Genomic DNA, 42114 nt, shown 5'->3' with positions numbered 1-42114 from the left:
GGCATGCATGCTCGAGTGCGTTTCTTCAGGTCTTCAATCGAGCGGACCGCCGGACCACTGTGCACCATGTTTTTCAGGTCGCAGTTCAAGTATTCATCCGGGTTCAGTTCAGGTGAGTACGCTGGCAAAAAGAACACTTCCAGGTAGCGCTTCACGGGCTTCTTTGCGAGCCAGCGCTTCACGATCTTGGCATGATGGACTCGCAGGTTATCCAGAATCAGAAACACTTTGCCGGGCGTCGACTCGATCAGAGCCCGAAGAAATTTGATGAGAACCCTGGCGTTCATCGTCGATTCGTACAGCATGAAACGCACTGTCCCTTGGTTGGTGATCGCCGAGATCATATTTAGCGATACTCGCTTGGCCGGCAGTGGCTGCACGGGCGTTTTGCCGATCGGAGCATAACTACGACCATGCTGGGTTGTATTCTTGATCCCGGTTTCATCACCCCAGAAAATCTGCGCATTCTCGGCTTTGGCACGCGCCTTGATTTGCGGATACTCTTCTTTCAGCCAAGCATCGACACGGGTCGGGTTCTGTTCCCAGGCTTTTTTCAGCGGCTTCTGCGGCGAGAAGCCCCAGCGCTTGAGGTAGTCGCCCAGAGTGCGAACCGGAATGTTGATACCCCAGAATTGCTTGATCAACTCGGCGATAGCACGCCGCGTCCAGAGAGCAAACCCCAGTTTGTACTGATCCGGCATCTGGTCCTGAATCGCCTCAATGACACGTTGCTCCTGCGCCTCGGTCAGACGACGCGGCTTGTTCTTGGGGCCCCGTTTTTGTACTGCCAAGGCCGCCTTGCCGCCGGCTTCATAACGCTGGTACCAGCGTCCAACAGTATCGGGGTGAACATTGAGCAGCTGCCCGATCTCACGGAAAGTTTTGCCTTCCAAACGGAGCCGAATGGCTTGCTGTCTGAGAAGTTCTTGTTGCTCTGTGCTGAGCTTGCGTGCGTCGGTATTCATGCGCACATTATATCAGATCTAAATTGCCACCGGGTTAATACCTATGTGGTTGATACCTACAGTCGGAAAAGACTTGTCAGATGACCACTGTGGCTGGTTGTCATACTGAACATATCGAGGCAGATGCGCCGTTTCGCCCATCAGTACAACGCCAGATTCATCCGGAGACCGGACTCTCACAACACCACACAACAACCTACACCGACCTGATAACCCGACAGGGATTTCCCGCCGCCACAACATTATCCGGCAGATCACGGGTGACAACGCTGCCTGCACCCACAACGCAATTATTGCCAATAGTGATGCCCGGCAGCACCACAACGTTACCGCCGAGCCAGCTATTGTCACCAATTTTGATGGGCGCACCGTACTCATTACTCATTCGCTCGACCGGATCAACAGGATGCGTGGCACCAGACAGCAAAACGTTAGGCCCGAACATGACCTTACTGCCAATATCCACCCGGCAAACATCCAGAATCGTCAGATTATGGTTTGAATAGAAGCCATCGCCAATATAGATGTTGAAACCGTAATCACAAAAGAAGTTTGGCTCTATATGCGCTGCGCCTTTAAGTCGCAACAGCCCGGCCAGAAGCATCATCCGATCCTCAAGATCGGCAGGATCCGCCATATTGAATCGGTGACACACTGATTTTGCGCCCAGCCGATAACCCACCAACACAGGGTCCCTGGGATCAAAGGGCAAACCCGCCAGCATTTTTTCCTTTTCGTTCATAGTCGTTTCCCTTCCTGATTGGCCCTGTGACCAAAAGTTATTACGCAGAACGCCGTATCAGGTCAACACCGTCCTGCACTTCTGCAGCCAACTATAGCCGCGCTACCAACCCTGTGTTTAGAGCAACCACAGGAACCCCTGTCTTTTGTATCGGCAGTTGGCCGCCAACAAGCCAAATAGCGACGCCAGAACCCAGGGTATCTTTCATGACAAACATCTCAACTGTAAAGGAATGTAAAGCTGTGCAACTTATCGCGAGCTTTTCACCACATTCTGCTAGCCTGATTACGCTACCCCTTACAAACGATTGAGGCGCAACTGAATGCAAGCTAACAAGGAAAATGGCGAGCCACAGCAGATTCCGCAGGAAGCCTTCGACTGGTACGACGAATACGCCCACGGCGATATCAGCCGGCGCGAATTTCTCACCCGCCTGTCATCGCTAACTGTGCTGGGCTTCAGCATGAGCGTGCTGTCGGCGGCACTGCTGCCCAACTATGCCCTGGCTGAGCAAGTATCTTTCAATGACGGTGACATCAAGGCCGAATACATGACCTTCCCGTCCCCCGAGGGTCATGGTGAAGGCCGGGGTTACCTGGTGATGCCCAAAGAGGTAGCGGGGCCTACCGGCATGGTACTGGTGGTGCACGAAAACCGCGGCCTGAATCCCTATGTAGAAGACGTGGCCCGGCGCGTGGCCAAGGCCGGCTTTATCGCCTTTGCCCCCGATATTCTGCACTCACTGGGCGGCTACCCCGGCAATGATGACCAGGGCCGCGAGATGCAGAGTTCGCTGGACAAGGCCAAGGTAGAAGCCGACTTCAAGGCTGCGGCCCGCTTTCTTAAAGCGCACCCCCAAAGCAACGGCAAGCTCGGCGTGGTGGGTTTCTGTTTCGGTGGCTACGTTGCCAACATGCTGGCGGCAAGCCTGCCGGATGTAGTCAATGCGTCGGCGCCCTTCTACGGCACACCGCCGGTGAAGGAACTGCGCGCCAACATCAAGGCGCCGCTGCTGATTCACCTGGCGGAGCTCGACAAGCGAGTCAATGCCACCTGGCCCGAGTATGAAGCGGACCTAAAAGCGGCAGACAAAAGCTACAACATGCATATGTACAGCGGTGTTAATCACGGCTTTCATAACGACTCCACCGAGCGCTACGACGAAGCGGCAGCAGAACTCGCTTGGAGCCGCACCATTGAGTTCTTCGGCCAGCACCTCAAGGCTTAACCCTTCAGCATCCCCGTAACACAGAGCCGGCAGACGCAACAGCGCCTGTCGGCCTCATGCGCCCCTAAGTCTTTAAACCCGCCCTCGCGCCAACCCTCGCGCCCGCCTGCAGAGTCCATTATTATCGCCAGAGTCACGGGCCGGTTTCACGACGCCAGCGGATACAAGGCGCTGCGTTGAACATCACCGTGAATCACACAGACTTTGGCATTAAATGGGCAACGGATGAAACACGACTACTCCTACAGGGAACGGCAACAGGAGCTGGATGCCGCACGCCAATTTCGCCTGGGTGATGGCAAGATCAGTGGCTACTGCTCTGTGGCACTGGGCACGCTCAGCCTGCTCGCGGTACTGGCCTATCTGTATCCTGCCTATCTGACGACCATCGAACTGCGCCAAGCCTACGACGCGGCCTTCTTGCAGCAGTTTCTCAAGTACGGCATGTATTTTTCGCTCTTCTTTGGCGTACTCAGTTTTGTTCTGAACGGCTACAAGCGCCTGGGGGCGGCGGGCATAGTGCTAACCCTGATCGCCTTTGCCCTGGGCGGCTACAGCATTCCGGTGGGCCCAGTGGAGCCGCGCCGACTGTCACTGGGGGTCGACTGGCTGATTCTCGCCTTTATGGGTTCTATCGCGGTATTCATGACGCTGGAAAAGCTTTTCCCAAAGTACCGCAACCAGGTGGTGCTGCGGCCCGAATGGGGGCTGGATCTGTTCTATTTCTGCTTCAATCACCTGGCCATCTCGGCCATTCTGATTTACGGAAACTACCACGCCAGCCACTTCGACTGGGCCCTGAGCGAAAGCGTGCAGCAGGCCATTCGCTCGGTGCCTGTATTGCTGCAGGTGCTGATCATTATTCTGTGCGCCGATTTCGTTCTCTATTGGGAGCATCGCCTCTACCACGAGGTACAACTGCTCTGGCCTATCCACGCCGTACACCATTCCATTGAACATCTAGACTGGCTCGCAGGTTCGCGCGGGCATTTTATCCAGGTCTTCTCGGAAAGGGCCATGGTGATGGTGCCGCTCTATCTGCTGGGTGCAGACCAGGCGGCGCTGGATATCTACGTCGCCATTGCGGCGCTGCAGGCTATTCTGATTCACTGCAATCTGGGCATTTCCTTCGGCCCGCTAAAGTACATTATGGTCACGCCGCAGTTTCACCACTGGCACCACAGCTCGGAAAAACCCGCCATCGACACCAACTACTCGGCCCATACGGTGCTGTTCGATCGCCTCTTCGGCACCTACCATATGCCCGCAAAGCACTGGCCAGCGGACTACGGCACCACGGTGCGCCTGCCCAGAAGTTTTATGGGTCAGCTACTCTATCCGCTGACCCGGCACCTGAAGAAGAAATAACGCAGGCATTATGGCGGCGAAATACTGACTGAACCTGGCAACGCCTGGCATTGACCGCTGCGAAGCTGCGCCAGGCGTAACCAGCTTCGGTCAGGGAGCCGTGACGATATCCGCCCGGGTGGAGCCGACAATATCCAGCAGCTCAGCGGTTTCGGTCTCGGGTACCTGATGTTTTGCCAGCACGTCCTTGAACAGGCTCACCATTTGATCCCACTCTGCAGCACTGATGTTCAGATGTACGTGGGACACCTTCATGTCCCGACCGGTATAGCGACAAGGTCCACCGGTCACCTCGCAGACCATCGCTGTTACCTGGTACTTAAGATAGGGTGACGGCACCCGCGAACGACTCGCAGCCACCGCCTCGTTCGCATTGATCACGCTGTCCGCAACCACTACATCGACAAAATCACTTACCACCACGGAAATGGGTGCAAGGCCGCCCAAGCGATCAAACAGGGATGCTGCCTGCGCATTGGTCTGCGCCAGGGCCCCCGGAGTGCCTGACAGCAAAAAGGCGGATAGACAGAACGGCTTCAGGTATTTCAGCTCGAAATTGAACATACAAACCTCCGTCTGGTTGTCAAAACAGGGGGAGCGCACCCGCTGTTGCTAACGGCACGCCCGCCATGACACTGTGGCCATGAGCACTTTAAAGTGTAGTGATTATCCTGACGACAGCCATGGGCAGAACGCCGGTATCCGTAGCCGATTGCTACGAGGGCAAGTCCGTTATGAGGCAACCTTGGAAGTGATAAATCGGCAAATGGCCAACTTAAACAGCGTTAGAGCATTCTCACGAAACATCAGAGCGGCTCTTGTTCCCCCTCAGCAGCCGAAGAGCACCGGGATTATGTTCCGATCAGACCCGACGGGGCGAGACAGGGACTGTCGAGCCGCCGTCATGGATGTCCCGCCTTTCAGCTTGAAGGCAGGGCGTCCGGACGCATGATTCTGGCGCGCAGTGCAGCCGAAGGCCGGCTTATGGGGGGCTTTGGTTACTTTATTTCTTTGCACAAGCAAAGAAAGTAACGCGCCATCAAACCACTCGGATACCCCATCCTGCACAGGCTCCAACACAGTCACCTCAATCTCACCTCAACCATCGTAATGGGTCGATGTAAGATAAAAATGCTCACCTTGCTACCAGTCGCCCACCACGTAACCGAGCTTGTCCGGCAGCCAGAGGGCTATTCCGGGGATCAGCATCACCAGCAACAGACTGACCGACATGGCGGCGATAAATACCAGCGCCCAGCCCAGGGTCTGCTCCAGCCGTATATTGGCGATACGCGTGGTCACCATCAGGTTGACCGCCACCGGCGGCGTAAACTGCCCGATAGCGATATTCATCGCCAGCAGAATACCGAACCACACCGGGTTCCACTGAAAATGCTGCATCAGCGGCAACAGAATGGGAATCAGAATCAGATAGATCGAAATCGCATCCAGCAGCATGCCGGCGATCAGCACCAGCACCATTACCAGCCCCAGCAACACCCAACCATTGTCCGACAGCGACAGCAGTGCGTCGGCCAAGTGACGGAAGGTACCCAGCGTGGTGCCGGCCCAGGCAAAGATGCCCGCCAGGGCGATGATCAGCATAACGATGCCGGAGGTCACAGCCGCATCATTCAGCAGACTGGCGATATCGCGCCAGCCAAGCTTGCGGTACACCACCACACCCACGATCACGCCATAGGTAACGGCCACGACTGCCGCTTCCGTGGGCGTAAAGAGCCCAGAACGCAATCCGCCAAGAATCAGCACAGGTGCAAACAATGCAGGTATTGCCTCGCGAAAACTCTGCAGCAGCGGCGGCCGCTCGGACGCATCCGGCGATTCCCAGCCGTAATGCCGCGACAGCAGCCAGGCTGGCACCAACAGTGACATCCCGGCCAGGATGCCAGGAAAGAGACCGGCGGCAAAAAGCGCCCGCAGATCGACACCCGGCACCACTATGGAATACAGAATCAGCGCGATGGACGGCGGTATCAGTATTGCGGTCGAGGATGAGGCCGCAATCAGGGCGGCGGAAAATGGCTGCGGATAGCCCGCCTTGCGCATGCTTGGCAACATAACCATCGCCACGGCGGCGGCATCCGCCGGGCCCGAACCACTCATGCCACCCATGATCAGGCATACCAGGATGGCAACCACGGCCAGGCCACCATGTCGGGGCCCGATCAGCGCCTGGGCAAAGCGCACCAGGCTTGCGGCCACACCTGCGCGCTCAAAGATAAGACCGGTGAGGATAAACAGTGGTATGGCGATCAGCGGATACTTCGCCACACTGTTGTAGGTATTGGTGCCCAGGGTCGCCAGCATATCGGGGGACAGGCCACTCAGAATACCAACCACACCGCCCAGCCCCAGGGAAAAGGCCACGGGCACACCCAGCAACAGCGCCAGCAGAAAACTGCCAATCATCAGCAAATCAGGACTCATAGTGCTCTTCCTCAGCCTGTGCGTTGTCGCGCCCGCGCAGCCGGTCGATCAAATTCTGGGTAAGTCGGATCATCATGGCGCCGCAGAGCACTGGCAGCCAGATCACGTAAATCCAGTTGGGCAGCCCCAGGCCCGGAGACAGCGACTCCCACTCATACTCTTCAAACGCGAAGATGGCGCCATACCAAACGGCAATAGCCAGCACCAGCAGGCTCGCGGCCCACTGCAGCACATAGAGCAGCGGCAGCCAGCTCGCCGGCAAACGGTGTTCGATCAACTCTATACGGATATGCTGGTTGGAACGGGCCGCCACGGCGGCACCGGCGAAGGTCATCACCACCAGCAGAAACACCGAGTATTCCTCGGTGAAGGCAAAAGATGCGTCAGTGGCATACCTGACGACCACATTGCCCAGACTGATCAGGCAGATGGCAGCCAGCGCCAGCGAAGCCAGCCAGGCTTCGGGGCCGGCTTTCGGCGATCTGGGGGACATGTTGACTCCGAATTAAAGGCGCGCCCACAGCACTGGCTGCGGGCGCGGAATTGCGCGATTTACTGCGAGCGGTTAGCGACGGCGTCCTGCGCCTGCTTCACAAGATCCGCCCCGATGCGCGGCGTCCAGGTGTCGTACACCGACTTGGTCGCCTGTACGAAAGCCGCCTGCTGTTCCGGCGTCAGGTCGGTGACGTTGACGCCACGTTCCTTGATCATGGCCAGGGTGTCAGCCAGCTCAGCACGGGACTTCTTGATTTCCCACTGCCCAGCATCAATGGCCGCCTGCTTGAGCAGCGCCTGATCTTCAGCCGAGAAGGTTTTCCACACACGGTTGCTGACAGCAAATACCAGCGGGTCGGCCATGTAGTGCCACTGGGTCAGGTAGATCTGACCGACCTGATCAATACGGGCGACATCGAACACAGACAAGGGATTTTCCTGGCCATCGACGGCGCCTGTGGTCAGTGCAGGCTTGGCATCAGCCCAGCTCATCTGAGTCGGGTTGGCACCCAGGGCGCTGAAGGTATCCTGGAACAGCGGCGAGCCGACAACACGGATCTTGAGCCCCTTCAGATCATCAGGCGTCACTATGGCATGCTTGGAGTTGGACAGTTCACGAAAGCCGTTCTCACCCCAGGCCAGCGGCGTCACGCCACGTTTCTCAATCGCCTCGAATACAGCCTTGCCAGCATCGCCCTGCGTAATCGCATCAATGGCCTGTTCGTCTGGCATCAGAAACGGCAGAGAAAACAGGTTCAGTTCCGGCACCTGCGGCGACCAGTTGATGGTGGAACCCACCGACATATCGATCAGCCCCGAACGCATGGCGGAAAATTCCTTGGTCTGATCGCCTGAGACCAGCTGGGAGTTGCTGTAGATTTTCATATTGATACGGCCTTCGGAGCGCTCCGTCACCAGCTCGACCCACTTCTCAGCGGCCTGGCCCCAGGGGAATGCCGCCGGCAGAACCGTGGATACCGTATATTCAGGCTTATAGTCAGCGCTGGCGAAAGGCCCCAACAACATCCCCAAAGTCGCTGCTGCGATCAATGTCCGTCGTTTCAACATATTCTCTAATCCTTATATGAATAACATCTGCTGGAACAATGCCGGCACCACCAAGACTATGTTAGCGCTGACAAAAAGCGTCTGATTATACGCTGCCACGACAACACAAGTGAAACCCCCTATTACCTTTATAAGCATCCCGCTGCTGACCGACATACAAAACCTGATCTGTAATCACAACCAAAGGCCACAACAAAGCACCATGACGAGCATGCACTGAAATAACCTGCCCGCATAACAGACCTGGCGCCAGGCAGAAAGACATAGAGGATTCGGCTACGTATACTCGGCATTTTATTAAACATGCTAACCGGAACTTGCCAATGTCATCCCTCGTTTACTGCACCGCCCAGTTCAAGCCCCGCCCGGGCAGAGACGCCGAGCTTTTTGCCAAATTGCAGTCCCTTGAACCCAATACGCTGCGTGAAGATGGTTGTGTGCAATACCGCGTCACCCGCCAGGTCAGCAGCCCCTTCGCCGATGGCGAAAGCTACCCCATAGTTTTTCATGAAATATGGCAGGACATGAATGCCTTCGAGCAACACTGCCAGCGCCGCGAGATCACTGAGTTTTTCAGTCGTTACTGCGAAGCGCCCGATGGCCTGGCGCAGGCCTGGAATGTTTGCGTCTACTCAGACGCAGCGGACGAGCCTGCCTGATTAAGGCTTAGCGGGCCTGGGCAGGATCATGGAAGGCATGCAGCTGACATTAAAAACATGTCTAAAACATGCCTGATATTAAGTATATGCACCAATCACCAGCGTACGCGCAACAGGGTTTCTCACGCTGTAAAACAAATGGGTTTTGCAGCCAAAGTACTGTTAGGATAAGGGTTCAACGCGCATAAGGCCGGTTATTTGCTGGCCTGGTACAGCTCCATGATTCAGCATGCCTGTATGGGATCCGGTAACCATGACACTTCACCCCTGCCAACCTGAACCTGCATATCACTGCGACCTCATTGTTCCCAGATTATTCGACCTGTCCGGCTTTAGCGCGCCCCGGGGTTACAGCTGTTTTTCCTCGCAACATGGGCCCCTGACTGATGCATAAAACCTACCAGCACAGCTCTCTGGCCGAGGCCGATACGACCCTTAATCAAATCCTGGATATCATTGTTGAAGGCACCTGGGACTGGCACGCCGACACAGGCCATGTCGCACGCAACCCCGGCTGGTATCGCATGCTAGGCTATGAAACAGGCAGCTTGCAACATGATGTCTTTAGTTGGGAAAACATTATTCATCCGGACGATTATTCCCGTGTGATTGATAATATCGATAGCTTTATCAAAGGCGCACGCGAAGACTCCTGCATTGAATATCGCTGCAAGAAAGCCGACAACAGTTATCTCTGGGTACGGGATCGAGCTCGCATTCTCAGCCGTCACCCCGATGGCAGCGCCTCCCGTATTATCGGTGCCGCCGAGGACATTCATCAGTACAAAGCTCTTCAATTTGAGCTAATCGAACAGAACAAATACCTGCGTGATGGCAGTATTACACTGGAAAACACCCTGCAGCAGAAAGCCTGCGAACTGGAAGAAAAAAACCGGGAATTAAAGGCAAAAATACGCGAAGTAGAATACGTCTCGAATACCGACCAGCTGACCGAAATCGCTAACCGCAAGCGCTTCGAGGAAGAAATCCAGCAGGAAATTAGCCGCGCCAAACGCTACAAGCACCCCCTTTCACTGGCCATTTTTGACCTCGATCTATTCAAGGATATCAACGACACCCACGGTCATGGTATCGGCGATCAGGTACTGAAAAACACCGCCGATCTGGTGCGCAGCAATATCCGCAGTGTCGATTGTTTTGCCCGCTGGGGCGGTGAAGAGTTCACCCTTATTTTCCCCAATATGGCGCTGGAAAATGCCCTGCAGGCCTGTGAAAAACTGCGCAAACTGATTCAGCAGCACGAGATAGAGCCCGGCCTGAGTTTCACCGCCAGCTTCGGCGTCAGCCTGTTCCAGGCCGACGACAGCTTCGAAGACCTGCTGCGCCGTGCCGATGACGCGCTCTACCGCGCCAAGGACAAGGGCCGCAACCGTGTGGAAAGCCAGAGAGGCCTGCCCACTTCCTAAAGTGCTTTTTCACCAGCAACTTCAAGGCGCAGGGCTTCAAGTGACTGCTGCAGGATGGCCAAAAGTCAGGGCAGCCCTTCGCACGTACAGCAGGCACGGAGCCGCCTTGCACCTGACGTACTTCAGCAGCAGTATCAGAGTGCTTCCGCACAGTACGGATATCTCAACCGATTTCAGCTCTTCAGCGTGGGCAAACAAAAACTGTGCCTGCTCAGGAGCAACGCACTTCCTACGATGGTCTTAGACCTGTATCTGGTCTGTAATGAATGACGGATATAGGTCTGGGGCACACGAATACTGAAGTAAAAAACGGAATGTTCTGAGGGTTGGATATAAGCACAAGGACGGGGCATTGTGTCGCACCTTGTGTCGCACTTCCATGCAGCACAGGTATAACAACCAATAATTCGAGGTAAAACAAAGAGTTAAATAAAGATGGGGGCAGCTCCACCAGCCACATCCCGGCACACGAGTCGACCGCTGTGGCTGCTCCCTTCCAGGCCTGACCAGGTTCACGGTTTATCGTTGCGGGAGGACCAGCAGAGCTACCATAACATGGTCGTCTGACCAGCCTCTAAACGAGACAGGCCGGCAGTATACCAGCCTTGATGAAGAATGCAAAAGGATTGATTACAAAAGAAAAATCGTTGCGCTACGCCTGCAATTGCACCACGCGCAGCGCCAGCAAAAGCAGGATAACCCCGGTGGTTCTATCGATGGCGCGGCTGCGCTGAGCCAGCCAGGCGAGCACCCCGGTACGGGACAGAAACAGCGCCACCAGACAGTACCAGAGGCCGTCGATAACCGCCGCCGTACCAATCATCAGCGCCTGGCCCGCCAGCGACATACCGGGGGACACGAACTGGGAGAACAGCGCCAGGAAGAACATAGCCAGCTTTGGGTTGAGCACAGAGATCATAAAACCATCGATGCCGGCGCGCACAAGGCTGGCAGGCTTGCCCGCCTCGGCCTGCAGTGCCCCGCCACCGGCACTGCGCAGCGCCTTGATCCCGAGCCAGACAAGATAAGCCGCGCCCGCCAGCGTAATGACTCTATATAGCGCCGCGGACTCAAGAATCAGCACCGACAGCCCAGCGATGGTCACCAGCGCCCAGAGCGCGACGCCGAGCGCATGACAGATACCTGTCATCATGCCGTGGCGACCGCCGCCGCCCAAAGTATGCCGCAGCACGACCGCAAGGCTCGGGCCTGGGGATACGGCACCCGCCAGGCAAATCGCACAGAGTGACAACCAGCTCATCCATGTCATGGGGCAAAGCATCCTTTTTCGATGTAAATGAATGTTGGGATAAGGTTTAATTCAAATCATATATAACCCCGCCAGCACAGCCGCAACACGCTCGACTATAGAGCGTCAGCTTGAATTAGCGGGTGCGCTACGCGCTCTGGCTGCGGAACCTATACTGCACGCAGCGGACTAATCTACCCGATACGAGGGGCAGGAACACCAAAGGGCAATTATGGCAGTGAAGCTCAAACTCAGAAACGATGACACAACCTATGGCTGGCCGCTCATTAGCCTGCACTGGCTCATGGCTGTCGCGGTCTTGGGCCTCTACTTTCTCGGCCTTTATATCATCGATCTGGGTTACTACGACCCCAATTACAAGACACTGCCCCACTGGCACCGCAGTCTGGGCATGCTACTGCTGCTCGCGCTGAGTCTGCGGATACTGTGTCGCTGCGTGGATCCTGCGCCCCGCGCCCTGCCAGGCCACGGGCGTGCCATCCGCCTGCTAACTAAATGTGCCCATAGCCTGCTTTACCTATTAATGATTACGGCGTTGCTCTCCGGCTACGTTATGTCAACCGCGGGAGGCCAGGAGATCGCTGTATTCAACTGGTTCTCGGTGCCGCCGCTACCCATTGAGCTGCATCACCAGGCCGACAAGGCGGGCGTTATTCACTACTGGAGCTCAACGGCACTAATTGCGCTTTCTAGCGTGCATGCACTGGCAGCGCTGAAACATCATTTTGTCGACAAAGACTCAACCCTGACACGCATTCTTGGAATCACCCGGGAGAACCCATGAAAACTAACCTGATTAAATGCCTGACACTGGGCGGACTGTTGGCCGCAGGCCCGCTGCATGCCGCTGAATACGCCATCGACACCGAAGGCGCCCACGCATCCGTGAACTTTCGCGCCAATCACCTGGGCTTTAGCTGGGTCACAGGCCGACTGGAGAAATTCGCTGGCAGCTTTATCTACGATGCCGCAGACCCGAACAGCGCCAGCGTCGCCATCACCATCGAAGCCGCCAGTGTCAACACCAACCAGGCCGAGCGTGACAAGCACCTGCGCAGCGCCGAATTTCTGGACGCAGCCACCTACCCTGAAATCACCTTCGTGAGCACATCTTACAAGACCAACGGCGATGGTAGCGGTGTACTCAAGGGTGATCTGAGCCTGCACGGCATCACCAAGCCCGTCACCATCAATGTAACTCGTGTAGGCGAAGGCGATGACCCCTGGGGAGGCTATCGCGCAGGCTTTCAGGGCACAGCTGAGCTTAAGCTAAAAGAATTCGGTATCAACTATAACCTTGGACCCGCCGCCGAAACCGTCTACCTGGATCTGAATATTGAGGGCGTACGCCAGTAAGCATCGCTGTATTTAACATCTGACATGCATTGATCGCGCCCGGCCCTTGCTCGCCGGGCGTTTACACAGGACGAGCAAATCCTTAGCCCCACTTATCCGCCGGTGGCTGGTACGAATCAAAAGCCGCCAGCAACTGCTCGGCATCAGACTCCACCATCAGCATGTCCACATACTCGGGCCTCACAAAGCCCTCATCACTGCTCTGGCGAATAAACTCCACCAGCTTGTCGTAGTAACCGTCGATGCTCAGCAAACCAAACGGCTTGTGGTGAATACCCAGCTGCGCCCAGCACCAGATCTCAAATATTTCCTCAAAGGTGCCCACGCCGCCTGGCAACGCGATAAAGGCATCCGCCAGATCCGACATCAGCGCCTTGCGCTGGTGCATGGTTTCCACCAGCCGCAGTTCGGTCAGTTCCGGATGCGCCAACTCCCGATCAGCCAGCCCCTTGGGCAATACGCCAATAACCTTGCCGCCCTCACTCAGGGCACCGCTGGCAACCGCCCCCATAAGGCCTACTCGAGCCCCTCCGTACACCACCTCAATCCCGCGTTCCGCCAATACCTGACCCAGTTTAAAGGCTGCATCCTTGTACCGACTGCCGGGACGCCCATCCGCCGAGCCACAAAATACTGCTATTCGCATCATTCACCTCAGTAATCAGTTTTCCACGCGCGACTCACAACCCCGGCAACACGCTGTTAAATCTTTGCCAGCGCCAATCGCACGCCCAGTGCCACCATCACCAGACCCGTAACGCCATGACAGAGCCTGCGTAATATTGGCAAACGCACCCAGCCCCGCACATGGCACGTCAGCAGCGCCAGCAACGATTGCCAGCTCATGGCGATAACAAAGTGTATCGCCGCCAGCAACAAGGCCTGGGGCAGCACCGCACCGGCGGGATCAATAAACTGGGGCAAAAACGCCATATAGAAGATGATGGTTTTGGGGTTGAGCAAATTCGACAACAGGCCCTCGCGCCCACAGCGCCAGAAAGAAACCTGCTGCTGCGTTACCGCCTGCACCGAGTCTGCTGCAGCCTCTTGCCCACGGCCATGCAGCGCCTGGCGCAAACTGCCCCACCCCAGCCAGATAAGGTAGGCTGCGCCCGCCATCTTAAGCGCACCAAAAAGCACCGCAGACTGCATCAGCAATACCGAGATGCCCAGTGCGGACAGCACGGCATGTACAAAGAGCCCGCTGCAGATGCCGAAGCTGGTCACCACACCATCAGCCACACCGCCGCGCGCCGCATTGCGCACCGTAAGCAGCGTATCCAGCCCGGGGGAAACCGACAGCAGCGTCAATGCCACAATGGCAGGTAACAGCTCGACCAGATCAGACACGCGCAAGACTCCCATTCAAGGATCAAAACACAAGACAGCATGGATTTTTCAACAGACCTGATCAGAACCCAGGCTGTCGCCATAGTACACCAGCACCGAGCCTATCGGCACCGTGGTACAGCTCTTAATCGGCGCCGGGATTATGCTATAGTGCGGCTGATTTCCAGTCACGGGTAGTTACGATAATGGCGCGCACACTGCAGGATCAGCTGCTGAACATGGGCATGGCCAACAAGGGCCAGGCCAAGAAGGCCAAGGACACCAAGCGCAAGCAAACCAAGCTGCGCAAGTCCGGCATCAAGACAGAGGATCCGGACACCAATGTCCAGTCCGATATTGAACGCCAGCGCCAGGAAAAGCAGGAACGCGATCGCCTGCTGAACCAGCAGCGCGAGGAAGACAGAGCCCGCAAGGCAGGCCTGGCCGAAGCCCTGCAACTGATACAGCAGCACAGCACCAAAGCGCCCAAGGACGGCAGCATGGCGTACAACTTTGTGCATGACCGGGTCATAAAGACGCTGCATCTGGATCGCGCAACGCACAACCAGCTCAGTCGTGGCCAGCTTGCCATCGTCATCATGCAGCCGGGTTACGGCCTTATGCCCGATGATATCGCCGCCCGAGTGGAAGCAAAGGCACCGCAGCGCGTGATTCGCATCAAGCCCGAAGCCAAGCCCGATGAAGACGATCCCTACGCCGACTACCAGATACCTGACGATCTGATGTGGTAAACAACCGCCGGGCTAATGCAGCCCGGCCTGGCGGTGCACCTCAGCCCCCGCAGTGGCATCTGGGATATCCGCTACCTGGGATCTGGCGCTTGCGTCAGCTGCAACTTCAGCCGCATAGCTGTGTTCAACGACAAGATTGTCCACCGCGCGCAGACCACGTGCCATGTCCCTGGCCAGATTCATCAACAGCAATGCGAACTCCTGAGTATCGGATTCATAAAGGTCGTTAAACAGACGGGTGGATATTTTTAACACTATGACGTCTTCCACGGCCTGCGCGCGACCGATACGCCGATGCAGCGCTATCATGCCGACAAAGCCAATATTTTCGCCAAAATGATAGTTGCGGATAAAGCCGTAGTGGCCCTGATGATGCTTGTGAAAGGCCAGCTGGCCTTTGAGAATGACATAGAAGCCATCGGAGTGCTCACCGGCTTCGAACAGTATCTCACCGGGATCCAGCGCCATGACTTCGCCGCTGCGGATCAAATGCACCACTGTGGTATCAGTGAGTGCACCAAACGTCGAAATCGTCCTGAAATAGGGCAATCCGAGGTCTTCCATTAACCTCTGCCCAGACAACTTGCGCATGTTCCAGCCCATTCCGGGGCGACAAGGCCAAACCCGCTGGCCCAAACCGCTCAAGTGTAACAGCAGCCTTACAGCTGAACCTGCCCAAAGTATAGGCACGGAAATCGGGATTCTGAGCCTGTCACCAATAAAATACTTCGGACCTTCCAAAACACGCACTTTAATAGCGCACGCCAGAAGTGCGATGCAGATGGAAACCCATGCAGGGACCCTGCCTGGCCGCATGTTTGACCGCTACTCTTAGTCCCGCGGTGGCTCCTGGTTGATCAGATTGCAGACTCGCACAAAACCCCAGACCATCACCGACGCCATCGCCAGCACGCCGACGACGCTTGGCAGCAGTACTTCTACGCTATACACATCCAGACCGAACATTTGCACCACCTCTGTATTGCATTGGAATTAACACAGAGGTTATCGGTATCTGCCGACGCAGATATTGACGCAGCTCAAACTTCCCGAGGTATGACAGCCCCAGCACCCGACCAATACAGCGAGACTTGATCTACATCAATACTGGGACCAGCGGGTTACAAAACGAAAAACTACAACAGTGCCAGCAGGGTGTCGGCATCGCTAACTTCAAATTTTTTCGGCTCTTCAACGTTCAGTGCCCTGACCACACCATCCTCGATGATCATGGCATATCGACGCGACCGCAGCCCGCCAAAATCCGCCGTATCCGCACCCAGACCCAGTGCCTGAGTGAGCGCGCCACCACCATCGGCCAGCAGCGTCAGGGCTTCGGCGTTCTGACTTTGTCCCCAGGCCCGCATCACGAAAGAGTCGTTGACCGACAGGCAGGCGACCATGTCCACACCCCTGGCACGGAACTCATCAGCCTTGACCACATAGCCCGGCAAATGGGTGTTTGAGCAGGTGGGCGTAAAGGCCCCTGGTACCGCAAAGAGCACAACCTTTTTGCCGGCAAACAACTCGCTGGCCGGCAGCGTTTTCTGCTCGCCCGCCGTCAGGGCGGTAATCTTTACGGCCGGAATACTGTCACCTGTTCTGATCATTTGCATGCTCCTGTTGCCAAAGCTGGATAGACGCACGATTGCGCCTGGATCAAACTCACGCCGCAGTGTAGCCACTCACCGCCTGTACGAACACTGCGCCGCACCGAATCAGACACACCGCCCTCACCCGCCCTCCCCTTGCCAGACCCCCTACAGGCATGGTCTAGTCTTAGGGAGTTACAGGTTGCCAGCAAGGCAACATCTGTCGGAGGTGAAGCGTGTTTAAACTCTTCTCGTCGACGGGGCCTGTATTCGAAGGGAACTCGGACCAGCTCAGGCAACACCTGGGCGCGCCCCGTTCAACAGCACAACCCGGTACAACGGCGCAAAACGCACCGGCCGCAGCACGGCCGGATCCAACGCGTTTTTACCGCAACTCGGCACTCGGCACCCAGCCGCAGCAAGGCACGGAGGATCAGGCATCCAGCACTGTCGCCAGCCTGATGTCACGCAAGCCGATCAGCATTACCACCCTGCAGAATCTGGGTGATGCCTGGCAACTGATGCAACGGCACAACATCGCCCAATTAGTCGTCATGGCCCCGCCGTTGCAAATGGTGGGCATGCTGACTCGCACCGAAGTACTCAAGTGCCTGATGGTTCGCAATGGCAAGGTCAGCTTTGTCAGTGGCAGCCCCATCACCGAACTGATGCAGCAACCCATGATCGCCGTTAGTGAAACCGAAGACATTCGTCAGGCTGCGCTGCTGATGCTGGAGCGGGATATCAATGCCCTGGCGGTCGTCGACAGCAGGGACCAGCTCAGCGGCGTGATCAGCCGACGTGACATTCTGGGATTTCTCGCCCGCGCACGTCCTCTGACCTTGCGCGCCTGACTCTTGTCAGCCCAAGGCCTGCGGCGGCAGCAGGCCCTAATACCCGCCAGTCAAAATCGCATTATTGCAGCTGAGCAACAATGTTATGTAAGAAGAAGGCTTAACCTTGACCCTGGCAGCCGATAAACTGAGCCCATCACAATGCTGTTACCGCCGTCCAGGGCACACCCGGCGCCACCTTGTACTCAGGTGCAACATAACTTTGGCAAAGTCTCAGGCCCAGGTTCAGGTACAGAACTCAAGATCCTCTAATCAAACATCAAGGATAGTCCTATGAAGTCCCGCGCAGCTGTTGCCTGGGGGGCTGGCAAGCCTCTCCAAATCGAAGAAGTCGATGTCGCAGGCCCGAAGCAGGGTGAAGTCCTGCTGCGCATGGTCGCCACCGGCGTATGCCACACAGATGCGTTTACTCTGTCCGGCGATGATCCAGAAGGCATATTCCCGTCCATCCTGGGCCACGAAGGCGGCGCTGTGGTTGAAGAAATCGGCCCGGGTGTCACCACGCTCAAGCCCGGCGATCATGTTATTCCGCTCTACACGCCGGAATGCGGCCAGTGCAAATTCTGCAAATCTGGCAAGACCAACCTGTGCCAGGCCATCCGTGCCACCCAGGGCAAGGGCCTGATGCCAGACGGCACCAGCCGTTTCTCGCTCAACGGCAAGACTATTTTCCATTACATGGGCACCTCCACCTTCTCCGAATACACAGTGGTGCCGGAAATTGCCGTGGCCAAGATCAACAAGGCAGCTCCGCTGGACAAGGTATGCCTGCTGGGCTGTGGTGTAACTACAGGTATCGGCGCAGTACTCAATACTGCCAAGGTTGAGCCGGGTGCGACTGTCGCCATCTTTGGCCTGGGCGGTATTGGTCTGAGCGCGATTCAGGGTGCGGTCATGGCCAAGGCCGGCCGCATCATTGCCATTGATATCAACGAAGACAAATTCGAGATGGCTCGCCTGCTGGGCGCCACCGACTTTATCAATCCGAAGAAATACGACGCACCCATTCAGGACGTGATCGTGGATCTGACCGATGGCGGCGTCGACTACTCTTTCGAGTGTATTGGCAACGTCAACCTGATGCGCGCAGCACTGGAATGCTGCCACAAGGGCTGGGGCGAGTCGGTCATTGTGGGTGTTGCAGGCGCCGGCCAGGAAATTTCTACCCGGCCTTTTCAGCTGGTGACCGGTCGCGTATGGCGCGGTACCGCCTTTGGTGGCGTCAAGGGCCGCAGCCAGCTGCCAGGCTACGTCGATCAGTACATGAGCGGCGATATCAAGCTGGATGACTTCGTAACCCACACCATGGGGCTGGAAGACATCAACAAGGCCTTCGACCTGATGCATGAAGGCAAAAGCATCCGCTCTGTTGTGCTGTTCTGATTCTGTCTGAACAAGGCACGCGCACGCAAAGGGCCTGAAGGCCCTTTTTGCTGCATCGCGGGCACTCTGTCACCGCCCTTCCACCTTCTAAACCGGATACGTCACCATGAGTCTGGAACGCCTTTCCCGTAATAGAGCTTTCGACGGCTGGCTCGAACGCTATAGCCACAGATCCACCAGTCTTGATTGCGATATGGTTTTCGCCATCTACCTGCCTGATCAAACCCTCAGTGCACCCTGCCACAGCCTGTACTGGCTCTCGGGACTGACCTGCACCGATGAAAATTTCACCCAGAAAGCTGGCGCCCTGCGTGTCGCCGCAGAACTTGGCCTGGTACTGGTATGCCCTGACACCAGCCCCCGCGGCTTCGACATGCCGGGCGAGCATGACAGCTATGATTTTGGCAGCGGCGCAGGTTTCTACGTTAACGCCACCGAGCAGCCCTGGGCCAGCCATTACCGCATGTACGACTACGTCAATATCGAGCTACCGGCTCTGATTGAAGAACAGTTCCCGGTCACAGGCAAACGCAGCATCAGCGGCCACTCCATGGGCGGCCACGGCGCCCTGATCAGCGCCCTGAAAAACCCAGGCGTGTACTGTTCGGTATCCGCCTTTGCACCTATCAGCAACCCAAGCCAGTGCCCCTGGGGCGAGAAAGCCCTGGGCGGCTACCTGGGCAACGATCGCAGCACCTGGGCGGCCTACGATGCCTGCGCCCTGATTCGCAGCGAGCTGACAGAACGCCTGCCCCTTTTGATCGACCAGGGCGGTGCCGACAACTTCCTTGCCGACCAGCTCAAACCCGAGGCGCTGCAAGCCGCCTGCGATGCCAGCGGCCATGCACTGGAACTGCGTATGCAGCCGGGCTATGACCACAGCTATTTCTTCATCTCGAGCTTTATCGAAGATCACCTGCGCTTTCATGCCAAGGCACTGAACAACGCCTGAGCCAGTTAGAACAACACGCCGGGCGCCCGCTTCCGAGCGCCCGGCGCTTTATCTGGAAGCACCTGCAAAGTGCCTGAAAGCCCTCTCAACCTTCATAAAAAACCTCATTTGAAAGCTCAGACCGCGCACTATTCCTCATCCTTGTCGTAGCCCTTAAGCATCTTGCGTACGTACCAAAACAAGCCTAGCGCGATCAATGGCACCGATGCGCTGAGCAAAAAGCTGGCTCGGGTTTCCAGCGCCTCGTCCACCACCACATTGCGCAGCGTGCGGTCGATCAGATCGAAGGCATAGTAGGTCACCACTATTACGGTAAAGCTTTCGAGCTTGGCCTGCAGTCGCAGCTGGCTGCGGGCACGGTGGTTGATTCCGCGCAGCAGATCACGATTTTGATTTTCGATCGACAGGTCGACCTGGGAGCGAATGAGATCGGTAGAACGACCTATGCGTTGCGACAGCCGCTCAATACGCTCGCCCGTTGAGCGACAGGTACGGTGGGCCGGATCAAGCCGCCGCTCCATGAACTGCTCCACCGTTTGCAGACCCTCGACACGCGACTCGCGCAATTCGGCAATACGCCTGTCCACCAGGGCAAAATACGCCTCAGTGGCCGAAAAGCGATTGGCAGTGTGAGCCGACAACCCCTCCACCCTGGCCGCTAGCGCCATCAGCTCCTGCAACAGCAAAGCTGCATCGCTGTCAGGCTCGGCGATACGCTCAACAACATCAGCCAACTGCTGATCAAGCACCGACACCATCGGCATGGTCTCCAGTGCCAACGGCAACGCCAGCAGCGCCATATGACGGTAGGTTTCGATTTCACAGATACGCTGCAACAGACGCCCGGCCTGGAACAGCGTCATGCCGCCTTTGTCCTGCACCAGCACACGATTGTAGCCATTGTCACTGCATACACGAAAGTTGGTGCGCAGCGCTGCCGCATGCCCCATGACATCGGAGCCATTGATCTGCGAAGCCCCAGGATGACCCGCGTTGAAGTGGGCCTCCGCCCAACCCTCAAAATCCGCCGCCTCGCTGCGAAACAGCACTTCCACGCCACACAGGAAGGCGCCGGGTAACTGCTCGCTCCAGCCTTCTGGCAGCTCCGGTGCTTCGGTTTCGCCAAAGCGGTAGAACGTCAGGCTGTAAAACTCGCTATGGGGCTCGTAGCGCAAGGCACGCTGCCCCTGGCGGCAAAAGAAAAATCCGCAAGCACCGGTTTCAAGCTCGAAACCTTCTTGCGTTGCGAGCTCACGCACCTTGCGTTCGACGGCACCCTGGGGTTCACCATCGTGCAGGATGGCGACCTGCAACAGCGCCAGAGGCGCACTAATCTGCTGAAACGGCCGGGCATGTACCTCGGCAATAATCTGGTCACGCAAGGGATGTGTATACATAGTGTCGCTCTCAAACGACAGGCTCCGGCCTGGCGTGTTACCGCAGAATGCGACAGAAGACCCCTGCCACGCTACTTATCAAACTCTCGGGCAAACAGGTTCCCGCCCTGCTTGCCCGTTATGTACAGGATGTACGACAGAAAAATGCTCCTGCATTTTCTGCATTCCCGCCATCCATGGCGATCGTATGCCGCATACGCATGGACGCGTGTTTGCGGTCACGCCATAGCTCTTTAGCCTAAAAGAATGGGCGCAGGTGCGTGGGCATGCTGGCCTTCCTGGGGCGAAGAGATGGCGTTCGAATTGGGCCCTCGCTTCAACCTAAGACCCAATGCTGAAGCATCCCTGCTTCATGTAATAACCCGCTGGGTTAATAGAATATTCTGCTGCAATGACCGTACCAGGACAACTCCCCTCTGGGGGTAGATTAATCCATCGCCACAAGGCCTTACCGAGCACGCCAAAGCGGCGCAGCTTGCAGCACATCACAACTGCACTGCGAAAAGAGGATTTCTGGCAAAGCACCCAGCACCGCCGCGCAACCACCCGAGCCTGCTGCTATGGCGATTTTCGCTCGCATTGCAACAGCGAAATGGCCCCGAACAAATCATTTTTGCAGCATCCGAAAATATCCTCGCCAGGCCCGCAAATGCAGTTGACTTCCCCCTAGAATTCGCTATCCTCCTATCAAGCTTGAAATACAGCTCCAGTTTGATGTCAACGCACGATGCTCCTGTTAGTAGTACCTCGTTCTGATCTTCATAACGGAATTCCTGCATTTCTCAGCCAGACCCGCCTTGGTGGCTGTCGTTTTTCGATACTGCCAGGCTTTACGTAAAACAAAATCCTTATGGAGTTCAACAATGTCCACTACCGGCACTGTTAAGTGGTTCAACGAAGAAAAAGGTTACGGTTTCATTGCTCAGGATAGCGGCCCGGACGTATTCGTTCATTTCCGCGCTATCACTGGCGACGGCTTCCGTACCCTGACCGAAGGCCAGAAAGTACAGTTCGACGTGACTCAGGGCCAGAAAGGTCCTCAGGCAGAGAACGTCAGCGTCGTTTAAGACGTTTCTGACACGCGAAAAACCGGCGATCCTTTAGAGGCGCCGGTTTTTTTGTGCCTGATTTTCGGGCAGATCAACCAGCCCGGGATACAAAAACGGGCACCGCCCCGCTGCTTGTCCTGCAGCGATGCGACACCCGTTAATGATCACAGCACCGGATTAGCGACGATTCAGCTCCATTCGACGCAGAAACTCGGCCATAATTTCATGGTAGAGCGCAGCACCCAGAAAAAGATCTTCCACACCTTCGTCAACATTGGGGTTGTCGTTAACCTCAATCACCACTACCCGATCGCCACTCTGCTTCAGATCCACGCCATAGAGACCGTCGCCGATCAGGCGCGTCGCCTTCAGCGCCGCTGCCAGCACCGCCGGCGGCACCTCGTAAGTCGGTAACGTATCGAAGCCACCGGAATCCACGGCTCCGCTGCTACCGTGACGATAGATCTGCCAGTGGTTCTTCACCATATAGTAACGACAGGCAAACAGCGGCTTGTTGTTTAGCACGCCAATACGCCAGTCGTAATCGGTGTACAGGAACTCCTGCGCCAGCACCAGAGACGAACTTTGTAACAGTTCCTTCAGCCCGGCCACCAACTCCTGACGCGTTTCCGCCTTGCACATGCCACGGGAAAAGGCCCCATCAGGAATTTTCAGCACGATCGGGAAGCCCAGCGCTTCGATCATTTCATCCAGCGTGTCTTTGTCGGTATTGCTGACAATACGTGTGCCAGGGGTGGCGATCTTGTTGATGCGCAGCAACTCCGCCAGATAGACCTTGTTGGTACAGCGCAGTATCGAGGTCGGATCATCCAGCACCACCAGACCTTCGGCTTCGGCTTTCTTGGCAAAACGATAGGTATGGTGATCAATGGCGGTGGTTTCGCGGATAAAGAGCCCATCGTATTCGGGCAGACGCATCAGATCCCGCTTGCCGATCAACTCCACGTTGATGCCCAGCTGACGACCGCTGTCGATAAAATGCTTGATGGCATCCTTGTCACTTGGCGGCAGTGCTTCATCCGGATCCACCAGCATGGCCAGATCAAAGCGGTAGCGCTTGCGCGCGCGGGGTTTGCGCCACATGCGGTTGCTGAAGCGCTCCAGCGCCGCGGCAAACAGTTCCTGCTCGCTTTCGAGCTTGATATCACGCACCGAGATCTGACGAATACTATCCACCTGCCAGACCTTGCCCCGCTTCAGGCGTACCTCCAGCACCGGGCACGGGAAGCGCTCGAACAGTTGCTTGGCGATGGGCGAAAGCTCGCTCATCAACACTTCACCAAAGAAGATGCGCAGCTCGATATTGGACTGATCACTCGAAATGCGGCCCGCCAGACTATCCAGAGTGCTCTCCAGACCATCCAGCTGCAGGCTGTACAGCGACTTGCGACGCAGATCGTTGATCACCCGCACCGAGGGAATCACGTGGTGATCACGCGCCTCCGCCAGCAACGAGCAGTAGTACCCACGACCCAGCGCCCGACTGTTGCGACAACAGTTAAGGATACGCACACGCCCAGCCCGCAGCGTGTCCGCCAGCGCCAGGTACTGATCAAAGGATATGACATCTTTACTGGGGTAATAGGGCGCCCAGTCACCCAGGTCATCGACCACAACGTAAAAAGAGGAAGGCATCGATCTGGCAGTTCCGGCAGGGGGTGAATTTTCGCGATTATGCGCGCCCTGTGGCCGCCGGTACAAGGGTTTGGCGGGCACGCCGATAAATTTAGTACAGTACTGATACCTGTGCCGGATCCCGGTGGTAATATCGCCCTATCCCTCTGGCCTGTACGGACAAAAAACAGCTTGAACACCCTGAGCACGCGCCCGGCAACCTCCGCCGACATCGACACCCTGCTCGACATCGAACAGCAGTGCTTCAGCGGCGACAAGCTGTCGCGCCGCAGCTTCCAGCGCCTGATCAAGCACGGCCATGCCAGTCTGCTGATGGCCTTTAGTGACGACGAAATTGCTGGCTATACGCTGGTGCTATACCGCAAGGGCACGCATCTGGCGCGGCTCTATTCGCTGGCGGTACTGCCGCAGATGCGTGGCCGCGGCATCGCCCGGCAATTGCTGCAGGACGCCGAGAAAACCGCCCGCGAGCAGCTGTGTATTTTCATGCGCCTGGAGGTCAATGTCGGCAATCAGAGCGCCATCGCCCTGTACCGGCAGAGCGGCTACCAGCCCATAGGCACCATCGAGGCTTATTACGAAGACGGCTCCAGTGCCCAAAAGATGGAAAAACCAATTCGCCGCCGCGTACCTAACGGTGAACAGATCCGCACGGCCTTTTACGAGCAGACTACGCCCTTTACCTGCGGCCCCGCCAGCCTGATGATGGGCATGCACGCCCTGATTCCCGAATACGCCATGAGCCGCCGGGAAGAACTGCAGATCTGGCGCGAATCCACCACCATCTTCATGACCGCAGGCCACGGCGGCTGCTCACCCCAGGGCCTGGCGCTGAGCGCCTGGCGCCGAGGCTTCGACGTACGACTGTATTGCAACACGACTCAAGTGCCCTTTATCGACAGCGTGCGCAATCCTGAGAAGAAACAGGTCATAGCTCTGGCCCATGAAGACTTTATCGAACAACTCACCGAAACCGGCGTCGAGATCCACGAACGGGAAATGACCCTGGCACAGCTGCAACAGCATATTCAAAACGGCGATGTGCTTATCAGCCTGATCAGCACCTGGCGGCTCAACCGCAACAAGGCGCCCCACTGGATTATCATTACCGCCGCCGATGAGCGCTTCGTTTATCTGACAGACCCGGATCACGACCGCGACGAATGGCAAAGCCAGACCGACTACATAGACGTGCCGGTGGAAGTGAATGAATTTCTGGCGATGGCCGCCTTTGGCCGTTCGCGCCTCAAAAGCACCCTGGCCCTGAGCCGACGCAAAACCTGAACGCACTGCGCCAGACAAAACTCCGACAACCTGCTGGCATCAGAAACGCACAACCGCCTGCGCAGCGCCCATAACAAAAAGCCCCGGTTACCTTATGAAGGTCAACCGGGGCTTTTTTTTGAATAGCCGGAAGAAAGTGCCGCGGCGCCCAATCAGCACCACTGCATTAGATCATAGGTTTGCTTGCCGCTTTATCCTCGCCCCTCGCCGCTCGCCCCTTTCTCTTTACCTCGCACCTCGCACCTCGCACCTCGCACCTCGCCGTCAGGCTCAGCCTTTGCCGCGGGTGCCGGTCTTGTGGCTGCTGGCATTCTTTTCGAGGAACTGAATGATGCGATCAGCGACATCAAGGCCGGTAGCCGCCTCGATACCTTCCAGGCCGGGTGAAGAGTTAACCTCCATCACCAGTGGGCCGTGGTTGGAGCGCAAAATATCCACCCCTGCCACGTTCAGCCCCATGGTACGGGCCGCGCGCACGGCCGTGCTGCGCTCTTCCGGCGTCAGGCGCACCAAACTTGCAGCACCGCCACGGTGCAGGTTGGAGCGGAATTCACCGGCCTTGGCCTGGCGCTTCATGGCGGCAATCACCTTGTCACCGATCACGAAACAGCGAATATCCGCACCGCCCGCTTCCTTGATGTACTCCTGCACCATGACCGATGCCTTGAGCCCCATAAAAGCTTCAAGCACGCTTTCAGCTGCCTGGCGGGTTTCAGCCAGCACCACACCGATACCCTGGGTGCCTTCAAGCAGCTTGATCACCAGGGGTGCGCCGCCGACCATTTCCACCAGATCCGGGATATCGGACGGTTTGTTGGCAAAGCCGGTAATCGGCAGGCCTATGCCCTTGCGTGACAGCAACTGCATGGAGCGAAGCTTGTCACGGGAGCGGGAAATCGCCACCGATTCATTCAGCGGATAGGTGCCCATCATTTCAAACTGGCGCAACACTGCCGTACCGTAAAAGGTAACAGAGGCGCCGATACGGGGAATAACCGCATCAAAATCACTCAGAACCTCGCCTTTTACGTGGATCTCGGGGTGCTGCATATTGATATTCATGTAGCATTTGAGCACATCGACAACCTGCACATCATGACCACGCGCCTTGGCAGCCTCAACCATGCGACGGGTCGAGTACAGCTGCGCATTGCGGGAAAGAATTGCCAACTTCATGACTGTGCTCCTAACAAAAATGAGGCCGCCGGGTCGACGGCAAAACGGTTCAACATAGCAGTGCGCCCGAGCAGCATGCGAAAGCGCATGCTGTCACGGTTGGTCAGTGTCATTTCAATGGGCCATTCATGCTCGCCCATACGTGCCAGAGTCTGAATGACGATACGCTTTTCGCGATGGCCGCCGGAATCGGAGACCTGTCGCTCGTCCAGTACCGGCGCTACAAAATGCAGCACCGTATCCTGGTTGTTCTGTATGGGATGCACATCAGCCGCAATCCAGAGTGCACCGCGCTCATAAAAGGGTTCTAGCTTGAATGCGTGCAAGCAGGATGTGCGAGCACCTGTATCGACCTTGGCCTTGATGCGGTCGATCCCCAGTTCCGGCAACGACAGCCACTCGCGCCAACCTATTGTTTCCAGCATGACGTTAATCCCTGCAATTGAGCGCCGTCAGAGCCAGCGCTTGCGGCGGAATATCCATAACTGCACCGCGACCAGCACGACCAGAAACAGCGAAAATTCCATAAAGGCCGAGGGGTTTTCCGCCCCCGGCACACCGCCAACATTAATACCCAGCAGTCCGGTGAGAAAGCCCAACGGCAGAAAGATAGCCGCCACCAGCGACAATACATAGAGCCTGCTGTTGAGCTGATCGGACATGCGACTCATTAACTCTTCCTGGGTCACGGCCGCGCGTTCGCGCACCGCATCCAGATCTTCGATATGGCGCACCAACCGATCAGAGACTTCGCGCATGCGCATGCGTGCGTGCTCATCCATCCAGCCCAGTGGCTCAGTCACAATCCGCGCCAGTGCCTCGCGCTGCGGTGCCAGATAGCGGCGCAGACCTATAGTCTGGCGCCGTAACTGGGCCAGCGGCTGGCGCAGTTCGCCGTTACCACTGTACAGCACCTGATCTTCCAGATCCCCGACCCGGTCTTCAAACTCGTCCACCGTATCGCTCATGCGCATGACCAGCCGATCGACCAGCCCCACCAGGAAGTCACCGCTGTCGGTGGGGCCGACACCCGTGCGCATTTCCGCCACCATGTCCGATATCGACAGCAGCTGGCGCTTGCGGGTGCTGACCACCAGATCCTCACTGACATAGAGCCGAATCGACACCATGTCCTCGGGATCGGCTTCAGGGTTGAGGTTCACACCCCGCAGCGCCAGCAGCAACCCCGGGCCCAGCAAGGCGGCACGGGGCCTTGTTTCCTCGGTAAGCAGGGAATCCACCGCCAGTGCTGGCAAACCGCTCTGATCCGCCAGCCAGCGCCGACTGTTGGCATGACTATAGTCAAAATGCAGCCACAGCAACCCCTGGGAGGCGTCCCACTGGCCGGCTTCCTCCCAGCTCAGTTCACGAGTACCGCCCTTGCGATCCATCAAAAATGCGTAAACCAAACCATCAGGTCCATGCAGTGGAATCATGCCGGCATCCTTTTATTCATCACAGTATGCCCGGCCTGCTCAAAGCAGACGCAGAGAGGGCTCCTGCAGGGCGGAAAACTGCTCGCGCAACTCGAGGATATGTTCACTCCAGTAACGCTCAGTGTTAAACCAGGGGAAGGCCTTGGGAAATGCAGGGTCAGCCCAGCGCCGCGCCAGCCAGGCCGAATAATGCATGATGCGCAGCGTACGCAATGCCTCTATCTGGCGCAGTTCGCGCGGGTGAAAATCATAGAATTCGTTATAGCCTTCCACCACTTCGCACAACTGGCGCTGCTGGCTGTCGCGATCACCCGAGAGCAGCATCCAGATATCCTGCACCGCAGGCGCCATGCGGGTATCGTCAAAATCGACAAAGTTGGGCGTATTGTCGCGCCAGAGTACATTGCCGGCATGACAGTCACCGTGCACCCGGATCAGGGTTGCAGGCTCTGCCATGGCCTCATCCACCAGCTTGAGTACATCGCGGCTCAGGGTGTTATAGGCCGGACGCAAATCCCGCGGGATAAAGTCTTCGTGCAGCAGCGCCACGCTGGCATGGCCATAGGTCTGGCTGTTGAGCACCGGGCGATGCGCAAATGGCTTTTTCGCCCCTATGGCGTGCATGCGCCCCAGGAACCTGCCCAGAATCAGCAGGTTATCCAGATCATCGAATTCAGGGGCACGGCCGCCACGACGTGGATAGAGTGCAAACCAGAAGTCCCCGCGCTGGAACAGGCTACGTCCGCTTTGGTCACGCCAGGGCGCCACCACCGGCAGCTCAAACTCCTCCATCTCGTAGCAGAGCCCATGCTCTTCCAGAATCTGAGCTTCGCTCCAGCGATGGGGCCGGTAAAACTTGGCGATCAGCGGTGGCTGATCTTCAATACCGACCTGATAGACACGATTTTCATAGCTGTTGAGTGGGAAGATGACGCCATCACACAGATAGCCGAGTTCCTCCACTGCATCCATGATGAATTCAGGCGTCAGGGTTTCGAACGGGTGCGGCGCAAGATCCGCGGCAGAGCCTGAGTTGTGGTCAGTCACCACCGGCTCCCAAGAGCGCTTCGATCGACTCCGTCAGATCGCCGGCCGACAGCAGCACGCCTTCTTCATCCGTGCGCGGGAATACCGCCACCAGAATACCGTCTTCATCCAGCCCCGGAGACCAGCGTTCGAACCAGGCCTGCAGGTCGATTTTCAATGCTTCGCAACCTTCCCAGCCATCGGTGGCCCAGTCCAGCGCGTAGTCTGGATGGGGCCATACCGGCAGGCAGCTCTCGCCATCATCGGTGTTCAGCATGACACAGCCTTCAGCGTCGCTCAGGCTCCATATCTCTTCCCAGTCTGCCACTTTTTGCAGAAAGTGATCGAATCGCTCCTGCGCTTCACGGGCAATCACCTTGCCTCGCTGCTGCTCTGTCAGTTTGTACGTCATGGTTCGGCCCTGCCTTTGAATATGGGCTCGCCGGTGCATCGGCGAATGCCGTGCAGCATGGACGAATGAGGCCGGCGGATCAAGTCGGGCCGAGGCCGAAAACGCCGGTTTTCGCCACCTTTTGGCCGCTTTTTGACTGCTACACTGTCTTCACCCCGACCTCGCCACCAAAGCGGCGATCCAGCTACAGTAAAGACGTCAGTGGCGTGAGAAACCGGCAGCCAAAAAGCAGTTAATCAGAGCGATCAAAAGGTGATCACCCCATGTACAGAGCCTCCTTTATAGCAGCAGTAAAACCGCTGACAGCAAAAGAGCAGCGCATTCTCGCCCAGGCGCTACCGCGCCGCTGATGCCCAACATCCGTCGCCTCTCCTGCCGCCATTTAAAATCCGTAATCGGCCTTGCGTTTTCACTGCTGCTCGCTGCCTGCGCAGGCCCAGGCGAGTTGCCGGATCCGCCTGCAGATGAAGCCATTGCCACAGAGGCCGAACACCAGCTTACTCAGGCGCTGATACTGCGGCATGCCCGCGAATACCGCCTCGCCCGTGTAGCGCGCCCGTTGCTGATCGCGGCACTTGAGCTGTGCCCGATGCACCGACGCAGCGAGTACGGCCTGCGCCTGCACAGCATAGACAGCTATACACGCCAGCAGCGCCCCGCCGCCCACACGGTTTATGGGCTTGATCAACGACCGACACTGCGCACGCCGCTGCCGGATAGCCCCGCGGCCAAGGCCGGACTTCACGCCGGTGATCGCCTGCTGCGCCTGCAGGGCCGCGCTTTTACAAGCGAAACCTATAACAGCATCGATACCCAACTGCGAGAGATGTCGGGGCCACTTAGCCTGCAGATAGAGCGCGGTGACAGCCGGATGGACCTGACCCTGATGCCCGAAGAATTGTGCGACTGGCCCGTGCGGCTTATTCGCAGCAGTGCCATTAATGCCCATGCCGATGGGCGCGAAATTCGCATCAATCAGGGAATGCTCAGCTATGCCCAGGGCGATGATGAACTCGCCCTGGTGATTGCCCACGAAATCGCCCACAACGGCCTGCAGCATATCGACAAGCAGCTACGCAATCTGCTGCTTGGTGCACTGCTCGATCTACTGGCCCTGACCCAGGGATACCCAAGCCCCGGCATAGCCGCGACCCTGGGAATCCACCATCAGGCGCTGAACTGGGAACTTGAAGCCGACCTGCAGGCACTGGTGCTGCTGCACCGGGCCGGCGTGCCGCTACAACCGGGCATCGAGTTCTGGCGCCGCCTGGGCACCGATTTTCCAACCGCCATTCGCCACAGTCGCGGCCTCATTCATCCCGGCACCGCCGAGCGCTACCTGCGCATGAAAACGGCGGCGAAAGCCCTGCAGATAGGACACAGCAGAGACTAAAAAGCCCGCCAAAAAAGGCGGGCTTTGCAGCGACGGACTCCTGAATCTGTTACAGCGATTTGGACAGAGTGAAGATCACGCCGTCGTCATCCAGGGTGCTGTCATCGTGGTTTATATCAAAGTAGGCCAGCTCCAGTCCCACACCTTCGAACTCACCGGACAACCCCAGTTTCCAGTCAACCGAGTCGGACTGCGCCATATCGATATCGTAATAACCCACAGACGCCGACAGGCCAAGGTCCATCGTCAGAGCGTAATCGTAGCCCAGGCTGTAATAGGTGCCATCTTCGTCACTGCCGTAAACATCATCACTGAAGGCGATGCCTGCGCTCAGCCCTATAAAGCTGGCATTAGCGTAGATTTCGTTCCAGTTCGAAGTGTCCGCAGCGTCGGGATACATATAGCGGATGGCGCCAACATCCAGACCCACGCCATTACTGAATTCGGTGGCATAGCCACCATAGAGGTCGACTTCCAGATCCGCCGAAGTACCGAAGTCGACATTGGATGCCCAGATACCTGTGTAGAAGCCAGCCTCATGGCTGTAGTCAAAGCCACCCTGCAGCGCAGGGTCATTGTCGGTTTGCGTCATGCCACGCCAGACATAGTCGGTGGTCATGGCGACATTGGCGGTCACGTCGGCCGTCGCCTGCGCGGCACTCAATGCCAGAACACAGGAACCCAATACAAGACTCAGCTTTTTCATGGTGTCACTCCTTGCCAGTAAGGCTCCGTACGACCGGCGCACGGAATTCGGTAATCTGGCAATGCAGCAATCACAATTCGTGCCAATAAATATATCTTTTATTTTTCAATAAGTTAAAAATAAACAGCTGAGAAAAATTATTGTGCAGTGCACCATTTTTGCTCATTTCAGGCACTGTAAAGGCGCGCTACAAAAATGCGCTGCACAGTAGCGACCCAGCGCTTTGCATTACATCCGTGGCTCTAATGACGACCGCAAGGCTCAGGCAGTACCAGCGACTGGCCCATTCAGTTCGGCGCGAATAAAATCCCGAAACACGCTCACCCGCGCCGGCGCCTGGTCACCACTGAGGCTGATGGCGTAGAGCTTGCCGTCGCTCAGGAACCAGTCGGGTAACACCGGCAGAATCAGACCAGCGGCAAGACTGGCACCCGCAATCAGATCCGGCAATACACCGATACCGCCACCGGCCTGAATAATCCGGTGCACGCTGGCGTAGTCCGTGGTGCGAGCCACCGGCCTTGCCGTGACTTCCACCCGCCGTCCCCTGGCGTTTACCAGGGACAGGTTCGCAGCCCCCGCCAATTCACGAAAGGTCACCAGATCCTGGGTCTGCAGATCCTGTGGGGTTTCGGGCATTCCCCGCGCTTCCAGGTAGCCGGGGGCGGCATAAAGCCTCATGCGAAACGTTGCCAGCGCGGATGCACGGTAACCCATGTCCGGCAGATTGCCGGAGGTGGCGCGCAACGCCAGGTCGATACGGTTGGCCGCCAGGTCCAGCGGCGCATCCGTCAATAGCAACTCCACCGTAATCTGTGGATGCAAGGCGCGAAACCGCACCAACAGCGGCGGCAACACATCGAGGCCAATATCCATCGGTGCCGTCACCCGCAGATTGCCGTGGGGCACAGTGCGAGACTGGCGCGCCCCCTGGGTAGCATCGGCCAGCAATGAGAGCGCATCCCGGGCCTTGGCATAAAAGGCGATACCCTCCTCAGTAGCACTTACGGCCCTGGGCGTGCGGGCCAGCAGTGCAGCGCCAAGCCTGGCCTCCAGCCGTGATACCCGCCGGCTGATACTGCCCTTTGTCTCACCCATTTCAATAGCCGCCCGTGACACTGAGCCAAACTCGATCACGGCGCAGAACGCCTTGATGTCTTCCAGCGAGCCGCCGAGCATGCCGCCGAAGCTGAAAGATCCGCCGCTAATATGTGAAGTCATGGGATTCTCTGATAATGACTACCGGACTAGCCAGGGCGCCGGCGTGGCCGGTTCGAGCACCCAAGATTGGTCTCCACATTATCGCAATTGCCGCCCGGGACACTGAGCCAAACTCGATCACGGCGCAGAACGCCTTGATGTCTTCCAGCGAGCCGCCGAGCATGCCGCCGAAGCTGAAAGATCCGCCGCTAATATGTGAAGTCATGGGATTCTCTGATAATGACTACCGGACTAGCCAAGGCGCCGGCGTGGCCGGTTCGAGCACCCAAGATTGGTCTCCACATTATCGCAATAGCCGCCCGTGACACTGAGCCAAACTCGATCACGGCGCAGAACGCCTTGATGTCTTCCAAAGATCCGCCAAGCATGCCGCCGAAGCTGAAAGATCCGCCGCTAATATGTGAGGTCATAGGGTTCTCTGATAATGGCTAACGGATAGTAGATATGGTTCCCGATTTGGAAACCTTATGTTCCTATTTTGCATTCTACCCACCATAGGGAAACCAACATACCATGGTCTCCAGTTTCAGCGCACCGGCTGACACCCACTTACCTGCATTTGGAGATACGCCATGACCACCCAGACCTCTACCAGCGCCAGCACCCTGTTCGATCGCCTGTCAACGCTAAGCTACCCTTTGATACGCATCACTGCGGGCTTGTTGCTGATGCCCCACGGCGCCCAGAAACTCTTTGGCTGGTTTGGCGGTTACGGCCTGGATGCCACCGGCCAGTTCTTCGCCACCAACCTTGGCATGGAGCCCGGTTTCCTGTTCGCCCTGCTGGCAGGCCTGGTGGAGTTCTTCGGTGGCCTGGCACTGGTACTGGGCCTGCTCACCCGTCCGGCGGCACTGGCCATCGCAGGCCTGATGGCTGTAGCCCTGTCGGTACATGTCGCCAACGGTTTCTTCTGGACCAGCGGCGGAGTGGAATATCCGTTGATGTGGGGCCTGATTGCCTTTGCTGTTTTCCTGCGCGGTGGCGAGCGCTTCTCGCTTGATCGCCAGTTTGGATTCAAGTTCTAAACTGCACTCTGTCTGCTCACCCCGCCGCCGGGGTCTGTTTTTTCCTGGCGGCAGCAGTTCACCGCCGCCATAGAGGACAATTGCATGAGCCCACCACGCTTGCCCAGCATATTTATTCCCCACGGCGCCGGCCCGTGCTTTTTCATGGACTGGCCCCCGGCCGGCACCTGGGATCATATGGAAGCCTGGCTGCGCAACTTTATACGCCAGCTAGACACTCGCCCCAGAGCTCTGCTGGTGATTTCCGCCCACTGGGAGGCGCCGCAGTTCAGCGTTAATGCCCAGGCCACACCAGGCCTGCTGTACGACTATTACGGATTCCCCGCCCATACCTATCAGCTCAAATGGCCGGCCCCTGGCAGCCCTGAACTGGCGGGCCGCATTCAGGCGCAGCTCGCCAGCGCCGGCATCCCCTGTACTCAGGAGCACAAACGCGGGCTGGACCACGGCGTATTCATCCCGCTCAAGCTTGCCGTTCCCGATGCTGATATCCCTGTGGTGCAGCTGTCGCTGCGCACAGGCCTTGAACCTGCCGAGCATCTTGCGCTTGGCCGAGCACTGGCGCCCTTGCGCGATGAGGGCGTGCTGATTATTGGCAGCGGCATGAGCTTTCACAACATGCAGCGCCTGCGTCAGGGCGGCGCTCAGCCTGATTCCGACTCGATACGTTTTGACCACTGGCTGGCCGAGACCGTAACCCTACCCCGGGCCGAGCGCGAACAGCGCCTTGGCAACTGGGCCCAGGCGCCGGGCGGCCGGGCATCTCACCCGGCGGAGGAACATTTGCTGCCGCTGCACGTTATAGCCGGTGCCGCAGGCGAAGATCCGGGCCTGAAAGTGTTTGAAGACAGGGTCATGGGCAGCGTGCAATCGGCCTTCATCTTTGGCGCACAGTGACGCTCAAACCTGCGCGGAGCAATAAATACTGAAAAAACCGTCGGTTTCGGCATCCGGCGGTCGAAGCCTGCTGCACTGCGGTGTTAAACTCAGACACCCTGCTGCGGGCCAGTCCCGCAGTCAGGTCCCATTTCGTCAAGGAGTCTACTGGATGCCGCTGTTCCACCCCTCCCCGCTGGCCTATACAGGCGGCGCTGTTCCATCCAGCCCCTGGTTCAGGTAACAGGGCGCCATGAAAACTCCCAAACGCATATTGCCCCTGGTCGAAGACGGCCTGGTGGATGAAGTGATCAGCCGGCTGATGAGCGGCAAGGAAGCCGACGTCTATGTGGTGCGCTGCGGCACCCAGATACGCTGTGCCAAGGTCTACAAGGAAGCCACCAAACGCAGCTTCAAGCAGGCGGTCAATTATCAGGAAGGCCGCAAGGTCAAGAACAGCCGCCGCGCCCGCGCCATGGAAAAGGGCTCGAAATTCGGCCGCAAGCAGCAGGAAGAAACCTGGCAGAACGCCGAGGTCGATGCTCTCTATCGGCTGGCAGCGGCCGGTGTGCGCGTGCCTCAGCCCTATGGCTGCACAGATGGCGTGCTACTGATGGAACTGATCACGGACGAAGCCGGCGATGTCGCGCCGCGTCTGAGTGATGTTTCCATGTCTGCCGAGCAGGCGCTGGAAGACCACGCCCTGCTGATGAACTACGTGATGCGCATGCTCTGCGCCGGCGTCGTGCACGGAGATCTGTCGGAATTCAACGTTCTGGTGGATGAATACGGCCCGGTGATCATCGACCTGCCCCAGGCGGTGGATGCGGCGGCTAACAACCACGCCCAATCGATGCTGGCGCGGGACGTCGACAACATGACCCACTACTACAGTCAGTTCGCCCCCGAACTGCTCGGTAGCCGTTATGCCAAGGAAATCTGGGCGCTGTACGAAGACGGCAAGTTGCACGAAGATATCGAGCTGACCGGCGAGTTCGCCGAAAGCACCGAAAGTGCCGATGTGGATGCGGTACTGGACGAGATCAAATCGGTGTTTGCCGAGGAACAGGCTCGCCAGGAACGTTTGCGCGAAGCCGAAGAAGAAAGCTAGGTTTAGATACAGGATCGGCGCCCTCCCCGCTTCGGCGGCGGGCGCCAGCCCTTTCTTTGCAGTACCCTCAGATCTGCTGTAGCACCGTCCAGGACACTTCGCACTCGCCACCGGCCGCAGCAACATAGGCCGAATCCCCGGTGATGGTCACGGACAGATCCATGGTGCGTTCCACCAGCGCCGCCAAGGCTACAATTTCCGCCCATTCAAAGCGAAAAACCGACGCCTTCAGTGCCGAAAATTTGCTGCGACCCTGCTCCCACCAAACATCCGACTTGGTATTGAAGCTGTACACCCGCACTTCCCGCGCCTGATGTGTGGCCTTCTTTACCCTGTCCAGCGCAGGCTCACCTACATCGACCCACAGAGCAATCTGATCATCCAGCGTGCGCGCCCAGATGTCGGGCTCTTCCGCCGCACTGATACCCTTGGTGAAGACCAGATGCTCACGGGCATTCAGGCAGTACGCCAGCACCCGCACCATCATCCGCTCGAGTGTCTCGGACGGATGCTGTGCAATGGTGAGGTTGAGAGTGTCGTAATAGTCGCGGTTCAGATCGGACAGTGAGATCCGCGCTTTGAAGATGGTAGGTTTAACTGCCACAAATAAGGACCCTGAAGGATTCGTAGAGGGCGCATCCTGTCACGCCACAAATTACAGGGCCGAGATAGTGCCTTATCTGTCAGTCGCTTGCCAGCGGCTTTTGGCGGTGGCCAGGGCGAAGTTGCACGCCCAAGGCCACGCGCAAGGGAATTTGTGTTAATCGCCAAAGGCCGCCTGGCTCAGAGCCTGCTCGGTAGCCTGATCCAGCTCGCCGCTTTGGTTCAAGCCAAAGCGCTCCTGAAACTGCACCAGCCCGGAGCGGGTTCTGCGCCCGCGCACCCCATCGACAGGGCCTGGATCAAATCCCAAAAACAGCAGCGCTGCCTGGGCGGTACGCAGCCCCAGGTTGGGCAGCGCCACCCGAAAGCGCGCATGGGCGGCGGCCAGACGAACATCGTAATCATTTTTGCGAAACGCCGGGCCATTGTAACCCCGGGCGAATGCCTCCCAGTTCTTGCGCTGCATGGCAGTGGCCAGATTATTCCCCTTGATAAAATGGGCCATCGCCAGAATCTGGCTGTCTTCGTCAGCGACCATAGCGTCAACCATGACATTGACGTCAGCATAACCCGCCACTGCATAGTTAAACCCCATCACCTGGCCGATGCCCCAGGAAGCACTTTCAAGCGCGGCCTGGGTATTGAGCTGCATGGCTGCTTCCAGCCTGGCGTACTCCGCAGGGCCACCGGAATAGGCACCGGGGGCGCTGTTGCTGATATTGGGATTCTCCTGATCAAAGGCGCCGTCGGTACGGCGATGAAAGATGTGGCGCTCAAACAGAATGCGGGGTTTTCGATTTTCCAGAAAGCCAAAGCCCCGTGTTTCAACACTGAGTACGGCCCAGACCTCAGCGCCACCAACGCCCAGGGTGTCACAGATTTGCTCAAGGCCACTGTCGCTTAATGGCTTACCCTTGCTTTGAAAATTCATGCCAAACTCCCTTTTGAATTTTACCCTTGCTGGCACAGCGCCTGTGCGGACAAGGATACAAGAGAAAATCTAGGTCGCTTTGCTGCCTCCGGCCAACTATTAAACAACTGTTTGGCTATAAGGCTTTGGTGTTGCGGCATATCGACCGGTGAAACCCCGCTGATATCGCCAAGATGAAAGGACCTTGCCCTTCCCTTGACCCCGCGGAGCCGCATTCAAGCCCGCAGGCCGATTGCGCCTAAACCAAACCCTGGCGCATGGTTAGGCGTCAAGAGCGGCACCCAGTTGGCGTGTCAGCTCGCCTGCGGGTATCGCCCTGCAGCCGCTGGCATTCTGGCCGCACCAGAGTGGCGTGAAGTCGCCGCTACCCTGCTTTTCGACGGCCGCACGCAAAGGCCCAATAGCCGTGGTCGCGAGTGGAAACTCGGGCACCGCATCATTCAATGGCCCCAGTTCCCGTATCGCACGATTGACAATGCCCCGTGCAGGACGCCCCGTGAACAGGTTGGTCAGGGCGGTATGGCTGGCCTCAGGACTATGCGATGCGACGAGGCGCAGAGCGGCACGGTGCAGGTCGCTGATCAGGCTTTCGGGGCACAACAGATAAGCCGTACCCAGCTGCGCACCCAGGGCACCCAGAGCCATGGCTGCACTGATACCCTGAGCATCGGCGATGCCGCCCGCTGCCACCACCGGAATCGATACCGCCTGCACAATCTGCGGCAGCAACGCAAAGGTGCCACTCTGGCGGCTCAGATCCATCGACAGGAAATGGCCCCGGTGACCACCGGCCTCAAGCCCCTGGGCAATCAGGATATCCACGCCCCGGGCTTCAAGCCAGAGCGCTTCTTCCACAGTGGTGGCCGAGCACATCACCTTTGACCCCCAACTCTTCACCCGCGCCATCAGTGCATCCGACGGCAGGCCAAAATGAAAGCTGACAACCGCCGGCCTAAAAGGCTCCAGTACATCCGCCATGACATCACTAAAGGGCGCACGCCCGGCCCCCGGCGGTATGGCCTGCGCATCGACGCCAAACTCGCGGTAAAGCGGTGCCAGCATCTGGCGCCAACCCGCCTCTCGGGCAGCATCAGGCTCTGGTGGCTTATGGCAGAAAAAATTAACGTTAAAAGGCCGCTGCGTAGCGCCGGTGAGCGCTTCAAGCTCGGCCTGCAGGCCTTCAGTCGTCAACATGGCGCAGGGCAAGGAACCCAGACCACCGGCGTTGCACACGGCGGCGGCAAGCGCATGACCCTGAGCACCCGCCATGGGCGCCTGAATGATAGGTAATTCGATACCCAGTAACTGTTGCAGTGTCATTGGAATGCTCTCCCTTCCTTGTATTTCCTGTCTGCCCTGTCGGCGAAACCCCTGCGCTAAGGGATCATTCTGCATCCGGAGCACTCTCCTGAACAACCCCGTGGCGGCTTGCTCCACCCCTGGTCGTCAACGATGCCCCTGCGCGGCAAGTTTCATATTCTCTTTTAATCTATCAATAGCCAAACATATTCTTATTTGTTATTTAAACGCCATTTTATACTCCGCCCTGTCGCTATCCCGGCGGTACTAAGGTTCGCCTCTAACACAGCGGAAGCGCACCGCAAGCACGCCACAAAAGCTCCATTAATGCCCATCAACACTCGATAACTTTGACTCACCAAGTCACCGGAAACTGCAACGATGCAATGGCAAGGCTGGTTTTCCCTGGCGCTCACCGCCAGCGTTTTAATAACGCTTGTTAGCAGCCGGATTCGGCCGCACCTGGTCATGATGGCCGCCCTCAGCCTGCTGAGCATTGCTGGCATACTGAGCCCCGCCGATGCGCTGGCGGGCTTTGGCAACAGCGGGCTCATTACCGTTGCAGCGATGTTCGTTGTGGCGGCGGGCATGCACGCCTCAGGGGCTGCCGACCTGCTGATTGACCGGGTGCTGGGCAACCCTGCCAGCGAGCGCGGAGCACTTGCGCGTCTGTTCACGCCCGTAGTCGTACTCAGCGCCTTTTTGAACAACACACCCGTTGTAGCTACTCTGATTCCTGCGGTACACAGTTGGTCACGACGCATCGGCATAGCGCCGTCCAAACTGATGATTCCACTGAGTTACTGTGCCATTCTGGGCGGCACCCTGACACTGATCGGTACCAGCACCAACCTGATCGTGAATGCCCAGTACCAGACGCTGACGGGGAGCCCCGGCTTTTCGCTGTTCGCCATCACCGCCGTGGGCCTGCCGGTAGCGCTGGGCGGGCTGGCCTTTATGTGGCTGTTTTTCCCCCACTGGCTGCCGAGTCGTGAACCCGAAAGCGCCTTTGCCAATCTGCGTGAATTCACCCTGGAGGTCGCCATAGACCCGAACGGCCCCCTGGTGGGTCGCAGTGTGGAGCAGGCCGGGCTGCGCCACCTCAAGCGTGTCTATCTGGTGGAGATCGAACGCGATGGTGCCGTAGTAACGGCAGTGTCTTCCGAGGAGCCTTTGCAGGGCGGCGATCGGCTGGTTTTCGCCGGCGATACCGAGGCCATCACCGATCTGCTGCGCATCAAGGGCATTGTGCCCTCGGCAGAGAACGCTGCTGCTGAAGTCTTGCAGCAACAGCGCCCCGAACGCTGCCTGGTGGAAGCCGTGGTATCGCCACACTGTGCCGCCATTGGCCTGGCAATTCGGGATGCCCGCTTTCGCGAGCGCTACGGCGCCGTGGTACTGGCGGTGGCCCGCCACGGTGAGCGCATTCGTGGCAATCTCAGTACCATATCGCTGCAGGCCGGCGATACCCTGCTGCTTGAAGCCAGACCCGCCTTTGTCACCCGCCAGCGCTACAACCGGGATTTCCTGCTGATCAGCGACATGGGCGCCGAAACACCGCGCCACGGCCAGGCCACTATCGCCTGGGCCATTCTGATTACAGTCATAGGGGCGGCCAGCATTGGTTTTATCAGCATGCTCAACGCCGCACTGCTGGGGGCAGGCCTGATGCTTGCCAGTGGCTGCTGTTCGGTAAGCCAGGCGGAAAAGAGTCTGGATCTGAATGTCATCATCACTATCGCCGCCTCTTTTGCCCTGGGCACGGCGCTGGAAAAGACCGGCGTGGCGGCCTTTCTGGCCGAGCATATTATCCTTTTGAGTCAGGATAGCGACTGGCTGCTGCTGGTACTGACCTACGTCACGGTATCCCTGCTCACCGAGGTCATCACCAACAATGCCGCCGCCATACTGATGCTGCCGATCGTGCTGCAGATCACCCAGATGAGCGGTCTGAACAGCGAGCCCTTTGTATTCGCGATCATGATGGCGGCCTCCGCCAGCTTTGCGACACCTCTGGGGTATCAGACCAACCTGATGGTGTACGGACCTGGCAATTATCACTTTGCTGATTTTCTGCGCGTGGGCGTACCTATGAATCTGGTCACAGGCGCGCTGACGATAGGCGTTTTGCTGCTGGGGTGGCCCCTGCGGTAGTGGAGTCACGGCTGACTCTCAAATTAAAAGGACAAACCCGTGCCACTGGGAGGCTACGGGCTTTTAAACCAAAAAGAGCGGGCGCAGGTACGCGGACGCGCCTGACTGTTATTTCAACAGCCTTGCTGCCGGGCATTCCATCACAGCTACACAGTTAGCCCCTGTACTAGTGTAGTGTTTCACGCTATATGAAGCTTATAACGGCCCCTTTTTCCGCTATCCTGCGTTGTTCGTTGTCGCCGTAGCCCCACTATGACTCTGCCTCACGCCTTGGCTGGCGAAAAAATGAGCGCGTTCTAAAGCACCATCAAGAGTGAAACACTACACTAGTCTCGGGCAGTAAACGCCAGGTGGTATTGCACCGAGCCCTGTGGGATGGCTCCTCCAAATGACCGTGCCAGAAAGTACTCAGAAGGCACACCCGGCAAAACCAGTCGGCTCTGCGCCTTAAAACCAAAGCGGCCATAGTAACCCGGGTCACCCAAGAGAACGCAGCCTGCCGCACCCCGAGCCTCCAGCTCGGCCAGGGCGCATTGCATCAGTCTGGAACCCACCGCTTTCCCCTGATAGTCCGGATGCACCGAGATTGGCCCCAGTCCATACCAGCCAGGTGCAGCATCGGATATCTGCACCGGCGACAACGCCACATGCCCGACAAGCTTCCCGCCTGACTCTGCCACCAGTGAAGCCCACAGAGCCCCGGCAGCCCGCAGCGCTTGAACTATATATTGCTCGGTATGATCCGTATGGGGCGCATTGCGGAACGCCAGCTCAATGAGGCGGTGAATGTCGGCTACATCCCCCGGTATTTCATATCGAATGTCAGTGTCCAATAACTCCCCTCCCGTAAAACTGAGCGCCGCCCTATCAGCCCTCTATAAGGCCAATTGTCAGCCTGCCCCTGAGCCTGTTGCCCAGGGTCTCTTTTCTGGCGCAGGCCAGCAGGCTGGGCCAAAGACTTGTGATTGAAGTCCTGGATAGATTCTAGATCTATTGTTTTGCTCTTGAGGAGATCTTCGACCTCCATGCCCGTGCCTATAAAAGAACCACCACCTTTGCGGGTAATTATTCGCGTCACCCCACTCGATGCCTGAATCGACGGATTAGCGGCAAATAATATTAACCCGGCGGGTTAATACATGAAGCAGGGATGCTTCATCATTGGCCGCAGGCCAATGCGAACGCCAGAAAAACCAGCAAGTCCATGCACTTGCGCTAGTTTTTCTGGCGTGACGGACAAATAGGGAGGGAACCTATTTGTCCACCGGGTTAATAGTTTCAAAATAGCCGCTGAATTCACGATTCTTTCATTGATCTGTTGCTTGAAATCAGACAGGGCATCTTTTTCTGCCTTATTTAGAACATAGAATGCGTACAGAGTCTTTAACTACACTAGATGGTTTTTTGATTCATATGCACCTATCCACTTTGCATACAAGTCGTCCCGCTGCCCAGGGCAAACGCATGAACG

At 57.5% G+C, this 42114-nt stretch carries 43 protein-coding genes and 1 other RNA gene; 17 read left to right on the top strand and 27 right to left on the bottom strand.

The genetic code is table 11. From position 1 onward, the window contains the following. A partial coding sequence (locus tag MPRO_RS22165; protein ID WP_082709067.1) for an IS630 family transposase occupies positions 1 to 965 on the bottom strand: 965 nt, incomplete at its 3' end. 196 nt (positions 966 to 1161) lie between these two features. Further along, entirely contained in the window at positions 1162 to 1707 is a 546-nt protein-coding gene (locus MPRO_RS22160) for a sugar O-acetyltransferase (RefSeq protein ID WP_067298371.1), read from the bottom strand. 322 nt (positions 1708 to 2029) lie between these two features. Here MPRO_RS22160 and MPRO_RS22155 point away from each other — a divergent pair, with 322 nt between their 5' ends. Together MPRO_RS22155 and MPRO_RS22150 are read left to right on the top strand one after the other, a co-directional pair. Next, entirely contained in the window at positions 2030 to 2935 is a 906-nt protein-coding gene (locus tag MPRO_RS22155; RefSeq protein ID WP_067298370.1) for a dienelactone hydrolase family protein, read from the top strand. A 225-nt stretch (positions 2936 to 3160) separates the two neighbouring features. After that, entirely contained in the window at positions 3161 to 4303 is a 1143-nt protein-coding gene (locus MPRO_RS22150) for a sterol desaturase family protein (RefSeq protein WP_067298369.1), read from the top strand. A 90-nt stretch (positions 4304 to 4393) separates the two neighbouring features. Here MPRO_RS22150 and MPRO_RS22145 read toward each other — a convergent pair whose 3' ends face one another. From MPRO_RS22145 to MPRO_RS22130, 4 genes are all read right to left on the bottom strand, one after another. Next, on the bottom strand, positions 4394 to 4867 hold the full coding sequence (locus MPRO_RS22145; RefSeq protein WP_067298368.1) for a group I truncated hemoglobin: 474 nt from the start codon (positions 4865 to 4867) through the stop codon (positions 4394 to 4396). A gap of 579 nt (positions 4868 to 5446) precedes the next feature. Further along, complete coding sequence (locus MPRO_RS22140) at positions 5447 to 6751, bottom strand: TRAP transporter large permease (protein WP_067298367.1); 1305 nt, start codon at positions 6749 to 6751, stop codon at positions 5447 to 5449. Further along, a complete protein-coding gene (locus MPRO_RS22135) occupies positions 6741 to 7244 on the bottom strand; it encodes a TRAP transporter small permease (RefSeq protein ID WP_067298366.1) in 504 nt (167 codons plus the stop codon). Before MPRO_RS22135 ends, MPRO_RS22140 begins: the two co-directional genes overlap by 11 nt. Before the next feature lie 59 nt (positions 7245 to 7303). Continuing rightward, positions 7304 to 8272: a DctP family TRAP transporter solute-binding subunit gene (locus tag MPRO_RS22130; RefSeq protein WP_245635181.1), complete on the bottom strand. Its 969-nt coding sequence runs from the start codon at positions 8270 to 8272 to the stop codon at positions 7304 to 7306. Positions 8273 to 8637: 365 nt separating this feature from the next. Here MPRO_RS22130 and MPRO_RS22125 point away from each other — a divergent pair, with 365 nt between their 5' ends. Both MPRO_RS22125 and MPRO_RS22120 read left to right on the top strand, forming a co-directional pair. Beyond that, positions 8638 to 8973: a putative quinol monooxygenase gene (locus tag MPRO_RS22125; protein WP_067298364.1), complete on the top strand. Its 336-nt coding sequence runs from the start codon at positions 8638 to 8640 to the stop codon at positions 8971 to 8973. Between the two features lie 386 nt (positions 8974 to 9359). Next, a complete protein-coding gene (locus tag MPRO_RS22120; protein WP_067298363.1) occupies positions 9360 to 10400 on the top strand; it encodes a sensor domain-containing diguanylate cyclase in 1041 nt (346 codons plus the stop codon). 445 nt (positions 10401 to 10845) lie between these two features. Here MPRO_RS22120 and ffs read toward each other — a convergent pair. Next, positions 10846 to 10942, bottom strand: an RNA gene (gene ffs, locus MPRO_RS22110) — signal recognition particle sRNA small type. 110 nt (positions 10943 to 11052) lie between these two features. Further along, positions 11053 to 11670: a LysE family translocator gene (locus tag MPRO_RS22105; protein WP_067298361.1), complete on the bottom strand. Its 618-nt coding sequence runs from the start codon at positions 11668 to 11670 to the stop codon at positions 11053 to 11055. 211 nt (positions 11671 to 11881) lie between these two features. On the opposite strand from MPRO_RS22105, the gene MPRO_RS22100 reads away from it, so the two are divergent. Together MPRO_RS22100 and MPRO_RS22095 are read left to right on the top strand one after the other, a co-directional pair. After that, a complete protein-coding gene (locus tag MPRO_RS22100; RefSeq protein WP_067298360.1) occupies positions 11882 to 12454 on the top strand; it encodes a cytochrome b in 573 nt (190 codons plus the stop codon). Then, positions 12451 to 13026, top strand: a complete 576-nt coding sequence (locus tag MPRO_RS22095) for a YceI family protein (RefSeq protein ID WP_067298359.1) — start codon at positions 12451 to 12453, stop codon at positions 13024 to 13026. The genes MPRO_RS22100 and MPRO_RS22095 overlap by 4 nt, the downstream gene beginning before the upstream one ends. Before the next feature lie 82 nt (positions 13027 to 13108). Here the strand turns inward: MPRO_RS22095 and MPRO_RS22090 are convergent, their stop codons facing one another. Together MPRO_RS22090 and MPRO_RS22085 are read right to left on the bottom strand one after the other, a co-directional pair. Further along, positions 13109 to 13675, bottom strand: coding sequence for an LOG family protein (locus tag MPRO_RS22090; RefSeq protein ID WP_067298358.1), 567 nt, complete (start codon positions 13673 to 13675; stop codon positions 13109 to 13111). A gap of 53 nt (positions 13676 to 13728) precedes the next feature. Continuing rightward, positions 13729 to 14376 carry a LysE family translocator gene (locus MPRO_RS22085; protein ID WP_082709070.1) on the bottom strand — a complete coding sequence of 216 codons (648 nt, stop codon included), beginning with the start codon at positions 14374 to 14376 and terminating at the stop codon, positions 13729 to 13731. Positions 14377 to 14561: 185 nt separating this feature from the next. On the opposite strand from MPRO_RS22085, the gene MPRO_RS22080 reads away from it, so the two are divergent. Next, on the top strand, positions 14562 to 15107 hold the full coding sequence (locus tag MPRO_RS22080; protein WP_067298356.1) for a DUF2058 domain-containing protein: 546 nt from the start codon (positions 14562 to 14564) through the stop codon (positions 15105 to 15107). 12 nt (positions 15108 to 15119) lie between these two features. On the opposite strand, the gene MPRO_RS22075 is transcribed toward MPRO_RS22080, so the two are convergent. The 3 genes from MPRO_RS22075 to MPRO_RS22070 form a co-directional block, all read right to left on the bottom strand. Beyond that, on the bottom strand, positions 15120 to 15698 hold the full coding sequence (locus MPRO_RS22075; protein ID WP_158651919.1) for a Crp/Fnr family transcriptional regulator: 579 nt from the start codon (positions 15696 to 15698) through the stop codon (positions 15120 to 15122). 240 nt (positions 15699 to 15938) lie between these two features. Further along, on the bottom strand, positions 15939 to 16073 hold the full coding sequence (locus MPRO_RS26530; RefSeq protein ID WP_281177206.1) for a hypothetical protein: 135 nt from the start codon (positions 16071 to 16073) through the stop codon (positions 15939 to 15941). 170 nt (positions 16074 to 16243) lie between these two features. After that, positions 16244 to 16717: a peroxiredoxin gene (locus tag MPRO_RS22070; protein WP_067298354.1), complete on the bottom strand. Its 474-nt coding sequence runs from the start codon at positions 16715 to 16717 to the stop codon at positions 16244 to 16246. Between the two features lie 218 nt (positions 16718 to 16935). Between MPRO_RS22070 and MPRO_RS22065 the strand changes: the two genes are divergently transcribed. From MPRO_RS22065 to fghA, 3 genes are all read left to right on the top strand, one after another. Then, the gene (locus MPRO_RS22065; protein WP_067298353.1) at positions 16936 to 17553 is read left to right on the top strand and encodes a CBS domain-containing protein; all 618 of its coding nucleotides are present in this window, start codon (positions 16936 to 16938) and stop codon (positions 17551 to 17553) included. A 273-nt stretch (positions 17554 to 17826) separates the two neighbouring features. Next, entirely contained in the window at positions 17827 to 18936 is a 1110-nt protein-coding gene (locus MPRO_RS22060; protein WP_067298352.1) for an S-(hydroxymethyl)glutathione dehydrogenase/class III alcohol dehydrogenase, read from the top strand. A gap of 106 nt (positions 18937 to 19042) precedes the next feature. Continuing rightward, the gene (gene fghA, locus MPRO_RS22055) at positions 19043 to 19888 is read left to right on the top strand and encodes an S-formylglutathione hydrolase (RefSeq protein ID WP_067298351.1); all 846 of its coding nucleotides are present in this window, start codon (positions 19043 to 19045) and stop codon (positions 19886 to 19888) included. Positions 19889 to 20016: 128 nt separating this feature from the next. On the opposite strand, the gene MPRO_RS22050 is transcribed toward fghA, so the two are convergent. Further along, entirely contained in the window at positions 20017 to 21285 is a 1269-nt protein-coding gene (locus tag MPRO_RS22050; protein WP_067298350.1) for a DUF3422 domain-containing protein, read from the bottom strand. Between the two features lie 863 nt (positions 21286 to 22148). Here MPRO_RS22050 and MPRO_RS22045 point away from each other — a divergent pair. Further along, entirely contained in the window at positions 22149 to 22352 is a 204-nt protein-coding gene (locus MPRO_RS22045) for a cold-shock protein (protein WP_067298349.1), read from the top strand. A gap of 159 nt (positions 22353 to 22511) precedes the next feature. Here the strand turns inward: MPRO_RS22045 and MPRO_RS22040 are convergent, their stop codons facing one another. Further along, positions 22512 to 23990 (bottom strand): RimK family ATP-grasp domain-containing protein, encoded by a 1479-nt coding sequence (locus tag MPRO_RS22040; RefSeq protein WP_067298348.1) that lies wholly within the window; start codon positions 23988 to 23990, stop codon positions 22512 to 22514. A gap of 171 nt (positions 23991 to 24161) precedes the next feature. Between MPRO_RS22040 and MPRO_RS22035 the strand changes: the two genes are divergently transcribed. After that, entirely contained in the window at positions 24162 to 25274 is a 1113-nt protein-coding gene (locus tag MPRO_RS22035; RefSeq protein ID WP_067298374.1) for a GNAT family N-acetyltransferase/peptidase C39 family protein, read from the top strand. Between the two features lie 270 nt (positions 25275 to 25544). Here MPRO_RS22035 and rimK read toward each other — a convergent pair whose 3' ends face one another. From rimK to MPRO_RS22010, 5 genes are read right to left on the bottom strand one after another with little or no spacing between them, the layout of a single operon-like run. Next, positions 25545 to 26450, bottom strand: coding sequence for a 30S ribosomal protein S6--L-glutamate ligase (rimK, locus tag MPRO_RS22030; RefSeq protein ID WP_067298347.1), 906 nt, complete (start codon positions 26448 to 26450; stop codon positions 25545 to 25547). Next, positions 26447 to 26875 carry an ATP-dependent zinc protease family protein gene (locus tag MPRO_RS22025; RefSeq protein WP_067298346.1) on the bottom strand — a complete coding sequence of 143 codons (429 nt, stop codon included), beginning with the start codon at positions 26873 to 26875 and terminating at the stop codon, positions 26447 to 26449. The genes rimK and MPRO_RS22025 overlap by 4 nt, the downstream gene beginning before the upstream one ends. 27 nt (positions 26876 to 26902) lie before the next feature. Continuing rightward, positions 26903 to 27886, bottom strand: a complete 984-nt coding sequence (zntB, locus tag MPRO_RS22020; RefSeq protein ID WP_082709058.1) for a zinc transporter ZntB — start codon at positions 27884 to 27886, stop codon at positions 26903 to 26905. 39 nt (positions 27887 to 27925) lie between these two features. After that, positions 27926 to 28933: a serine/threonine protein kinase gene (locus tag MPRO_RS22015; RefSeq protein WP_082709069.1), complete on the bottom strand. Its 1008-nt coding sequence runs from the start codon at positions 28931 to 28933 to the stop codon at positions 27926 to 27928. Beyond that, on the bottom strand, positions 28926 to 29324 hold the full coding sequence (locus tag MPRO_RS22010; RefSeq protein ID WP_067298345.1) for a DUF2750 domain-containing protein: 399 nt from the start codon (positions 29322 to 29324) through the stop codon (positions 28926 to 28928). The genes MPRO_RS22015 and MPRO_RS22010 overlap by 8 nt, the downstream gene beginning before the upstream one ends. Before the next feature lie 349 nt (positions 29325 to 29673). Between MPRO_RS22010 and MPRO_RS22005 the strand changes: the two genes are divergently transcribed. Further along, the gene (locus tag MPRO_RS22005; protein ID WP_067298344.1) at positions 29674 to 30717 is read left to right on the top strand and encodes a M48 family metallopeptidase; all 1044 of its coding nucleotides are present in this window, start codon (positions 29674 to 29676) and stop codon (positions 30715 to 30717) included. Positions 30718 to 30766: 49 nt separating this feature from the next. Here MPRO_RS22005 and MPRO_RS22000 read toward each other — a convergent pair whose 3' ends face one another. From MPRO_RS22000 to MPRO_RS26235, 3 genes are all read right to left on the bottom strand, one after another. After that, positions 30767 to 31423 (bottom strand): TorF family putative porin, encoded by a 657-nt coding sequence (locus tag MPRO_RS22000; RefSeq protein ID WP_067298343.1) that lies wholly within the window; start codon positions 31421 to 31423, stop codon positions 30767 to 30769. 261 nt (positions 31424 to 31684) lie between these two features. Beyond that, positions 31685 to 32644, bottom strand: a complete 960-nt coding sequence (locus MPRO_RS21995) for a LysR family transcriptional regulator (protein WP_067298342.1) — start codon at positions 32642 to 32644, stop codon at positions 31685 to 31687. Continuing rightward, positions 32628 to 32849: a hypothetical protein gene (locus MPRO_RS26235; RefSeq protein WP_216821353.1), complete on the bottom strand. Its 222-nt coding sequence runs from the start codon at positions 32847 to 32849 to the stop codon at positions 32628 to 32630. The genes MPRO_RS21995 and MPRO_RS26235 overlap by 17 nt, the downstream gene beginning before the upstream one ends. Positions 32850 to 33216: 367 nt before the next feature. On the opposite strand from MPRO_RS26235, the gene MPRO_RS21985 reads away from it, so the two are divergent. The 3 genes from MPRO_RS21985 (at position 33217) to MPRO_RS21975 (ending at position 35656) form a co-directional block, all read left to right on the top strand. Continuing rightward, positions 33217 to 33669, top strand: a complete 453-nt coding sequence (locus tag MPRO_RS21985; protein ID WP_067298340.1) for a DoxX family protein — start codon at positions 33217 to 33219, stop codon at positions 33667 to 33669. 84 nt (positions 33670 to 33753) lie between these two features. Next, positions 33754 to 34566 carry a DODA-type extradiol aromatic ring-opening family dioxygenase gene (locus MPRO_RS21980; protein WP_067298339.1) on the top strand — a complete coding sequence of 271 codons (813 nt, stop codon included), beginning with the start codon at positions 33754 to 33756 and terminating at the stop codon, positions 34564 to 34566. 232 nt (positions 34567 to 34798) lie between these two features. Further along, on the top strand, positions 34799 to 35656 hold the full coding sequence (locus tag MPRO_RS21975; protein WP_067298338.1) for a PA4780 family RIO1-like protein kinase: 858 nt from the start codon (positions 34799 to 34801) through the stop codon (positions 35654 to 35656). 67 nt (positions 35657 to 35723) lie between these two features. Here the strand turns inward: MPRO_RS21975 and MPRO_RS21970 are convergent, their stop codons facing one another. The 3 genes from MPRO_RS21970 to MPRO_RS21960 form a co-directional block, all read right to left on the bottom strand. Continuing rightward, positions 35724 to 36260, bottom strand: a complete 537-nt coding sequence (locus MPRO_RS21970) for a YaeQ family protein (RefSeq protein WP_067298337.1) — start codon at positions 36258 to 36260, stop codon at positions 35724 to 35726. 156 nt (positions 36261 to 36416) lie between these two features. Next, positions 36417 to 37190 (bottom strand): N-acetylmuramidase domain-containing protein, encoded by a 774-nt coding sequence (locus MPRO_RS21965; protein WP_067298336.1) that lies wholly within the window; start codon positions 37188 to 37190, stop codon positions 36417 to 36419. 261 nt (positions 37191 to 37451) lie between these two features. Continuing rightward, positions 37452 to 38510: an NAD(P)H-dependent flavin oxidoreductase gene (locus MPRO_RS21960; protein WP_067298335.1), complete on the bottom strand. Its 1059-nt coding sequence runs from the start codon at positions 38508 to 38510 to the stop codon at positions 37452 to 37454. 360 nt (positions 38511 to 38870) lie between these two features. Here MPRO_RS21960 and MPRO_RS21955 point away from each other — a divergent pair, with 360 nt between their 5' ends. After that, the gene (locus MPRO_RS21955; protein ID WP_067298334.1) at positions 38871 to 40643 is read left to right on the top strand and encodes an SLC13 family permease; all 1773 of its coding nucleotides are present in this window, start codon (positions 38871 to 38873) and stop codon (positions 40641 to 40643) included. Between the two features lie 326 nt (positions 40644 to 40969). Here MPRO_RS21955 and MPRO_RS21950 read toward each other — a convergent pair whose 3' ends face one another. Then, a complete protein-coding gene (locus tag MPRO_RS21950; protein WP_067298333.1) occupies positions 40970 to 41476 on the bottom strand; it encodes a GNAT family N-acetyltransferase in 507 nt (168 codons plus the stop codon). Between the last annotated feature and the right edge of the window lie 638 nt (positions 41477 to 42114).

Origin of the sequence: Marinobacterium profundum (assembly GCF_001528745.1) — a bacterium.
In the GTDB taxonomy this organism is placed as follows: Bacteria; Pseudomonadota; Gammaproteobacteria; order Pseudomonadales; family Balneatricaceae; genus Marinobacterium_A; species Marinobacterium_A profundum.
The sequence above is the reverse complement of the archived record's forward strand: the minus strand, read 5'-3'. Positions and strand labels throughout refer to the sequence as shown.

Excerpts from the sequence above, each read along its gene's own strand:
- MPRO_RS22160 (WP_067298371.1), bottom strand. The coding sequence starts at position 1,707 with ATGAACGAAAAGGAAAAAATGCTGGCGGGTTTGCCCTTTGATCCCAGG.
- MPRO_RS22155 (WP_067298370.1), top strand. The coding sequence starts at position 2,030 with ATGCAAGCTAACAAGGAAAATGGCGAGCCACAGCAGATTCCGCAGGAA.
- MPRO_RS22150 (WP_067298369.1), top strand. The coding sequence starts at position 3,161 with ATGAAACACGACTACTCCTACAGGGAACGGCAACAGGAGCTGGATGCC.
- MPRO_RS22145 (WP_067298368.1), bottom strand. The coding sequence starts at position 4,867 with ATGTTCAATTTCGAGCTGAAATACCTGAAGCCGTTCTGTCTATCCGCC.
- MPRO_RS22140 (WP_067298367.1), bottom strand. The coding sequence starts at position 6,751 with ATGAGTCCTGATTTGCTGATGATTGGCAGTTTTCTGCTGGCGCTGTTG.
- MPRO_RS22135 (WP_067298366.1), bottom strand. The coding sequence starts at position 7,244 with ATGTCCCCCAGATCGCCGAAAGCCGGCCCCGAAGCCTGGCTGGCTTCG.
- MPRO_RS22130 (WP_245635181.1), bottom strand. The coding sequence starts at position 8,272 with ATGTTGTTGGGGCCTTTCGCCAGCGCTGACTATAAGCCTGAATATACG.
- MPRO_RS22125 (WP_067298364.1), top strand. The coding sequence starts at position 8,638 with ATGTCATCCCTCGTTTACTGCACCGCCCAGTTCAAGCCCCGCCCGGGC.
- MPRO_RS22120 (WP_067298363.1), top strand. The coding sequence starts at position 9,360 with ATGCATAAAACCTACCAGCACAGCTCTCTGGCCGAGGCCGATACGACC.
- MPRO_RS22105 (WP_067298361.1), bottom strand. The coding sequence starts at position 11,670 with ATGACATGGATGAGCTGGTTGTCACTCTGTGCGATTTGCCTGGCGGGT.
- MPRO_RS22100 (WP_067298360.1), top strand. The coding sequence starts at position 11,882 with ATGGCAGTGAAGCTCAAACTCAGAAACGATGACACAACCTATGGCTGG.
- MPRO_RS22095 (WP_067298359.1), top strand. The coding sequence starts at position 12,451 with ATGAAAACTAACCTGATTAAATGCCTGACACTGGGCGGACTGTTGGCC.
- MPRO_RS22090 (WP_067298358.1), bottom strand. The coding sequence starts at position 13,675 with ATGATGCGAATAGCAGTATTTTGTGGCTCGGCGGATGGGCGTCCCGGC.
- MPRO_RS22080 (WP_067298356.1), top strand. The coding sequence starts at position 14,562 with ATGGCGCGCACACTGCAGGATCAGCTGCTGAACATGGGCATGGCCAAC.
- MPRO_RS22075 (WP_158651919.1), bottom strand. The coding sequence starts at position 15,698 with ATGCGCAAGTTGTCTGGGCAGAGGTTAATGGAAGACCTCGGATTGCCC.
- MPRO_RS26530 (WP_281177206.1), bottom strand. The coding sequence starts at position 16,073 with ATGTTCGGTCTGGATGTGTATAGCGTAGAAGTACTGCTGCCAAGCGTC.
- MPRO_RS22070 (WP_067298354.1), bottom strand. The coding sequence starts at position 16,717 with ATGATCAGAACAGGTGACAGTATTCCGGCCGTAAAGATTACCGCCCTG.
- MPRO_RS22060 (WP_067298352.1), top strand. The coding sequence starts at position 17,827 with ATGAAGTCCCGCGCAGCTGTTGCCTGGGGGGCTGGCAAGCCTCTCCAA.
- fghA (WP_067298351.1), top strand. The coding sequence starts at position 19,043 with ATGAGTCTGGAACGCCTTTCCCGTAATAGAGCTTTCGACGGCTGGCTC.
- MPRO_RS22050 (WP_067298350.1), bottom strand. The coding sequence starts at position 21,285 with ATGTATACACATCCCTTGCGTGACCAGATTATTGCCGAGGTACATGCC.
- MPRO_RS22045 (WP_067298349.1), top strand. The coding sequence starts at position 22,149 with ATGTCCACTACCGGCACTGTTAAGTGGTTCAACGAAGAAAAAGGTTAC.
- MPRO_RS22040 (WP_067298348.1), bottom strand. The coding sequence starts at position 23,990 with ATGCCTTCCTCTTTTTACGTTGTGGTCGATGACCTGGGTGACTGGGCG.
- rimK (WP_067298347.1), bottom strand. The coding sequence starts at position 26,450 with ATGAAGTTGGCAATTCTTTCCCGCAATGCGCAGCTGTACTCGACCCGT.
- MPRO_RS22025 (WP_067298346.1), bottom strand. The coding sequence starts at position 26,875 with ATGCTGGAAACAATAGGTTGGCGCGAGTGGCTGTCGTTGCCGGAACTG.
- zntB (WP_082709058.1), bottom strand. The coding sequence starts at position 27,886 with ATGATTCCACTGCATGGACCTGATGGTTTGGTTTACGCATTTTTGATG.
- MPRO_RS22010 (WP_067298345.1), bottom strand. The coding sequence starts at position 29,324 with ATGACGTACAAACTGACAGAGCAGCAGCGAGGCAAGGTGATTGCCCGT.
- MPRO_RS22005 (WP_067298344.1), top strand. The coding sequence starts at position 29,674 with ATGCCCAACATCCGTCGCCTCTCCTGCCGCCATTTAAAATCCGTAATC.
- MPRO_RS22000 (WP_067298343.1), bottom strand. The coding sequence starts at position 31,423 with ATGAAAAAGCTGAGTCTTGTATTGGGTTCCTGTGTTCTGGCATTGAGT.
- MPRO_RS21995 (WP_067298342.1), bottom strand. The coding sequence starts at position 32,644 with ATGACTTCACATATTAGCGGCGGATCTTTCAGCTTCGGCGGCATGCTC.
- MPRO_RS26235 (WP_216821353.1), bottom strand. The coding sequence starts at position 32,849 with ATGACTTCACATATTAGCGGCGGATCTTTCAGCTTCGGCGGCATGCTC.
- MPRO_RS21985 (WP_067298340.1), top strand. The coding sequence starts at position 33,217 with ATGACCACCCAGACCTCTACCAGCGCCAGCACCCTGTTCGATCGCCTG.
- MPRO_RS21980 (WP_067298339.1), top strand. The coding sequence starts at position 33,754 with ATGAGCCCACCACGCTTGCCCAGCATATTTATTCCCCACGGCGCCGGC.
- MPRO_RS21975 (WP_067298338.1), top strand. The coding sequence starts at position 34,799 with ATGAAAACTCCCAAACGCATATTGCCCCTGGTCGAAGACGGCCTGGTG.
- MPRO_RS21965 (WP_067298336.1), bottom strand. The coding sequence starts at position 37,190 with ATGAATTTTCAAAGCAAGGGTAAGCCATTAAGCGACAGTGGCCTTGAG.
- MPRO_RS21960 (WP_067298335.1), bottom strand. The coding sequence starts at position 38,510 with ATGACACTGCAACAGTTACTGGGTATCGAATTACCTATCATTCAGGCG.
- MPRO_RS21955 (WP_067298334.1), top strand. The coding sequence starts at position 38,871 with ATGCAATGGCAAGGCTGGTTTTCCCTGGCGCTCACCGCCAGCGTTTTA.